This window comes from Paraburkholderia sp. FW306-2-2C-D06C, from assembly GCF_058781505.1.
Genome location: NZ_JBYSWU010000006.1, coordinates 115,344 through 172,659 on the forward strand (window position 1 = coordinate 115,344; position 57,316 = coordinate 172,659).

Below are 57,316 nucleotides of genomic sequence, written 5' to 3' on the forward strand. Positions count from 1 at the left end.
CTCGTAGCCGACCCAGCGCGGCACCGGCACACGCGTGAAATAGCCGAGCGCCGTGAAGAAGTAGCGCAGTTCCGCGAGCGGATTCATGGGCGGGCCGAGCCTGCGATCCGGCGAGGCGGCTTATTGCGAGGCCACCTATCGCAAGGCCACCCATCGCAAGGCCACGTATTGCAAGCTCGCTTAAGCATCGCGATTGGCGACGCCGGCCGATTCGAAGCTCGCCATCTCGTTGACGAACGCAACGGCAGCGCGCAGCAGCGGCACCGCGAGCGCCGCGCCCGTGCCTTCGCCGAGACGCATATCGAGCGACAACAACGGCAGCGCGCCGAAATGGTCGAGCATGCGCCGATGCCCCGCTTCGTTCGACGCATGCGCGAACACGCAATACTCGCGCACGTTGGGCGCGAACGCATCGGCGACCAGCAGCGCCGAAGTCGCGATGAAACCGTCGACGAGGATCGTCATACGCGCTTCGGCGGCAGCGAGATACGCGCCCGCCATCATCGCGATTTCGAAACCGCCGAACGTGGCGAGCACGTCGAGCGGAGCCGCGGAGACAGCGTGGCGCGCGAGCGCCGAGGCAAGCACGTTGCGCTTTTTCGCCAGGCCCGCGTTGTCGAGACCAGTGCCGCGGCCGACGCATTCGTCGATCGGCACGCCGCACAGGCGGCTCATCAAGCACGCAGCCGACGACGTATTCGCAATCCCCATCTCGCCGAAGCCGATCACGTTGCTGCCGAGCGCCGCGTGATGGCGCACGCGAGCGGCGCCCGCTTGCATCGCGGCGAGCGCCTGGTCATGCGTCATCGCCGGTTCGTGCGCGAAGTTGCGGGTGCCGGACGCGACCGGAATGTCGATCAGGCCTTCACTGGACGGCAACGGCGTCGCGATCCCCGCATTGACCACCTCGAGCTCGACGCCGGCGACGCGGCTCAATGCATTGATCGCCGCGCCTCCCGAGAGAAAGTTGGCGACCATCTGCGCGGTCACGGCTTGCGGATAAGGACTCACGCCTTCGTCGGCGATACCGTGGTCGCCGGCGAACACGATCATCGCCGGACGTTCGACCGTAGGACGCGTGGTGCGCTGGATCAGACCCATTTGACGCGCCAGCGTCTCGAGCCGGCCGAGGCTGCCGGGCGGCTTGGTTTTGGTATCGATGATGTGTTGCAGTTCGGCGCGCAACGTTTGATCGAGCGGCTCGACCTCGGGCAATTGCAGCAAACCTGGCAAAGAAGTCATAGACGTTTTTCGGAAGAGAGAATGTTTTTTTGAAACGATTATGAAACGCTTATGAAGCGCTTAGCTTGCCCGCGTGTCATCACCGCCAGGCGATTCGTGACGCGGGCGCGGCGCGGGAATCAACGCCTCATGCTCGCCGTCGCGAATCAGAACCAACGGGTACCCAAATGCACGGCTCGTCAGCGCCGGCGTCAGCACGTCATGCACCGGCCCGGCATAGGCGCCGCCGGCGCCGTCGAGCAGCAGCGCATGCGTCGCGAAGCGGCGCGCCAGATTCAGGTCGTGACACGAAAACATGACTGTACGCCCAGGCTCGCGTGTCCAGGCGGTCAACGCATCGAGGCAATCGATCTGATGATGCAGATCGAGATGCGACAGCGGTTCGTCGAGCAGCAACAACGGCGCCTGCTGGCACAACACCGCGGCCAGCGCGACGCGTTGCCGTTCGCCGCCCGACAGCGACAGCACGTCGCGCGCCGCGAATTCGGCGAGGCCCAGCGCATCCAGCGCGTCATGCGCGGCGGCGCGGTCAGCGGCGCGTTCCCAGCCCCAGCCGGTCAGATGCGGAAAGCGGTTGAGCATCACGATATCGAGCACGCTCGCGCTGAACGCATCGTGCGTGCTCTGCGGCATCAACGCGCGACGCTGTGCGAGCGGCAGCGGTTGCCAGTCGGCGAGACGCGCGCCGTCGAGCTCGACGTGCCCCGCCGCCGGATGCGAGAGGCCGGCGAGCGTCGCGATCAGCGTCGTCTTGCCCGCGCCGTTCGGGCCGGCGACGCACCAGATCTCGCCTGCGTAGAACGTATGCGTGAACGCATCGAGCAGCGTTCGCGAGCCGGCGCGCAACGTCAGGCGTTGCGCGCTGAGCGCGGCATGGGCGGAGTGGCGTGCCTGCATCATCGGCGCCTGCGCAGCAGCATCCACAAAAACACCGGCACGCCGACGATCGAGGTAATCACGCCGACCGGCAATTGCGCCGGCGCAATGACCGTGCGCGCGATCAGGTCCGCGCCCATCACCGCGACACCGCCACCGAGCGCGGCGGCCGGCAACAGCATGCGCTGATCGTTGCCGAACGCGAGCCGCAGCATATGCGGCACCACCAGGCCGACAAAGCCGATGGTGCCCGCTGTCGTCACCGCCGCGGCCGCCGCCAGCGACGCCACCAGATAGACACGCAGGCGCAGCGGCATCACCGCGACGCCGAGCGCCTGCGCGGCCGCATCGCCTCGCAGCAGCACATTGAGCCGCGGCGCAGCGGGCACGATCGCGATCAGCACGACGAAGAGCGCGGCGAGCGCGGCCCATGGCAGTGCGCCGCCGTTGAGGTCGCCGGTCAGCCAGAACAGCATGCCGCGCAGACGATTTTCAGGCGCAAGGTTGAGCAGCAGCGTGATGACTGCGCCCCAGCCGGCCGCGATCACCGCGCCGGTCAGCAGCAAGCGCGGCGACGTGTCCTGCGGCTCGCCCCGCCACAACTCGCGGCGCGCAAGACCGAGCACCAGCAGGATCGACACGAACGCGCCCGCGAACGCGCTGGCATCGACGATCCACCACGCGCAACCGGCGATCATCGCGACCAGCGCAAAAGTCGCCGCACCGCCCGAAACGCCCAACACGTATGGCTCGGCCAGCGGATTGCGCAGCAGCACCTGCAACAGCGCGCCGGCCAACGCGAGCAGCGCGCCGCACGCGAAGCCGGCCAGCGCGCGCGGCAGACGCAATGTCCGCACGATTTCGCCCGCGAGATCCGCCGATGCCGCGGGCGAAGGCACGAGCGCCGCCAGCACGCGCGCGGGCGCGAGCGGCACGCTGCCGAGCGCGAGCGACGCCATCAGCACGATCAGCGCGAGCACGGCGAGCGCGAGCCAGATCGCGGCCGCACGCTTCGCGCTCATGATGGGCATCGCCGTCGCGACCCTCGGACCCGAGCCGCGGTTCATCCGCGCGATCTCACGCAGGCGCGCCCGTCACTGCTGCTGCCAACCGACCGTGACATACGCACCGCGCCGCGGCGAGTTATACGAGTAGGCCGTTTCATAGTCCTTGTTCAACAGGTTCTGGATTTGCGCAGCCACGTACCACGCTTTCGTGATGTCGTAGCGCGCGGACAGATTCACCACACCGTAACCGCCGAGCTTGCCGCTGCTATCGTCGCGCGCGCCGCTGACGATCCACTCGCCGCCGACACGCCACCCCGCAATATTGCGATTCACCGCTAGCGACGCGAAACGCCGCGCACGCCGCACAAGGTCGACATCGCTGTCGAGGTCGACGGGATTTTGCAGCGTCACCGACGCACGCACATCCGTCCTGCCGACATGACCGCTCCACGATCCTTCGAGCCCCTGCACCTTCGCATGACCGACGTTCTCCGCCAGATAGATGCCGGGCGTCACCTGATGGTAGTCGATCAGATTCGAATTGCGCGTCTGGAACGCGCTCAGGCGCATCACGCCCAGCACATTCGACGCATACTGCAACGCTGCTTCGATCGAATGACTGCGCTCCGGCTGGATCGACGGATTGCCGCTGATCGGATAGTACAGATCGTCGAAGCTCGGCGCGCGAAACGCATCCGAATAGCTTGCGCTCACCTTCCAATGCTCGGCGATGTCGAAACCGTAGCCGAGATAGTAACTGTTCGCTGCGCCGAAATCGGAATACTGATCGCGCCGTACGTTGGCCTGAATCTGATTGCGCCCAAAGCGCCCGCTATAGCCGACGAAGCCCGAATTCACATGCCGGTCGGGCGCCGCAAACGTATCCGAATCGAGGCTCTGATCGAGATGCTCGTAGCCGACCTGCAGCTTCTGCTGCGCGGCGAGCGCGAAATCGTTCTGCCATGTGTACTGGCGATTGTCGGTATCGAAGCGGCCGTTGTAGATGCCGTTGGTGTTCGACACGCTGCGATCGTCGCCTTCGGAGACGATGAAGTGGGTGGTCCACCAGCCGGTCACCTTGCCACTGGCGAACGCCGACATCTGCCGCACTTTGGTGTAGAGGTTGTTCAGATCGGTCGGCACGCCGTACGCGTTGTCGTAGCTATTGTTGCCGTTCGACTGGAAATATGTGATGCCTGCGTCCCACTTGTCATTGAACTTGTGGCGCAGCGAGGCGGAGATGCTCTCGTTCAGATAGCCGTTCGGATTCGGATTTGCGTTGGGCGCCTGGGCTGGTTTGAGCGATGAGAAGCCGTCGTCTTTCGAGCGCGCGAGCGAGATGCTGAAGGTGGTCTTGCCGTCTTTGTCCAACGCGCCGTTCACGCCGGCCTGTTGCGTCTGCGTGTGATAACTGCCGTAGCCCACCGAGAAACTGAAACGCGGCGGATGATCGCCGCCGTCTTTCATGAACACCTGCACGACGCCGCCGATCGCGCCCGAGCCGTATGACGCGGACACATTGCCGTTCACCACTTCGACGTGGTCGACCTGATCGAGCGGAATCTGCGCAAGTTGCGGTGCGCCGAGGCTGACCGAATCGACTCGCACACCGTCGATCGACACCAACGATTGGGTGGACGATGCGTGACGAGACGCCCGCGCTTGCTACGAATTTGCGCTGGACGGATCTCTCCCTCTGGCCGGTATCCGGGCTGGCGACACATCGATCCCGCCTTCTCACGCGTGACGCGCAGTGGCACACTCGCATGTTCAGCTTCGAACACGCGATCGGGATCGACTTGCATGACGACATGCGGTCGCTTACCGTTGCGGGGGCAGCGCAGGCTGGCGCGTTCAGGCGAACGTCGCGCCCTGCTTCCCGTTTAACTGCGCGCCCTGTCGAAAAGCACGCGCGGGCACCAAAGTGCGGCCAGTTTAGGAGCGCCCTCGAGGCCCGTCAAGAATGGTTAATCCTTGCTCGATCCGTTCTGTTAAGTGCAGGTTATTGTCCGATGCAGGCGCAGTTTTTCGTCATGAGGCCGATAAAAGCCTGCACAAAGCGAGGTTGTTACGTCTCGAAACGAGACAATTGTCGGAACCTGCGACATTCCGCGCTAAAATGCGATGTCTTTAGAGGACGCAGCACATGCTCACCGAACTCGAATCACTCTCACAAAATATCGGCAAGCTGATTGCGATCAGCCAGCGCCACAATGAAGCGCGGCTCGCGCTCGAAGAGCAGCTCGCCCGAACGCGCGCTGAAGCGGAAGCCACGCGTACCGAACTCGCGTTGCTGCGCGAGGAACGCGATACGCTGCAAGCGGAACGCGACGCGCTGTCGGCAAAGATCGACGACGCACAGGTGCGCCTGAATGCGATTCTCGAAAAACTGCCGCGGGCACGCGCACAGGCCGAGCCTGACAATCAGCTCGATCTGCTCGAACCCGAACAACACGAGGTCGAAGCGGACAGCGCCGCCACCCGCCACGGAGAAAATGCATGACCACGAAGCAGATCGAAGTATCGATTCTCGGCGTGCCGTATCGTCTCGCCTGCTCGCCGGAAACCGAAGCGGCGCTGCTCGAAGCGGTGGCGCGCGTAGACGCTGAAATGTCGAAGATCCGCAATCACAGCAACGTGCGCGGCACGGACCGCATTGCCGTAATGGCTGCGCTGTCGCTGGCATCGGAACTGCTTAAGCTGCAAACGAGCGTGAGACACGGAGAAGCATTTCCCGCTGAGGAAATCCGGCGTACAATGCGTCAAATGAATGAACAGCTAGGTACTGTGATTCAGCAGTACAGCATGCAGTAAGTGTCTAGTGGCCGTGCCTGAGATCGGCCGCGGATTCAAGCGGAGTGCATGAGCAAAGACTCGCGCGAACGTTTGAGTTCCATCGTTTTAGCTTCATCGGTTTAGCTTCCCTGCCTGGTTCGCCAAGGTCATATATTCCTTGAACCAATGCCATGTGCACGGTTGTGGAAATTTGTAGCACGGGTGTGCGCGTCACTCTGTCTGATGTACCCGAAGTGCTGCTAACTGCGACCAATTCTGAACCCCCGGTTCAGGATGCCGGCCTAGCGGCTAAGGCGGGGACCTTATTTAGAACGGCATCGGACTTCGGTTCGGTGCCGTTTTTCTTTGGGCCTCCGGTTTCTTTCGCATCTTCACCTTCTTAAGGTTCAATTCGATTCATGCGCTACTGGCTAATGAAGTCCGAACCGGACGAAGCAAGCATCGACCATCTCGCCAATGCACCGCAACGCACGTTGCCGTGGACCGGCGTGCGCAACTATCAGGCGCGCAATTTCATGCGCGACATGATGCAGGTCGGCGACGCTGTGCTGTTCTATCACTCGAGCTGCCCCGAACCGGGCATCGCGGGGCTCGCCGAGGTGTCGTCCACGGCTTATCCGGATCCGACGCAGTTCGACAGGAAGAGCCCCTACTACGACCCGAAGTCGTCGCCGGAAACGCCGCGCTGGCTGCTCGTCGACGTAGTGTTCAAGAAGAGGATCCCTCTGATTCCGCTTGCCGCGCTGCGCGAGCATGAGGAACTCGCGGACATGCGCGTGCTGGCGAAGGGCAACCGTTTGTCGATCACGCCGGTGACCGAAGCCGAATGGCGTTTCATCACGAAGCGGCTTGTTTGAAGCTGCATTTGTATGTGCGGTACGTTGTCGCTGCCGCGCGTGCAAAGCAGGAGCAAACCGGGACCCAACCTTGAAGCAACGTCAAATTGGGGAACCAAGCCGAGGTTACAAGCGCCTAACGGACTCGCAAATGAACACGCAAACGCCGTGCCATTGCAGCGCGTTTGCTCCAATCGCGCATAACCTGTTCAAGCAAGGAGTCCGGGAATGACAAAAAACACTGCACGTGCCCTCGCACTCGCTCTCGTGTGCGTGGCCCCTGCCGCCCTCGCATTGACGCCGGCCATGGCGCGCGCGCAAGGCGTGACACAGTATCAGCCCTCGGGCGTGCTGTCGCTGAATGCGCAGGCCAGCGCGGAAGTGCCGCAAGACGTCGTCGATATCACACTGTTTTATGAGCAGGAAGCGAGCGATCCGTCGGCACTCACGTCAACGCTAAATCAGCGCGCCGATTCGGCGCTGCAAAAAGCCAAGGGCGTGAATGGCGTGACCGCGCGCACGGGTTCGTTCTCGATCTATCCGTCCACCGATCGCGACGGCCGTATTTCCGCGTGGCGCGGCCGCACGGAAATCGTGCTCGAATCGCACGACTTCGCCGCCGCGTCGAAGCTCGCGGGTCAGATGGCATCGATCATGCAGGTCGGCAACGTGCAATTCTCGCTGTCGCCTGAAGCGCAGCGCGCCGCCGAACAGAAGCTCACCGGCGAAGCGATCAGGTCGTTCCGCGAGCAGGCTTCTTCGTCGGCACAGGCGTTCGGCTACAGCGGCTATTCGATCCGCGAGGTCAACGTCGGGCGCAACGGCATCATGCCGCGTCCGATGATGATGATGAGCGCACGTGCCATGAGCGCCGACGCGAAGGCCTCGGCGCCGGTGCCGATCGAAGGCGGCACGTCCACGGTGACGGTCAATGTGTCAGGTTCGGTGCAGATGAAGTAACGCGTTTTACGCCGCACGTACTACTGCAACAAAAACGCCACGGCATGCCGTGGCGTTTTTTATTGGCTACGATAAAGCGTAGCGTTAGTTCGTGCTGACGCCCGCGCCGCTTCACGGCGCGCATGACCACAGAACCACACAAACGACAAACCGTGGCGATCAGTTCGCGCCGACCGTCTGAGCTGGTTCACGGCGCGCGCGGCGATACGCCCACACCAGTATCACGATGCCCGCGAGAATCATCGGCAGCGAGAGCCACTGGCCCATCGAGAGTCCCATTGCCAGAAGCCCAAGGAAATCGTCCGGTTCGCGCGCGAACTCCACGGTGAAGCGCGCGAGGCCGTAGCCGATCAGGAACACCGCGGAAATCGCGCCCGTCGGCTTCGGTTTGCGCGAGAAAAAGAACAACACGAAGAACAGCGCGACGCCTTCGAGCGCGATCTCATACAGCTCCGACGGATGGCGCGGCAGCATGTGATATTGAGCGAACACTTCGTTCAGATGCCATTGCGCGGCCAGCTGCGGATGCGCGGCGAGCCAAGCGGTGTCATCAGGCGCGGCGCCCGGAAACAGCATCGCCCACGGCGCCGACGGATCGGTCACACGGCCCCACAGCTCGCCGTTGATGAAGTTGCCGAGGCGTCCCGCCGCAAGCCCGGTCGGCACCATCGGCGCGACGAAATCGGTGACTTGCAGCCACGAGCGCTTGCGTTGATACGCGAACAGCACCATCGCCAGCGTCACGCCGAGGAAGCCGCCGTGAAACGACATGCCGCCTTCCCACACCTTGAAGATGTCGAGCGGATGCGCGAAATAAAAACTCGCCTTATAGAACAGCACGTAGCCGAGCCGTCCGCCGAGAATGGTGCCGATCACGCCATAGAACAGCATGTCGTCGATATCTTTGGCGGTCCAGCCTTGCGCGGCGACGTACGGCAAACGCAGCCGCAACCGGCCGACGACGATCGCCGCGATGAACGCGACGAGGTACATCAGTCCGTACCAGCGCACTGCGAGCGGCCCCAGATGAATGGCAACGGGGTCGAAATTCGGGTGAATGAGCATCGTGTTGTTATGGGCAGTTCAGGTTCAGAAGCGGATTTTCCAGTAGCGCGCGGCGTGCGCATCGTGCGGCGCAAGCATTGGACGGTTCGGCGTGAAATGCGTTCGCGGCAGACCTACGTACGCGGTGCGCCATATGGCTCGACGGTGGCCGCATGCGCGCGCACGATCTCGATGAAGCCCGCCAACACCGGGCTCACCTCCGCCGTGCGCCAGACGAGGCCGGTCTCGATCGCCGGCACCGATTCGCTGAGCGGCCGGTACACGACGCCGGTGCGGCGCAGATTACGCAACGATTGCGGCACCAGTGCGACACCCATGCCGGCCGACACGAGGCTCACGATCGTCTGCATCTGAATCGCTTCCTGGCCGACCCGGGGCGCGAGGCCCGCCACGCCGTAGCAATCCATAATGATGTCATAAAAGCCTGGCGCCAAACGTCTCGGGAAGATCACGAGCGGCGCATCGGCGACGTCGCGCAGGCTGATCGGCGTGTCCAGCCATTCTGCTTGCGGGTCTGCGTCAGACCCGGCGTCAGATCCGGCCACACTGCCCAAACGCGCCGCCATCTCCGACGACATCGCGATCACCAGCGGCTCGCGCGCGATCGGCAGCCATGAGAGCTCGGTGGCATGCCGCGACGGCAGCGGCGCGATCACGAGACCCGCATCGATGCGCCCGGCCACCAGTTCGTCGACCTGCACGTCACTGGTCGCCTCGGTCAGCTCGAGCCGCACGCGCGGATGACGCGCGCCGAAATCGCGCAGCAACAGCGGCAGCAGGCCGTAATCCGCAGTGGAGACGAACGCCAGCGACAATACGCCCGCCTCGCCGCGCGCGAGACTCTGCGCCAACGGCCGCAGTCCCTCCGCGCTCGCCAGCAGGCGCTGCACTTCGGGCAGCAGATCGGCGCCCACCGGCGTCAACTCGACCGAGCGCTTGGTCCGCGCGAACAGCTCGACGCCGAGCGTCTCCTCGAGCGCCCGGATGGCCTGCGAGAGCGGCGGCTGCGTCATGGAAAGGCGCGCGGCTGCCCGCCCGAAGTGTTTTTCTTCGGCAACGGTGACGAAATAGCGCAATTGGCGCAGGTCGGGGATAGCAGGCAGCATGATTAATACATTTTACGACCTAATCGAGCCTGAATAATATATTGGACACGCGCTTCGCAAAACTGCATCCTTGCGCAACGCGTCAGAACTACACTGGACTGATGCAGCCGACAGCCCACGTCGGCAAGGCAAAAACCGCAACAAACATTGCCGGAAAACAGCAACCGAACACGCAGTACGGATCAAAACAAAACAGATTGGAGTTCCCCATGGCATACAACCGTCGTTCGAAGAACATCACGCAAGGCGTGGCGCGTTCGCCGAACCGCTCGATGTACTACGCACTCGGCTATCAGAAAGAAGATTTCGACAAGCCGATGATCGGCATCGCCAACGGCCATTCGACCATCACGCCGTGTAACGCCGGCCTGCAGCGTCTGGCCGACGCGGCGGTCGCCGCGGTCAAGGGCGCCGACGCGAATCCGCAGATCTTCGGCACGCCGACCATTTCGGACGGCATGTCGATGGGCACCGAAGGCATGAAGTACTCGCTCGTGTCGCGCGAAGTGATCGCCGACTGCATCGAGACCTGCGTGCAAGGCCAGTGGCTGGACGGCGTGGTCGTGATCGGCGGCTGCGACAAGAACATGCCGGGCGGCATGATCGGCCTCGCGCGCATGAACGTGCCGGGGATCTACGTGTACGGCGGCACGATCCGTCCGGGCAACTGGAAAGGCACCGACCTGACCATCGTGTCGTCGTTCGAAGCCGTGGGCGAATTCACCGCCGGCCGGATGTCGCAGGAAGATTTTGAAGGGGTCGAAAAGAACGCGTGCCCGTCGACGGGTTCGTGCGGCGGCATGTACACCGCCAACACGATGAGCTCGTCGTTCGAAGCGCTCGGCATGTCGCTGCTGTATTCGTCGACCATGGCGAATCCCGATCAGGAAAAGGTCGATTCGGCAGCCGAATCCGCACGCGTGCTGGTCGAAGCGGTCAAGAAGGACCTGAAGCCGCGCGACATCATCACGAAGAAGTCGATCGAAAACGCCGTGGCCGTGATCATGGCGACCGGCGGCTCGACCAACGCGGTGCTGCACTTCCTGGCGATCGCACACGCGGCCGAAGTGGAATGGAGCATTGAAGACTTCGAGCGCATGCGCAAGAAAGTGCCGGTGATCTGTAACCTGAAGCCGTCGGGCCAATACGTGGCGACCGATCTGCACAAGGCCGGCGGCATTCCGCAAGTCATGAAGATCCTGCTCGACGCAGGTCTGCTGCACGGCGATTGCATCACCATCACCGGCAAGACGATCGCTGAAGAACTGAAGGACGTGCCGAGCAAGCCGCGCGCGGACCAGCAGGTGATTTTCCCGATCGAGCAGGCGCTGTACAAGGAAGGCCACCTCGCAATCCTGAAGGGCAACCTGGCCGAAGACGGCGCCGTCGCCAAGATCACCGGCCTGAAGAACCCGGTCATCACCGGCCCGGCTCGCGTGTTCGACGACGAGCAAAGCGCGCTGGAAGCCATTCTGGCCGACAACATCAAGGCTGGCGACGTCGTGGTGCTGCGTTACCTCGGCCCGAAGGGCGGCCCCGGCATGCCGGAAATGCTGGCGCCCACGTCGGCGATCATCGGCAAGGGTCTGGGCGAAACCGTCGGCCTCATCACCGACGGCCGTTTCTCGGGCGGCACGTGGGGCATGGTGGTCGGCCACGTCGCGCCGGAAGCGTTCGTGGGCGGCACGATCGCATTCGTGCAGGAAGGCGATTCGATCACCATCGACGCTCACAAGCTGCTCCTGCAACTGAACATCGACGACGCCGAACTGGCACGCCGCCGCGCCGCATGGCAACAGCCGAAGCCGCGTTACACGCGCGGTGTGCTGGCGAAGTACTCCGCGCTGGCGCTGCCTGCCAACAAGGGCGCGGTGACGGGCTGAACGTGCATTGAGGACGCGCAGACTCGCCTCGATTCGAGGCGGCTCGGCGCTACGAAAAGCGCTGCATAGCGTTTCGTAAGAGCGCAAAAGGGGCGCACGGAAAACCGTGCGCCCCTTTCCTTTTATAATGCCTGCACCACGAGTCGGGCACCTGCACCGACGGAGACCAGAATGAAATCAATGTCGTATGCGGCGTTTGCGGCGGCCGGCGTGTTGGCCGCCGCGTCGGGCGTGGGCAGTTCGGCTCACGCGGAGGCCGCTCAGGGCCTCGCGCTTGCCCAGCAGCAGAACTGCATGAGCTGTCACTCGGTGACGCGTCCATTCATGGGACCGGCACTTCACGATGTCGCCGCGAAATATGCCGGACGCGAAGATGCCGCTACGTATCTGAAGCACAAGATCATAGACGGCAGCACGGGCGTGTGGGGCGCGGTGCCGATGCCCGCGAATACGCAGCTCACGCCCGATCAGGCGGCCATGCTGGCGAGCTGGGTGATGACACTCAAATGAAGACACTCAAATGAAGGCGCTCGAATAGCGGCGCCCGGATAAAGATACGCCGCCTCCCCCGCTTACGCGCCGCCCGAGCGCCGCGCGATCTCTTCTTCAACCGCTTCGCGCACCCAGCCGGTCATCTCCGTTTCAAGCGCCAGCGCCACTTCACGCGTGATCTGGTTGACGAGCCATGCAGTGTGTTCCTGCAACGCTTCGCGGCAGCGCGCTTCGATGATGCCGCGCCCTTCTCCCGACAGAAATCCCGCGAACCGTCCGCGCAGACGTTCGGCGATCACGTCGGCATCCAGACTCTGCTGGGCAGGCGCCGGCGCCTCATGAGCGATATCCGGCGGCACGATCGCGCCCGCTTCGGCCGGCGCAAGCGGCTCAGTCCGATCGAACACGCCCGCTGACGGCGCAAGCTCCGGTTCCTGCCCGTGCCGCGAATCCCCATGCGGGTGGGCCTTCGAGCGTTTTTTTGGATGCGCATGAGCCGGTTCAGGCTCGTGGGCAGGCTCCGGCGCAAAGGCCGGTTCTTTTGCGGTGACAGGTTCAGACACCGGCTGCGCCGCCGGCGCAGCCTCCGCGCCCGGCTCGTGGCGCGCCTGAGCACGATCGCCCGGTACGAGAATCTCGTGCAGAACCGGGATCGAATTGTCGTTGGGATCGGACACGCTCACCCTCCGTGTTTGAGTCGAAGCTGAAGCAGGGCCGCGTGCGCGCCGAATCCGGCACGACAGGAAAGGACGCCGCGCGACGCGGAAGATAGAACCTAGCTGCCCTGCTTGTAGTTGTTCAAAGCATAGCCGCGATCGCGGTAGAAGCGATAGCGTTCGCGGCCCGCAGCGAGTTCGTCGTGTGCGTTACCGACCACTTCCAGCAGTCTTTCGAAGCGCGCGAATTGCGCCGGCACCGTGGCGCCGAGATTGAGCAGCACCTGATGGTGCGGCACGTCATCGAGATTCGACGCCAGCACGATCGGTGTCTGCACGGCAAGCGGCGTGCCCGCCATGCAATGCGGCACGAAGTCGAGCGGCGAGAACGTCCACAATTGCTCGTCGAAAGCCCGCAACCGCGGCGGCTCGGCCAGCACGACGGTCGGCTGGCCCGCCTGATACGCCTTGCGGATCAGGCGGCACGCATACAGCAGCGAATCGCCGACGTTCGAGTGAAAGTCGATTCTCGTCATCGGCGGCTCCGCTTTGCGTCCGCAACCGCGCTCGCAACTTTACTGCAACGCGTCATTGTGCGGCACGGTCGATCAGGAACTGCGCGAGCAGCGGCACCGGACGGCCGGAGGCGCCCTTCGCCGCGCCGCTCTTCCATGCCGTGCCGGCGATGTCCAGATGCGCCCACGGATACGCTTCGGTGAAGCGCGACAGGAAGCACGCCGCCGTCACGCTGCCCGCCGGACGGCCGCCGATGTTGGCGAGGTCCGCGAAATTCGACTTGAGCTGATCCTGATACTCTTCGTCGAGCGGCAGACGCCATGCCGGATCGGATGCTTCGCGCGAGGCGTCGAGCAATTCGCCCGCCAGCGCATCGTCTTTCGAGAACAGACCGCTGTTGTGATGACCCAGCGCGATGATGCAAGCGCCCGTAAGCGTGGCGATGTCGATCACCGCGGCCGGTTTGAAACGCTCGGCATAGGTGAGCGCGTCGCACAGGATCAGACGGCCTTCGGCGTCCGTGTTGAGCACTTCGATCGTCAGACCCTTCATGCTGGTGACGATGTCGCCCGGCTTGGTGGCGGTCGCCGACGGCACGTTCTCGACCGCCGGAATGATGCCCACCACGTTGATTTTCAAGCCCATTTCCGCGACGGCGCGCAACGTGCCCAGCACCGAACCGGCGCCGCACATGTCGTACTTCATCTCGTCCATGCCTTCGCCCGGCTTGAGCGAAATGCCGCCGGTATCGAACGTGACGCCCTTGCCGACCAGCACCACCGGCGCGGCTTTCACGGCGCCGCCCTGGTACTGCAGCACGATGAACTGCGCCGGTTCGACCGAGCCGGCCGTGACCGACAGGAACGAGCCCATCTTGAGCGCTTCGCACTGCTTTTCGCCGAGCACTTCGACCTTCAGCTTCCAGTCTTTGGCGAGCTTCTTCGCGGTGTTGGCGAGGTGGGTCGGCGTGCAGACGTTGCTCGGCAGGTTGCCGAGGTCGCGCGTCAGATCCATGCCGTTGGCGAGCGCGGCGCCCTGCTTCGCGGCAAGCTTGGCGGCTTTCTCGTCGCCGGTATTGACGCTGAAGACGATGCGCTTCAACGCGCGCGCCGCGTTATCCGGCTTGCTCTTCATCTGCGTGAATTTGTAGGTCAGCTCGCGCAGTGCGAGGATCGCCGCGCGCACGCCCCAATCGGCCGAGCGTTCGAGGATCGGCAGTTGGGCGAGCGTGAAGGTGACCTGGACCACCTTGGTGGCCAGCAATGCGCGCCAGGCGGCCCGCACGGCTTCGCCATAGGCTTTCTGACCGAATGTGTCCTGTTTGCCGAGGCCGACCAGCAGCACGCGCGAGGCGCCGATACCTGACACTTCGTGCAGGAACAGCGTGGTGCCGGCCTTGCCGTCCATGTCGCCGGCCTTGATGATGCGGGTCAACAGGCCCTTGGTGGCCGCGTCGATTTCCAGTGCAGCGCCCGAGAGCGTTTGCGACTCGAACACGCCGATTACGATGCAATCGGATTTCCCGGTCAGGAAACCGTTTGTCGAGCCTTTGGTCCAATCACAGGCTTTTATGCTAAAGTCCATCGCGCTTATCCTCGGATAAAATCTGGGCTTAGGATGAAAGCCGCAATTATCCGCTATTTTTCCCGCGGCGGCTGCACCGGAGGCGTAACGGGAACCAACCCGCGCGCCACCGAGAGCGCCCCCTCTCGTCATCAATAATGATCTTCGAACGCTCCCTCCAGCGCGAACTCGCGTATACGGCTGGTGCCGTGTTCATGGTTCTCCTCACGCTCGTGCTGACGACGATGATGATCCGCATCGTCGGCTTCGCAGCCTCGGGCGAGATCGATCCGCGCGACGTGCTGGTGCTGATCGGCCTGACCGTGATCGGCTATCTGGCGATCATGCTCGTCGCGACCCTGTTCGTGTCGATCCTGTTCGTCCTGACACGTTGGTACAAAGACTCCGAGATGGTCGTGTGGCTGTCCTCGGGCGTCAGTTTGACCCGCTTCATCAAGCCGATCGGCATGTTCGCCACGCCGATCGTCATCCTCATCATGTTCTTCGTGTTCGTCGGCTGGCCGTGGTCGAACCAGCAGAGCAAGCTGATCCGCGCGCGTTTCCAGCAGCGCGACGAGGTCTCGCTGCTCGCGCCGGGGCAATTCCGCGAATCGGCCACGAGCCACCGGGTGTTCTTCATCGAGAAGATGTCGCCCGACCAGGGGCACGTGGAGAACGTCTTCCTGACCAGCACCGAGAACGGCAAGCTCAACGTGGTGGTGTCGAAGAACGGCCATACCGAGACGCACAAGAACGGCGACCGCTTCGTGGTGCTGGAAAACGGCCGCCGGTACGACGGCGAACCGGGGCACCCCGATTTCCGCATCATGGAATTCGAACGTTATGGTGTGAAGATCCAGAGCCAGCCGGTCGTCAATACGCCGACCACCACCGGCACGCCGACGCTCGATCTGTTCCGCAACCCGACTCGCGAAAACCTCGCCGAATTTGCGTGGCGCGCGGGGCTGCCGCTGATCGCGATCAACCTGATGCTGCTGGCGATTCCGCTCGCGCACCAGAACCCGCGGCGCAGCCGCACGATCAATCTGGTGATGGCCGTCCTGATCTATCTGACGTATTCGAATCTGCTGAACGTGGTGCAGTCGTGGATCGAGCAAGGCAAGATGTCGTTCGGGGTTGGGCTCGTGGGCTTGCATATCGTGGTGACGGTGGTCGTCGCGGTCATTTTCTGGCTGCGCGTGCGCAATCGGCCGCTGTTCACGCGAGCGATGTTCAACCGTTCGCAGGGGGCCTGACCGATGCGCATCTATGAAAAGTACTTCGCGCGTCAGGTCTACCTCACGTTCATCTTCATTCTGTTCGCGTTTTCGGGCCTGTTCTTCTTTTTCGACCTGATCAACGAACTGAACTCCGTCGGCCACGGCAACTACAAGTTCCAGTACGCGGTGCTGCGCGTCGCCTTGCAAACGCCGTCGCGTTTCTACGAAATCATTCCGGTGGCCGCGCTGATCAGCGCGATCTACGTGTTCGCGCAGATGGCGGCGAACTCCGAGTACACGATTTTCCGCGTATCGGGCCTCGCGACCAACCAGGCGCTGCGCTCGCTGCTGAAGATCGGCATTCCGCTGGTGTTCCTCACCTACCTGATCGGCGAAGTGGTCGGTCCGTACACGGATCAGCTATCCGAGCGCGTACGGCTGGAGGCGCTGGGGTCGTCGGTATCGAGCAATTTCGAGTCGGGCGTCTGGGTGAAGGACACGCTCACTGCGCGCGCGGACGGCGAGCAGGTGACGCGCTTTGTGAACGTCGGCGAGTTGAAACCCGACGCGACCATCAGCAAAGTGCGGATTTACGAGTTCGATTCGCAATTTCGTCTGTCGAACGTGCGGATCGCCCAAAGCGGCAAATACCAGCCGCCGGGACATTGGCAACTGACCGGCGTGACCGACACGCAACTGCTCGACGTGCCGCCGCCGCCGGGCACCCCGGCCGACGCGTTGAATCCGGTGTATCGCGCAAAGCAGGTGGCCTTGCCCGAGTACTCGTTGCGCTCGGAACTGACGCCGCAGATTTTGTCGGTGCTGCTGGTGTCGCCGGACCGGATGTCGATGTTCAACCTGTTCCGCTACATCCAGCATTTGACGGAGAATCACCAGGACACCCAACGCTATGAGATTGCGCTGTGGCGCAAGCTGCTGTATCCGTTTGCGGTGTTCGTGATGCTGGTGCTGTCGTTACCGTTTGCGTATTTGCATACGCGAGCCGGCGTGGTGGGTGTGAAGGTTTTCGGCGGGATTATGCTGGGGATGAGTTTTCAGCTGTTCAACACGCTGTTCTCGCATATCGGTACGTTGAATACGTGGCCCGCGCCTTTGACTGCGGCTACGCCGGGTTTGGTATATCTGGTGCTGGGGCTGGTCGGGTTGAAGTGGGTTGATCGCCATTAGGAGCCTTTTTCATGGCTACGCATGGGATTGTGCTGTTTGCGCATGGCGCGAGGGATGTTCGCTGGCGCGAGCCGTTTGAGAGGCTGGCCGACAAGCTACGGGCTGCTCGCGCCTCTGGCGGCGAGCCTACCCTGATAAAGCTGGCTTTTCTTGAGTTGATGGATCCGGATTTGCCCGCCGCCGTCGAAGAACTTGTCTCCGGCGGGTGCGATGTGGTCACCGTTGTGCCCGTTTTTTTCGGGCAGGGCGGACATGTCAGGAAGGATCTCCCCGCGATAATCGAGCACTGCCGCGAGTTGCATCCGTCTGTTGAAATCAGGTGCGCCGTCGCCGTCGGCGAGGACGAATCGGTACTGGACGCTGTGGCGGCGTATTGCCTCCGCCAGGTTTAACTGTCCTGCTGCGCGGCGCTTATAGCCCGCATAGGGTCCATGCAGGGTTCATGTAAGGTCCGTGCTCCACGCAAGAAAAACTTTAAGCCGCCACCAACATCCCATCCGCGGAGCGGACAACTTGCTGCTGTCGAGCAGCAAATGCCTCCCCGATCATCAGCAAGCCAGGCTGCGAAGCATCGACCCACTTCTGCGCCTCGCCGCAAGCGAGCTCCTCCAGCGTGAGCGTGAGCGTCCGCTCACGCTCCGTACTGCAAGCCTCGACAATCGCCACCGGCGTAGAAACCGCCCGTCCAGCGTCGATCAACTGCTGGGCAATCTCGGCACCGCTATCGCGGCCCATGTAGAACACGAGCGAATCCGCATTCACCTGCTCGCGAATCTCGTCGGACCCCGGCGCACGGCTAAAAGTCGCCAGTGCGACACTGCGCGACACGCCCCGCAGGGTCAAAGACCGCTTCAAGGATGCAGCACTAGCCAGCGCAGCTGTAATGCCGGGCACGACCTCATACTCGATGCCAGCGGCTTCAAGCGCCCGCATCTCCTCATCGGCCCGGCCGAACAACATCGGATCGCCGCCCTTCAGGCGAACCACCACATCGTGCTCGAGAGCGGCATCCACCATCTGCTTGTTGATGAACTGCTGCGCCGTGGAAAGCTGTCCGCAACGCTTGCCAACAGCAATCCGCCGCGCGTGAGCAGGCGCATAGTCGAGCATCGCGGGCTCGACCAGCGCGTCGTGCAGGACGACATCAGCGGCGCCCAACAGCCGCGCACCGCGCACCGTAATGAGGTCCGCGGCACCCGGGCCCGCGCCGATCAAATAAACCTTACCCATTTGCGTCAACCTGTTCGTTAGGGCGCTGACGGTGCGCTGCTGCGCGTCGCCCGCTTACGCCGAAAACGCCCGGATCATCCCGGCCGCGACGGTGTGATGCGTCGCTTCGTCGATCAGCACGAATGCGCCCGTGCCCGGATGCGAGTCGTACACGTCGCACACCAGCGGCTTTTGCAACGTCAGCGCAACGCGGCCGATGTCGTTCATCGCCAGTTCCTTGCGATCGATGGCTTGCGACAACGTATGCACGTCGAGCACTTCCTTGATCGCACCGATCCGCGCGAACACGGTGTTCGTGGTCTGCTTCAGCAGATACTTGCGTTGCGTCGACAACGGCGTGTCGTCGAACCAGCACAGATCGGCTTCCAGCTTCTTCGCCGGCTCGGGCGCCGCTTCGCTCAGCACGAAAGTGTCGCCGCGCGACACGTCGACGTCTTCCGCCAGACGGATCGTCACCGTTTGACCGGCAAACGCGCGGTCCACTTGCGCGGTGCCGCCCGGCACCGGCGCGATGATCTCGGCAACCGTCGCTTCGCGGTTCGCCGGCAGCACGACGATCGTATCACCGACCTTCACTTCGCCCGCTTCGATGCGGCCCATGTAGCCGCGGAAATCGTCGGCCTGGCTGCCGTCCTGACGCGCCACCCACTGCACCGGAAAACGCAGCGCCTGGCCTGTCGGCACTTCGACCGGCAGCGCCTCGAGCAAGTCGAGCAGCGGTTCGCCCGCGTACCACGGCATGCTTTCGCTCAAAGTCACGATGTTGTCGCCCTTCAGCGCCGACACCGGCACGAAACGCACGTCGCTCAAACCGAGGTGACGCGCGAGATCGGCATACGCGTCACGAATCTCGTTGAAGCGCGTTTCGCTGTACTCGACCAGATCCATCTTGTTGATCGCGACGATCACGTGCTGCAAGCCAAGCAGCTTCACGATCGCGCTATGGCGCTTGGTTTGCGGCAGCAGTTGCGCGACACCGTCGACGAAGGTCACGCGCGTCGCGTCGACCAGAATGATCGCCGCATGCGCGGTCGATGCGCCCGTCACCATGTTGCGCGTGTACTGCTCGTGGCCCGGCGTGTCGGCGATGATGAACTTGCGCTTCGCCGTCGCGAAGTAACGATACGCGACGTCGATCGTGATCCCCTGCTCGCGCTCGGCTTCGAGGCCGTCGGTCAGCAGCGACAGATCGATTTCGTCGCCGACGGTGCGCTTGTTCTTCGCGCGCGACAGTGCCGAGAGCTGGTCGGAGAGCACAGCCTTGCTGTCGTACAGCAGGCGGCCGATCAGCGTGCTCTTGCCGTCGTCCACGCTGCCCGCCGTGATGAATCGCAGCACGCCGAGGTCTTCTGGTTGATGAATATTCATGATGTTCCTTGTTCCTCTGTCGACCTGAGTTAGCGCTTCAGCACTTACTCAGGTCCCATGCAAAGCTGTCGACCTGAGTTAGTGTGTCGACCAGAGTTGGCGCTTTAGCGCCTACTCTGGTCCCATAGCACTTACTCCAGTCCCATGCTTAGAAATAACCTTGCTTCTTACGCTGTTCCATCGCGGCTTCGGAGACCTGATCGTCCATCCGCGTCGCGCCGCGTTCCGTGATTTCGGTCACGGCCGTTTCGGCGATGATCTTCTCGAGATCGTCCGCATCGCTTTCCACCGGGCACGTGCAGCTGATATCGCCCACAGTGCGGAAACGCACCAGCGCGGTTTCGCTGCTCTCGCCTTCACGCATCGGCGTGAGCGGCGTGACCGGTACGAGCAGGCCGTTGCGGCGCACGATCTCGCGTTGATGCGCGTAATAGATCGACGGCAGTTCGAGCTGCTCGCGGGCGATGTATTGCCACACGTCGAGTTCGGTCCAGTTCGAAATCGGGAACACGCGCAGGTGCTCGCCGTTGTGCAGACGTGCGTTGTACAGGCTCCACAGCTCCGGGCGCTGCGCCTTCGGATCCCATTGGCCGAATTCGTCGCGGAACGAGAAGATGCGCTCTTTCGCGCGGGCCTTTTCTTCGTCGCGGCGCGCGCCGCCGATCAGCGCGGTATAGCCATATTGTTCGATCGTTTCGAGCAGCGTGACCGCTTGCGCGGCATTGCGCGAATCCGTTTCGCGGCGCAGACGCACCGTGCCGCGCCTGATCGAATCTTCGACGTGACCCACCACCAGCTCAGCGCCGATTTCTTGCGCACGACGATCGCGGAAGTCGATCACTTCGTCGTAGTTGTGGCCGGTGTCGATGTGCACGAGCGGGAACGGCAGCACGGTCTTGCGGTTCGCGCCGAGGCCGAACGCCTTCAGTGCGAGGTGCAGCACCACGACCGAATCCTTGCCGCCCGAAAACAGCAGCGCCGGCTTGCTGCATTCGGCGACCAGTTCGCGCAGGATGTGAATCGACTCGGCTTCGAGCCAATCGAGGTGATCCATCCGGTTCGCCGTGTTGGCAAGCGGAGCGTTGACAGTGGAATCGAGCGTGGTGCTCATATTTGGGTCCTTCGTTGGTTCGCGTCGCGAGCGGTTGCTCGCGTCGCGGAAGTATTCAAATCGGTATGTGCGGCGTTCAGGTTGAAAGCCAAGACCTGAATTCACCGGGACTTCATCGCTGCGTCAAGCAGAAGCGTTTTCGCCGCTGCCGACGGCGATCGGCGTAATCGTGGTGATGTGCAGCCCGCATTCCTTCGTATCGCGCGACTCCCACCACCAGCGCCCTGCCCGGCTGTCTTCACCGGGACGGATCGCACGCGTACAGGGTTCGCAGCCGATGCTCGGATAACCGCGCGCATGCAGCGGATTGACCGGCACGTCGAAGGCTTTCAGATAAGCCCACACCTCGGCTTCGGTCCAGTCCGTCAGCGGATTGAACTTGGCAATATTGCGCGCGGCGTCGTGCTCTTCCTCGTGCAGTTCGGCACGCGTCACCGATTGCTCGCGGCGCTGGCCTGTCACCCAGGCGCTGACATCCGACAGCGCGCGGTTCAGCGGCTCGACCTTGCGGATTTCGCAGCAACGCTTGCGCAGATCGACGCTTTCGTAAAACGCGTTCAGACCGTGCGAATTGACGTATTCATCGACAGCAGCCGCCTGCGGATGAAACTGTTCGATCGCGTAGCCATAGCGCTCTTTCACGCGATCGAGCATGCCGAGCGTTTCCGCGTGCAGACGGCCGGTGTTCAGCGAGAAGATGCCGATCTTCACGGCGCGCGAAAGGATCGCGTGCGTGAGCAGCATGTCTTCCGCGGCGAGGCTGCTGGCGAGCTTCACGTTCGCGTGACGCGCGGCGATCGAATCGAGCAGCGCATCGAGGCGCTCGACCTTCGCAGCGAGTTCCGGCGTGAGCGATTGTGCGCCGCTCATGCCGAAACCTTTTCCGATGCCGAAGCAGCCGCCGCACGACGGCGGAACAGCGGCGAGGGATTGTCCACCGCGCCCTGATACTGCACGCTGAATTCGTCGAACGCCTTCAGCGCATCATGGAAGTCTTTGTCGGCGCGCAATGCATAGGCGTCGAAGCCGCAGCGGAACATGAACGCCAGCTGATCGCGCAGCACGTCGCCGATCGCGCGCAGTTCGCCCTTGTAGCCGTAACGTTCGCGCAGCAAACGGCCGATGCTATAGCCGCGGCCGTCGCGGAACACCGGGAAGTCCACGCCGATCAGCGCGATCTTGTCGAAGTCGCCGACGATATCCGCCGGTTCGCTATCCGGCGCGAGCCACACGCCGATTTCCGCGGCGCTGCGCGCAGCGATCAATGCATCACGGGAAGCCTGCCACAACGCGAGCGGCACCAGCACCTTGCCGGCCGGCAGTTCGTTCACTGCCGGCAGCGAGCCGTCTTCGGCCGGGCGCACGACTGTCCAGTCGTCGTTGACGATCGCGCGGTTCTTGATGATAGAAGCCATCTGTTCAGTATCCTTTGCGCGGTTACGCGTGAGCCGGTTGACGCGAGGCGTACACACGTTCCTTGAACGGGTTGATGCCGATGCGGTTGTACGTTTCGATGAAGCGTTCGCCTTCGTGGCGGTTTTCCACGAACGTATCGATCACTTTGGTCATCACGTCCGGCATCTCTTCCGCCGAGAACGACGGGCCGATCACGCGGCCCAGATGCGCGCCGGTCGCGCCCGTGCCCTGCTCGCCGCCGAGCGTCACCTGATACCACTCCGAGCCGTCCTTATCGACGCCCAGAATGCCGATGTTGCCGACGTGGTGGTGACCGCAAGCGTTGATACAGCCCGAGATGTTCAGCGACACGTCGCCGAGGTCGTACACATAGTCGAGGTCGTTGAAGCGCGCCTGGATTGCCAGCGCGATCGGAATCGACTTCGCGTTCGCGAGCGAGCAGAAATCGCCGCCCGGGCACGCGATGATGTCGGTCAGCAAGCCGATGTTCGGCGTCGCGAAACCTTGCGCCTTGGCCTTTTCCCACAGCGCGAACAGATCGCGCTTCTTCACGTTCGCGAGAATCAGGTTCTGTTCGTGCGACACGCGGATTTCGCCGTACGAGTACTCGTCGGCCCAATCGGCGACCGCTTCCATCTGCGTATCGGTGGCGTCGCCCGGGGCGATCGTGGCCGGCTTCAGCGACAGAGTCACCGACGCGTAGCCCGACACCTTGTGCGGGCGCACGTTACGCTCGATCCAGCGGGCGAACGCGCGGTTTTCCAGCAGATGCTTTTCGAACGATGCGTCCGTATCCGGCAGCTTGTCATACACCGGCGGCTGGAAGTATTGCGACACGCGATCCACTTCAGCTTGCGTGAGCGTCGAAGGACCGTCCTTCAGGTGCTGCCATTCTTCTTCGACCTGCGCCGAGAACTTCTCCGGGCTCAACGCCTTCACGAGAATCTTGATGCGCGCCTTGTAGATGTTGTCGCGGCGGCCATAGCGGTTGTACACGCGCAGCACGGCTTCGCAGTAAGTCAGCAGATGCTGCCACGGCAAATCCTCGCGGATGATCGCGCCGATGATCGGCGTACGGCCCATACCGCCGCCGGCCAGAATGTCGGCCACCAGTTCGCCTTGCGCGTTCTTCTTCAGATAGACGCCCAGGTCGTGGATCTGCACCGCGGCGCGGTCTTCCTTCGAGCCCGAGACGGCGACCTTGAACTTGCGCGGCAGCCATGCGAATTCCGGGTGGAACGTCGACCATTGACGCAGGATTTCGGCCCACGGACGCGGGTCGACCACTTCATCCGGCGCCACGCCGGCGAACTGGTCCGCCGTGATGTTGCGGATGCAGTTGCCCGAGGTCTGGATGCCGTGCATTTGCACCGCGGCGAGCTTGCGCAGGATTTCCGGCGTTTCCTCGAGCTTGATCCAGTTGTACTGGATGTTCGAGCGCGTCGAAAAGTGACCGTAGCCGCGGTCGTGTTCGCGCGCGATCTGGGCCAGCACGCGCATCTGGCCGCTGCGCAGGTTGCCGTACGGAATCGCGATGCGATGCATGTACGCGTGGCGCTGCATGTACAGGCCGTTCTGCAGGCGCAGCGGACGGAACTCCTCTTCGCTCAATTCGCCCGACAGCCGGCGGCGAACCTGATCGGCGTATTGCGCGACCCGTTCATCGACGATGGTCTGGTCGTACTGATCGTATTGGTACATTCGGGGACCCCAATTTTTTTGCGTGACACACGGCGGTCCGGCGGCCGGCGCACCGGTTCTGCCGCGCCCTGGACATCTCCATTTGTCAGTTCAGCCGAGCCAGGGTTTAGACCCATCTCTCATTTGCTTATGACAAAAACAGATATCCATATTGAAAAAGATGGACAGATCGTAATAAACTCGCCTTATATTTCAAACGACTAAAAAATTCTTTTTATATGCGGAGAGGTTATATATGAACCTGCATCAATTCCGCTTCGTCCGCGAGGCTGTGCGGCAGAATTTCAACCTGACCGAAGCGGCCAAAGCCCTGTATACAAGCCAGCCGGGCGTCTCCAAGGCGATCATCGAGCTGGAAGACGAGTTGGGCGTCGAAATCTTCACCCGCCACGGCAAGCGCGTGCGCTCGCTGACCGAGCCGGGACGTATTATCCTGCAGTCGGTCGAGAAAATCTTGCAGGAAGTCGAGAGCCTCAAGCGGGTCGGTAAAGATTACGCAGCGCAGGATCAGGGTAATCTGGTGATCGCGGCCACCCACACTCAGGCGCGCTATTCGCTGCCGGCCGCCATCGCCGAATTCAAGAAGCGCTTCCCGAAAGTTCACCTTTCAATTCTGCAAGGCAGCCCGACCCAGGTCGCCGAGATGGTGATTCACGACCAGGCCGATCTCGCAATCGCCACCGAGGCGATCTCCAACTATAAGGAACTGGTGTCGCTGCCGTGCTTCCAGTGGCACCACGTCGCCGTGATGCAGCCGGATCATCCGCTGCTCGACCGCAAGCTTCTGTCGCTGGACGATCTTACGCAGTACCCGTTGATTACGTATGACAACGCGTTCGCCGGCCGCACCAAGATCAACGAGGCGTTCCGCCTGCGCGGCCTGCACCCGGACATTGTGCTCGAGGCGATCGACGCCGACGTGATCAAGACCTACGTCGAGCTGGGTCTGGGCGTCGGCATCATGGCGGATATCGCGTTCAATGGGGAGCGCGACCGTCACTTGCGGGCGATGCCGGTCGGCCATCTGTTCGGCAGCAACGTGACGCGGGTCGCGCTGAAACAGGGCGCGTATCTGCGCAGCTATGTGTACACGCTCGTCGAACTGCTGTCGCCGAGCATGAACCGCAAGCTGATCGAACAGGCGCTCAAAGGCGAACACGAAACTTACGAACTTTGACCTCACCCCGCTTGTCACCACGCCTCTCACCACGCTTCCCGCTACGGAGCCCCCTCGATGACGTCGCATAAGAACAAATCACGGACCCGACTACGCGGCCTGGCCGCCCTCGGCGCACTGCTGCTCGCCACTGCCGCACACGCCGACCTCAAGGTCGGCATCGACCTGTCGAGCACCGGCCCGGCCGCCGTGATCGGCATCACCAGCAAGAACGCGATGCTGATGTGGCCGGCCACGATCGCCGGCCAGAAAGCCGACTACATCTTCCTCGACGACGCCTCCGACCCGGGCGCCGCAGTCCGCAACATCCGCAAGCTGATCAACGAAGACCGCGTCGACGTGATCGTCGGCCCGAATATCACGCCGGCGGCGATGGCCGCGCTCGATCCGGTGGCCGAAAGCCAGACGCCGATGATCACGCTGATCGGCTCGGCGAGCGTGGTCGAACCGCAGGAAGGCAAGAAGGTGTGGGCCTACAAGATGGCGCAGACCGACAGCGCGATGGCCGACGTGATGACGCGCTACATGTCGAATCACAACGTGAAGACGGTGGGCTTCATCGGTTTCGCGGACGGTTACGGCGAAAGCTGGCTCAACGAGTTCACCAGGTTCGCCGCGTTGCGTCACATCCAGATCGTCGCGACCGAGCGCTTCAACCGCACCGACGCCAGCGTGACGGGCCAGGCGCTGAAGCTGATGGCCGCCAAGCCCGACGCGATTCTGATCGCGGGTGCCGGCACGCCGACCGTGCTGCCGCAACGCACGCTGGTCGAGCGCGGCTTCAAGGGTCCGATCTACCAGACGCACGGCATCGCGACGCCCGAGTTCATCAAGCTGGGCGGCAAGGACGTGGAAGGCACGTTGTTCCCGACCCAGCCGGTCGTGGTGGCGCGCACGCTGCCGGCCGATCATCCGGCGAAGAAGGCGGCGCTCGCGTTTGTCGACCGATATGAAGCGAAGTACGGCCCGGGCAGCGTCACGCAGTTCGCCGGCGACGCGGCGGGCGTGTATCCGCGCCTTCAGGATGCGGTGACGCGCGCGCTGAAGACGGCCCAGCCGGGCACGCCGGCCTTCCGCGCCGCGTTGCGCGACGAACTCGAGCACGCGCATGAACTGGTCGTGCCGAACGGCGTGGTCAACACCAGCGCGAAGGATCACGTCGGTCTCGATCAGCGCGCGAGCGTGATGGGCGTCATCAAGAACGGCAAGTTCACGTATCTCAGTCAATAAATTCGCGAAGTTGATACAGTAGAAGTCTCTTCCTGACACAGCAGTCCCACATCATGCGCACTACCCGAGCCATCCACGCCGTCGAGCGGCTGAAAACCCGCAGCGGCAATCCGCAGTTCGCGGCGATCAGCCTGTCCGGCGGCCTGTTCTATCTGGTCGACAAATCGAGCGGCACGGACAAGAAAGTGTCCGCCCCGCTGACGCTCGACGACTTCGTCAAGTTCGTCGACGCTTTTGGCCCGCAGAAACCGCGCAAGGCGAGCAAGCTCGATATCGCTTTCGAAGAACAGATCAAGAAGAGCAAGGGCGGTTGAAGGGCTCATCAGCGCCACGCTCCTGGCGGGTTCATCGCTTGGCCGATGTCTCGCCACCGTCCGTCCGCCGCACTGCCCGCGACGGCGCGGGATCGCACCGCGGTTTGGTACAATTCCGCAGTTACCCTGCCCGCCCCGTCCACCCCGGCTTCCAACGGATCCCGACAAGCGCTGGGCAGAGGCAAAAATCGCCAAACCAAACCGCCGAACCCACCATGAATATCGAGCAAGCGCGTTTCAACATGATCGAACAGCAGATCCGCCCCTGGGAAGTGCTCGACCAGGACGTGCTGAATCTGCTCTCGATCGTCAAGCGTGAAAACTTCGTCCCCGCCGCGTACCGCGATCTGGCCTTCGTCGACTTCGAAGTGCCGCTGCCGGCCGGCCAGCGCATGCTGGCGCCGCGCATCGAGGCGCGCGTGCTGCAGGAACTGGCGGTGAAGAAGCACGAAAGCGTGCTCGAAATCGGCGCCGGCTCGGGTTACATGGCAGCCCTGCTCGCGCATCGCGCGCAGCACGTGCTGACGGTCGATATCGAACCGGCACTGGCGGAACTGGCAAAGAACAACCTGACCGCCAACGGCGTGCTGAACGCCGAAGTCGCCACCGGCGACGCCGCGCGCGGCTGGGCCGACGCCGCGCCGTACGACGTGATCTGCGTGTCGGGCGGCCTGCCGGTGCTGCCGCAGGACATGCTCGAACAACTGAAGGTGGGCGGCCGTCTGGCGGCTTTCGTCGGCGCCGCGCCGGTCATGAAAGCGCAGATCATCACGCGCATCGACGAGAAGCAATACCGCATCGCCGACGTATTCGAAACTTACGTCGAGCCGCTGCAAAACGCTGTGCAGCTGCCGCGCTTCAAGTTCTAAACAATGGGCAGCCGGAAGTTTCGCCGGTCCGTCGCAATCTGAACTGGATGTCTTGCTGATGCAAAATCTGTCCGCTCCCGCGCTCGCCGAATGGCTCGCCGATAAATCGCGTCCCGCGCCCGTGCTGCTCGACGTGCGCGAGCCGTGGGAAATCCAGACGGCGTCGATCGCCGGCGCCGTGTCGATTCCGATGCGCGAGATTCCCGCACGCAGCGAAGAACTCGACGACGACGCGCAAATCGTCTGCGTGTGCCATCACGGCGCGCGCAGCGCCCAGGTCGCGATGTTCCTCGAGTCGCGCGGCCATACCAACGTCTTCAATCTGCAAGGCGGAATCGACGCATGGTCGCGTCAGGTCGATCCGTCCGTTCCGACCTACTGATCGCACGGTCCCGATGATGCGCCAGCGGGCGCCGGTTCCCGCGGCCGCTCTGGCGCTTGCCTGCGTGCTTGCGAATGCACTCCCCGCGCAGGCCATCGGTCTTTCCCAGCTCCACGACGAAGCACTTTCGAACGACGCGCAGCTGTAAAGCGCGCACGCGGCGCTCGCCGCCAACAGCGGAGAGCTGCGGCTCTCCCGCGCCAAACGGCTGCCGCAGGCGCCGACGGTGCCGCATCCGGGTGTCACGGCGAAAGGCGCCGCCGGCAAGCTCGGGCGGGCGGACCATGCCGAACGCTGCCGCACCTCAGTAGCGCCGCGCTCTTCCCTTTTGCGATACTCCTGACATCCCGCTTTCATTGAGACACCTCCCGCAATCGCCTCGGAAATTTCGCACGGTTTCCTGAGCATCACGCAGGCACCATGCTCCAACAATTTTTTGGGGGAGCTATGTGATGAGATTGTTGAAGATCGCGATGCTGGCGGCAACGTTGTTGCCGCCAGCATCGCATGCGACTTTGGGCGGCGCGCCGAGCACCGGCGCATCCTCGTCGACGAAGCTGCTGCGTGCTACGCCGCAGTCCACCGCCGCTGCCAGCGCAGCCACGGCTAAGTCCCCGGCGCCTTACACCGTTAATGAGACGCGCGACGCCACCGGCGTCACCGTCCGCGAGTACGTACTGCCCTCCAATGTCGTGTTCGCGGTCACGTGGCAGGGTCCGGTGCGCCCCGACATGCGCGCGCTGCTCGGCAGCTATTTCCCGAACTACATCTCCGCGGGCGAAGCACGTCCGCTCGGCACCGGCGCGCTGACCGAGCGGCGCGGCGACCTTCGGATCGAGTCGTCCGGCAGGCCGGGCCGCTTATTCGGCATCGCGTACTTGCCTCGCCTGATGCCCGCGAATGTCCGCGCGGCCGACCTGCCATGAACGAGACGCCGATTTCACGGGAAAACGACAGTATGAAGACCTCCAGCAAGACACTCTGGGTCGCGATGGCCGCCGTTGGCGTAGCGCTTTGCGCATGCGGCGGTGGCGGCGACAGCAGCACCAGCGTGCAAAACTCATCCATCGACTGGCCCGCCACGCCTAGCTGGCCAGTCACGCCCAATCCTCCGTCACCGCCGGTCGACACTAGCAACACGGTGCCGATCGTCATCGATGCCTCGATGGGCAGCGTCAACATGCCCGCCGTATCCATCGTGCTGTGCGGGCCCAGCCAGCAGGACGGCAGCCAATGCGAGACCGTCGGCCACATGCTGGTCGATACCGGCTCGGTGGGCGTGCGCGTGATGGCGAGCGCGGTCAGTCCCAGGCTCAGATCCCAGCTGCTGCTGCAAACCACTTCCGACAGCAAGCAAGCGAGCGGATCACCGCTCGCTCAATGCGCGCAGTTCGCCTCCGGTTTCACATGGGGTTCGATCAGGCGCGCTGACGTGACGATCGGCAACAAGAAGGCGAGCAATATTCCGATCGAACTGATCGGCGACGGCTCGTATGCGACACCGTCCGATTGCATATCGAACGGCGGCCCTGATCTCAGCACCGCCCGGGCCCTCGGCGCCAACGGCATCATCGGCATCGGCCATCACGTGCGCGACTATCCGGACGCCGCGAAAACCGTGCTGCCTGCGAACTACTATGCGTGCGCCTCGGCAAACTCATGCGTCGGCACGACGGTGCCGGTCAACCGGCAGGTCATGAATCCTGTCGCCGCTTTCGCTACCCATAACAATGGCACGGTGATCCGCCTGCCTGCACTGCCCGCAGGCGGCCAGGCCAGCGTTACAGGTGAACTGGTGTTCGGTGTCGGCACCCAGCCGAACAATATGCTGCCCGCCAACGCAAACGTCGTGGCAGTAGACCAGTACGGCTACTTCACGACCCAGTATCAGGGACGCGTGATCGCCACCAGCGCAATCGACAGTGGCACCAATGGCTTCGGCTTCGACGATGCCACGATTCCTACCACAGGCGAAGGCGTGTATGGATGGTACACACCGTCGAGTCCGCTCAGTCTTTCGGCAACGATGGAAGCCACTAGCGGCACCGGTAAGCCGATCATGGTGCCATTCTCGATCGGCAACGCACACACATTGATGGCAAACAACTATGCGGCCTACGACAACATCGGCAGCCCCTTTTCGAGGTGGTTCCTCTGGGGCTTGCCGTTCTTCTACGGCCGCAACGTGTACACCGTGCTCGAAGGCGCCACGGTAGGTACGCAAGCCGGGCCGTTCGTCGCATTCTGATTGCTGTGGTTGTATCGCGCGGGAAACGGCGCCGCGAGACGCCGTTTCGTTCTTCGTTGTGCCATGCAATCGCGCCAATCGCTTTATCGCGCGCTAGTTCCCAGCGGCATTTTCCGATCTCCCGTTGAGACTTTTCTGAAACTCTCATTGATAGCCCGCGGGCAACATGCTCCGACCTGTTTTTTGGAGCAATGTGATGAGATTCGTAAAGATCGCGCTGGCGGCTGCGGCATTGTTGCCGCTCGCGTCCGCGTCGTATGCGGCGTTGGGCGGCGCACCGGGTGCGGGCTCGGCCCCGCAGTCCTTGCTTCGATCGACAACCCCCAACTCCTCTCCCACTGCTGCGGCTTATACCGTGCGCGAGACGCACGGCGCCGACGGCGTCACGATCCGCGAATACGTGCTGCCCACGAATGTCGTGTTCGCCGTCACGTGGCAAGGGCCGGTGCGCCCCGACATGAGTACGCTGCTTGGCAGCTACTTTCCCAACTTCGTTTCTGCAGGCGAAGGACGCGCGCGCGGCACCGGTCCGTTGATCGACCACAACGGCGACTTTCATGTCGAGTCGGCAGGCAGGCCGGGCCATTCTTTCGGTAAGGCATACGTGCCACGCCTCGTCCCCGCCAATGTCCGCGTCGAAGAACTGCAGTGAAGCGGCGTATCGATTCACGGAATTCAAGAAACATGAAGACTTTCAATAAAACGCTTTGCTTCGCGATCCTCACTGCCAGCGCGGCGGTGTCGGCCTGTGGCGGCGGAGGCGGCGACAACGGCGACTCGAACGCGACGCAGAACAACGACAAGCCTGCGCCGGTTACGCCGACGCCGACGCCGGCTCCGACTCCGGGCCCCACCCCGGCGCCAACTCCGAGCCCTGCTCCGACGCCAACTCCGAGTCCCACGCCGACGCCAACCCCGAGTCCTGCTCCGACGCCAACTCCGAGTCCCGCGCCGGCGCCAACCCCAAGCCCCACGCCGACGCCAACCCCGAGTCCTGCTCCGACGCCAACTCCGAGCCCTGCTCCGACGCCAACTCCGAGCCCCACGCCGACGCCAACCCCGAGTCCCGCTCCGACTCCCACACCAACGCCCCCGGCCGACGTCAACACCGTCCCCATCACCGTCGAGCGGTGGACGGGAGACTACGCTAACCAGCCGTACGTGACTGTCACTATCTGCGTCCCCGGCGTGCAGGGCAGCAATCAATGCGCGACGGTCGATCACATGCAACTCGACACCGGCTCGGTCGGCGTGCGGGTGCTGGCGAGCGCGCTGGGTTCCGCGCTCGCGGGCCGCTTGCCGACGCAGTCCGGCGCCACCAACGATCCAACCGGCGGCGCTCCGATCGCCGAATGCGCGATATTTGGTTCGGGGTACACGTGGGGGCCGATCAAACGCGCCGACGTGACGATCGGCGGCAAGACAGCCGGCAATCTACCGGTGCAGGTGATCGCCGACGGCACGTACGCTACACCGCCGGATTGCGCTTCACGCGGGGGCCGCAACCTCAATACGGCAGCGACGCTCGGCGCCAACGGCGTACTCGGCATCGGTCCAGCGCAACGCGATTTCGCAGCGGCTGCTCAAACCGTCTTGCCGGCAGCCTATTACTACTGCACGTCTGCGACTTCCTGCACGAACACCCGCGTTCCGCTCGACACGCAAGTCATGAATCCGGTAGCCGATTTCACCTCGGACAACAACGGCACGATCATCCGCCTGCCCGCGCTGCCCGCAGGTGGACAGGCGAGCGCAACGGGCGAGCTGGTGTTCGGCATCGGCACCCAGCAGAACAATGCGTTGCCGTCGAACGCCAACATTCTGGCGCTCGACCAATACGGCTTTTTTCCGACCACGTACAAAGGCCGCTCGTTTACCAGCGCCATCGATAGCGGCTCCAACACGAACATCTTCGTGGATTCGACGATTCCTTACTCGGGTCTCCTATATGCGCCGCCGACCACGCTCAGCCTGTCCGCCATCCTGACGGGCGTTGACAAAGCCGCCACGCCAGTCACGGTGCCGTTCCCGGTGGCGGATGGATGGGGCTTGCTCGCGACTCGGTACGCGGCCTTTGACAGCCTCGGCTCGCGATCAGCGGGGATGTTCATCTGGGGCCTGCCGTTCTTCTTCGGCCGCAACGTCTACACCGTGCTCAACAATGCGACGATCGGCAAGCAGACTGGGCCGTTCATCGCCTTCTGACAGTCGGCCATCGCAACCACACGAGAATCAAACAAATGACAAATGGCCGGCGCCGCGAGGCGCCGGCCTCATTCATTTCAACAACGCCTCAAGGCAAACACACCCCCTAATTCGTCTCCTTCAACACCTCCGCCACCGTCGCAAAGATCTCCTCGATCTGCGCCTCCTCGACGATCAACGGCGGCGAGAACGCCAGAATGTCGCCCGTATAGCGCGTCAGCACGCCCTTCTCGAAGCAGCGCACGAACACATCATAGGCACGCGCGCCGGGCGCACCCGCACGCGGCGCCAGTTCCACCCCGCCCACGAGCCCGAGATTGCGCACGTCGATCACGTGCCGCTCACCGTGCAGCTTGTGAATCGCCCGCTCGAAGACCGGCGCCATCCGCGCAGCCCGTTCGAATAGCTGCTCGCGCTCATACAGATCGATCGTCGCGCAAGCCGCGGCCGCTGCAATCGGGTGTCCCGAGTACGTATAGCCGTGAAACAGTTCGATGCCGGCCGGGGCGCCGTTCACGATCGAATCGTGAATCTTCGCGCTGGCGGCCACGGCGCCCATCGGCGCGGCGGCATTGTTGGTGCCCTTGGCCATCGTCAGCAAATCGGGCGTCACGCCGAAATATTGCGCGGCGAACGGCGAGCCGAGGCGCCCCCAGCCGGTGATTACTTCGTCGAAGATCAGCAGGATGCCGTGCTTGTCGCAGATTTCGCGCAACCGCTGCAAATAGCCTTGCGGCGGAATCAGCACGCCGGTGGAGCCCGCCACCGGCTCGACGATCACCGCGGCAATCGTCGACGCATCGTGCAGCGTGACGAGCCGCTCCAGTTCGTCGGCGAGATGGGCGCCCCACGCCGGCTGTCCTTTGGAGAACGCCGCTTCCTCGATGTTCAGCGTATGCGGCAGATGGTCGACCGAGGGCAGCAGCGCACCTGAAAACGCCTTGCGGTTCGGCGCAATGCCGCCCACCGAAATGCCGCCGAAGCCGACGCCGTGATAGCCGCGCTCGCGGCCGATAAAGCGTGTGCGCTGCCCTTCGCCACGCGAGCGATAGTAGGCCAGGGCGATTTTCAGCGCGGTATCGACAGCCTCCGATCCCGAGTTCGTGAAGAAGATGTGCTTCAGATCGCCCGGCGTATGGCGCGCGATTTTGGTGGCGGCTTCGAAAGCCTTCGGGTGACCCATCTGAAAAGTCGGCGCGAAATCCATTTCGGCGGCCTGTGCCTGCACGGCGGCCACGATCTCGTCGCGGCAGTGCCCGGCGTTGACACACCACAGGCCCGCAGTGCCGTCGAGAATGCGCCGGCCATCGTGCGACGTGTAGTACATCCCCTTCGCGCTTGAAAGCAGCCGTGGCGCGCTCTTGAACTGGCGGTTCGCGGTAAAGGGCATCCAGAACGCGGACATCTCGGGTGGATTGGCGGTGGCGCGCTCTTTCATGTCGGGTCTCCTCGCGTGGGTGGTCTTCCAGTGTAGGCAGAGCCCAGCGCATGCACAAAGGGGCGGCGCCCATGCACCGCGCTCGCCCGCTGGCGGATCGGCACGCTTCGTTGCAGCGCGACACGCACCGCAACGAGGCGAACAGACCATGTTTGCACCACTTTCGAGCCGCATTACGCATAACGCCCATGCCCGGCCACCGCGCCGCAGCACGCAAGGCGCGGAGTTCACGCCGGATTTACAGCTTGGCATGTGCCTTGCAGTACACAAGCGGCAAGCCATGCGGGACAAGCCCTGCTGGCTGAAATCGACGCCCATAAACGCTCACCATCAATGGCAAGGGGTTATCAATGAAACGTCGCAGTCTGTTGAAGTTCGGTTCCATGTCGGGCGCACTGGCGCTCGCAGGTCAGGTTCCGTTTGCCAAGGCGCAATCCGGCAGCGGTCCGATCAAAGTAGGCGTTCTGCATTCCTTGTCGGGCACGATGGCGATCTCGGAGACATCGCTCAAGGACACCGCGCTGATGACCATCGCGGACATCAACAAGAACGGCGGCGTCATGGGCCGTCAGCTGCAGCCGGTGGTGGTCGACCCGGCGTCGAACTGGCCGCTGTTCGCGGAGAAGGCGCGCCAGCTGATCACCCAGGAGAAGTGCGCCGTGGTGTTCGGCTGCTGGACCTCGGTGTCGCGCAAGTCGGTGCTGCCGGTATTCGAAGAACTGAACGGGCTGCTCTTCTATCCGGTGCAGTATGAAGGCGAAGAAATGTCGCGCAACGTGTTCTACACGGGCGCCGCGCCGAACCAGCAAGCGATTCCGGCGACCGAATACCTGATGAGCAAGGAAGGCGGCGGTGCGAAGCGCTTCTTCCTGCTCGGCACCGACTATGTGTACCCCCGCACCACCAACAAGATCCTGCGCGCGTTCCTGAAGTCGAAGGGCGTCCAGGAAGCGGACATTCAGGAGGTCTACACGCCGTTCGGCCACAGCGACTATCAGACCATCGTCGCGAACATCAAGACCTTCTCGCAGGGCGGCAAGACCGCGGTGATCTCGACCGTCAACGGCGACTCGAACGTGCCGTTCTACAAGGAACTGGGCAACCAGGGGCTGAAGGCGTCGGACGTGCCGGTGGTCGCGTTCTCGGTCGGCGAAGAAGAGCTGCGCGGCATCGATACGAAGCCGCTGGTCGGCAATCTCGCGGCATGGAACTACTTCATGTCGCTGCGCAATCCGGCCAACGACAAGTTCAAGAAGCAATGGGCCGCGTGGGTGAAGGAGAACAACCTGCCGGGCGGCACCAAGCGCGTGACCAACGATCCGATGGAAGCGACCTTCGTCGGCATCCATATGTGGAAGCAGGCCGTCGAAAAAGCGAAGAGCACCGATGTCGACAAGGTGCGCGTCGCGATGGTCGGCCAGCAGTTTGTGGCGCCGTCGGGCTTCACGCTGGAGATGGACGGCAATCACCATCTGCACAAGCCGGTGATGATCGGCGAAGTGCGCGCCGACGGCCAGTTCAACGTGGTGTGGCGCACCAAGACCGCGATCCGCGCGCAGCCGTGGAGTCCTTACATTGCCGGCAATTCGAGCAAGCCGGACGTCGTCAGTTCGATTCCGGCGTTCCTCAAGCGCTCGCGGGTTGCCTGACGGGACGACGCAGCGACACGACGGCGCGGCATCGGTGCTTATCCGCGATGCCGCGCCGCCCTGCCGGTTCTTCTTCAAAGGCCACCATGGCGTTTTCATTCCTGAAGTTCGCACGGCGCAGCATCGGCAGCCTCGGGCTTGCGCTCCTCGCTAGCGCGCCGCTTGCCGCCTTCGCGCTGAGCCCGGCCGATGTCGCGCCGCTCGCCGGCGACGACTTCGACGCGAAATCCGCGGCCATCGACAAGCTGATCGCCAACCACGACAAGGCATCACTCGCAGTGCTCAAGGCGCTGTCCGAAGACAGCGCGCTCGCCACCGATGCCGGCGCCGTGCTGCTGCAAGACGGCGACACCGCGCGCGACGCGGTCACCGGCAAGACCGTCGCCGCAGGCGACGCGCAACCGGTCACGCTGAACAATCTGCTGCGCTCGAAAGTGGCGGGCGCGCTGTCGGGCCTGCAACTCGACTCGCCCGATACGGCAACGCGCGCCGCCGCGATTACCGCGCTGCTGCAAAACCCCGATCCGTCGATCAAACCACTCGTCGACGCCGCTCGCGCGAAAGAAACCGACCCGGCGCTGAAGAAGCGTCTGGACACGCTGTGGGCGATGACCGCCTTGCACGACGCCGATCCGGCCAGGCGGCTCGAAGCGGTGCAACTGGTCGCCGCGCGGCACGATCTCGACATGAACGAGCTGCTGCGCCCGCTCGTCGCGAAGAAGCCGGACGGCACCTTCAACGAAACCGACGACCGCGTCCGCGCCGCCGCGCAAAGCGGCATCGACGAACTCGATGCGATCCAGCGCCGCGGCCAGATCGCCGGCACGCTGTTCGCCGGCCTGTCGCTCGGCAGCGTACTGCTGCTCGCCGCATTGGGCCTCGCGATCACGTACGGGCTGATCGGCGTCATCAACATGGCGCACGGCGAATTCCTGATGATCGGCGCATACGCCACCTACGTCGTGCAGAACCTGTTCCAGCGTTATGCACCCGGCGCGTTCGACTGGTATCCGCTGCTCGCGGTGCCCGCGTCGTTCGTTGCGGCCGGATTGGTCGGCATCGTGCTCGAACGGCTGGTTCTGAAGCACCTGTACGGCCGTCCGCTCGAAACGCTGCTGACCACCTTCGGCATCAGCCTGATTCTGATCCAGGCGACACGCATGCTGTTCGGCGCGCAAAACGTGCAGGTGGTCAATCCGGCGTGGATGAGCGGCGGCGTGACGGTGTTGCCGAATCTGATCTTGCCGTACAACCGCCTCGCGATTCTGGCGTTTTCGATGATCGTCGTCGGCATTGCGTGGGCCGTGCTGACGAAGACGCGCCTCGGTCTTTTCGTGCGCGCCGTCACGCAGAATCGGCGCATGGCAGCGTGCGTCGGCGTGAAGACGGCGCGGGTCGATTCATATGCATTCGCGTTCGGCGCGGGCATTGCAGGCCTGGGCGGCTGTGCGCTGTCGCAGATCGGCAATGTCGGCCCGGACCTCGGCCAGAGCTACATCATCGATTCGTTCATGGCGGTGGTGCTCGGCGGCGTCGGCCAACTGGCCGGCACCGTGATCGGCGGCTTCGGACTCGGCCTCGTCAGCAAAGCGATCGAACCGTTCTGGGGCGCGGTGCTCGCGAAGATCGCGGTGCTCGTGCTGATCGTGCTGTTCATCCAGAAGCGTCCGCAGGGCATGTTCGCCCTCAAGGGCCGTAGCGCGGAGGCATGAGATGACGTCTGCGACTACCCCGGCTCACGTTTCGCCGTCCAGTAAGGGCACGGGCCCCGGACGCGAGGCGCAGTCCGGCTTCGCGCTCGGCTTGCCGCCGCGTCCCGCGCTGCTGCCGCGGCGTGCGTGGCTCGCGCTGATCGCGCTGATCGTCGTGTTCGGCCTCGGTGTGCCGTTCGCCGCGCTGGCGGTGCCGGAGACGAGCGCGTTCCATCTGTCCGCCTACGCGATGACGCTGACCGGCAAGTTCATGTGCTACGCGATCGCCGCGCTCGCACTCGATCTCGTGTGGGGTTACTGCGGCATTCTGAGTCTTGGGCATGCACTGTTCTTTGCACTGGGCGGCTACGCGATCGGCATGTACCTGATGCGCGCGATCGGCCACGAAGGCAAATACGGCAGCGACCTGCCCGACTTCATGGTGTTTCTCGACTGGCATGAACTGCCCTGGTACTGGCAAGGCACCCAGCATCTCGGCTATGCGCTGCTGCTGGTGGTGCTGGTGCCGGCGGTGATCGCGTGGGTGTTCGGCTTCTTCACGTTCCGTTCGCGCGTGAAGGGCGTGTACCTGTCGATCATCACGCAGGCGATGACCTTCGCCGCGATGCTGCTGTTCTATCGCAACGAAACCGGCTTCGGCGGCAACAACGGCTTCACCGACTTCAAGCGCATCGGCGGCTTTCCGATCACGCATCCGGGCACACGCGCCGCCCTGCTGCTGATCACGTTCGCCGTCTTGATTCTCGCGTTTATCGGCGCACGGGCGATCGTCACGTCGAAGCTCGGCCGCGTGGTCACCGCGGTACGCGACGGCGAAACGCGCCTGATGTTCCTCGGCTACAGCCCGTTGGCGTACAAGCTGTTCGTGTGGACCGTATCCGCCGTGTTGTGCGGGATTGCCGGTGCTTTGTATGTGCCGCAGGTCGGCATCATCAATCCGGGCGAGATGTCGCCGGGCAACTCGATTGAGATGGCGATCTGGGTCGCCGTGGGCGGACGCGGCACGTTGATCGGACCGATCATCGGCGCGTTCGCTGTGAATGGTGCGAAGAGCTTTTTTACGGCGAACTTCCCTGAATACTGGCTGTTCTTTCTTGGCTTGATTTTCGTGCTGGTGCCCCTGTTGCTGCCGAACGGCATCATGGGACTGATCGAACTCTTGACGCGCAAGAGGAACCGTTCATGAACGAAAATCCGATGGTTCCTGATCTTGCACTGCCTGAAGAGCCGGCTGAACGCTCGTTGAGCGGCGTTGCCAGCATGGGGCACGCGGTGGTGCCGGGCGAGATCGACATTTCGCACGGGACGATTCTGTACCTCGAAGACGTGACCGTCAGTTTCGATGGTTTTCGCGCGTTGAACGCGCTGACCTTGTCGATCGATGCGGGTGAATTGCGTTGCATCATTGGGCCTAACGGCGCGGGCAAGACGACGATGATGGATGTCATCACCGGGAAGACCGAGCCGGATTCCGGCAAGGTTTTTCTGGGGCAGTCGATCAATCTGACGCGGATGAACGAGCCTTCTATTGCGCGTGCCGGCATTGGGCGGAAGTTTCAGAAGCCGACTGTTTTTGAGCAGCATCCTGTGTGGGAGAACCTCGAGTTGGCGATGAAGGCCGACAAGGGGTGGTGGGCTTCGTTACGCGCCCGGCTCGATCGCGAGGCGCAGGCCCGGATTGAGGAGACGTTGGTTTTGATCGGGCTTGAGAGCGAGGCTCGACGGCTTGCCGGTGAGTTATCGCATGGGCAGAAACAGCGGCTCGAGATTGGGATGTTGCTGATGCAGCAACCGGCGCTGCTTCTGCTCGATGAGCCTGCGGCTGGGATGACTGACGATGAAACCATGCAGTTGGCTGAGTTGCTCAATCACCTGCGGGGGACTTGTTCGATGATGGTTGTGGAGCATGATATGGAGTTTGTGGCGGCTTTGTCTGGCGACACCGGGAAGGTGACGGTGATGGCCGAAGGGCGGGTTCTGGCTCATGGCACTTTGGATGAAGTCAAGAAGGATGAGATGGTGGTTGAGTCTTATCTAGGGCGGTGATTTGGTTTTTTTGCCTTTGGCGGCGGCATGTTGTGGTTGTGCCTATGCCTGCGGCGTTGGCCATTTTTTTAGTTGTATGCCTACGGCGTTGGCCTTTCCTTGGTTTTTTGCCCGCGCGGCGCTTATGTTCGTGCTGCCTACGGCGTTGGCCCCTTTTTTGGTTGTATGCCTACGGCGTTGGCCTTTCCTTGATTTGTTATTGGTTTATTAGCTTTCCCCCTGTGCGGGGGAGCACCTACTTTTCTTTGCCGCCGCAAAGAAAAGTAGGCAAAAGAAAGCGGCTCACTACGAAAGTACTAAGCGGGCACCACTGTTATCAACGCGGAGTGGAGGCCACCTGATCTGTGGCATCGCGCATTCAACCTTGGTGACAAGGCAGTCATACTTCCCGCCTCGCACTGCGTGCTCGCCGGAACGGTACTTCAAAAAACCGCCGGCCGTGCTTGAACGAAGTGGTCGGTTTGGGGTGGACCTTGCCGGCGAGCGCGTAGCGCGAGAAGGGGTGGATGACTGCCTTGTCACAGGCGCTCATGGACCACGGTGTGGTCCGGCAGGTTTCCACTACCGGTGGTTGACCGGGGTGCCCGCTTCAGAATTAGCGGTTTGAGCCGCTTTCTTTTGCCTACTTTTCTTTGCGGCGGCAAAGAAAAGTAGGTGCTCCCCCGCACAGGGGGAAAGCTAATAGACCACAAAGAAAACAAGGAAAGGCCAACGCCGCAGGCAACACAAACATAAGCGCCGCGAGGGCAAAAAAAATCAAGGCAGCACGAACATAAGCGCCGCGCAGGCAAAAAATCAAGGAAGACCAACGCCGTAGGCACACAGACAAATACCGCCGCCAAAGGCAAAAAGCAAACCCACAGGAATGATCAAAATGCTAGAAGTAGAAAACCTGAACCAATACTACGGCGGCAGCCACATCCTCCGGGATGTGAAGCTAACAGTCCCGGACGGGAAGCTGACCGTCCTCCTCGGCCGCAACGGCGTAGGCAAAACAACCTTGCTCAGGTGCCTGATGGGCGTAGTCCAAACCAAAAGCGGCTCAATCGCCTGGCGTGGCACGCCAATCACAAAACTCCCCACTTACTCGAGAGTAGAGCAAGGCCTGGCCTATGTCCCGCAAGGCCGCGACATCTTCCCCCGACTGACAGTCGAAGAAAACCTGCTGGTCGGCGCCGCCAGCAAAAAAGCACCCAAAAAGATCCCGGACCGCATTTACGACCTCTTCCCAGTACTAAAAGACATGCGCACCCGCCGCGGCGGCGACCTCTCGGGCGGTCAACAGCAGCAGCTCGCAATAGGCCGGGCCCTCATGAGCGAGCCTCAATTGCTGATCCTCGATGAACCCACCGAAGGGATCCAGCCGTCGATCATCCAGGACATCGGCCGCACGCTGCGTCAACTGGTCGAAGAAATGGGCATGACCGTCCTGCTCGTCGAACAGTATTACGATTTCGCCAAGGAAATCGCCGATCGCTATTGGGTCATGAGCCGCGGTGAAATCATCGCGGGCGGCGAAGGCGCCAATATGGACACGGACGGCGTACGCGCCCTCATCGCCGTCTGACAAAGACGCCCGCCGCAGCGTGATATTCTCGCCGCATCACTACGGCAACGCGTCGGCCGCCGCTTGACGCGCGACGGCTCGCCCGGTCTCCATACGTCCATTCGCATGTCGCTTCACGAAAATCACGTCACGCTCGCCGCCGCGCAAAACACAGCGCACTCGCAATGGCGCGCACGTCTCGAACTCGGCTTCGTCAAACACGGCGAGCGGACCACGCTCGCTCACCGGCGGCACGACGGGCCGTTGCGCGTGCAGCGGCCGCTCTACCCGGAAGGCAATGCGATCTGTCATGCGGTGATCGTGCATCCGCCAGGCGGGATCGCGGGCGGCGATCAGCTCGATATCGATGTCGCGCTTGGCGCCGACACGCATGCCGTCATTACGACGCCCGGCGCGACCAAGTGGTACAAGTCCAATGGACGCGCGGCGCAGCAGACTATCGATGTGCGAGCCGGCGCCCACGCCCGGCTCGACTGGCTGCCGCAGAACAATATCGTGTTCGATAGTGCGAACGCTCAGCTTGAATTCACGCTGACACTTGCTGAAGGCGCTACCGCGATTGGGTGGGATGCTACGCAGCTTGGACGGCAAGCAGCCGGTGAACGGTGGTCGGATGGCCAGCTACGCGCTGTGTCGCGGATCGTCGACGCTGACGGTCAGTTGCTCTGGTTCGAACGCGCGAGTCTTGCAGCGGATGATCCGCTGCGGGATGCCGCGCAAGGGCTCGATGGGTTTCCCGCGTACGGGATGTTGTGGGCCGTCGGGCCCGCTTGCGACGATGCGCTTGCTGAGGCGCTCACTGCTCAACTCCCGTTTGACGATGCGCTGCGCGCCGGGGCTTCTTATGTCGGTTCTGGGGTTTTGATTGTGCGCGCCGTTTCTCGTTCTATGGAAACGCTGCAGCGGGCTCTGACTCAATGCTGGCTTCAATTGCGGCCTGTCGTGCATGGGGTTGAGGCGGTGCCGCTGCGGATCTGGTCGACGTAGTTGGCTTGCTTGCCTGCGACGCTGGGTTTTCTCTATTTGCCTGCGGCGGTGGCCTTTCTTTTGTTATCGGACTATTAGCGTTGCCCCTGTGCGGGGCAACAACTATTTTGTAAAAAACCGGTGCAAAAGCACTCAAACTGTTATCTGGCAAGGCTTTTAGCGATGTTTCGAGCATTGCAAATCAACGCTACCTCACACAACTAACCTGTCGCCCAGACGCACCATCAAAACTGTGCAGTCAGCTGAAACCCGACCGTCACGCGAGCGGCGTCGAAGCCCGACGGCTTGTAGATGGGCGTGCCGACGAACAGGTCGTACGCGAACGCGCCGTATTTCGCCGGCACGCTACCCCGCACACCGATCACCGCGCCGGCGAGTTGCGTCCCTGCCAGGAACGCGGTGTTCGGCCCGAACACATGGCCATAGTCGATCCCGGCATAGAGCGACTGGCCGGTCTGGCCGATCGGCATCTGAAGTTCGTTGCGCCAGTAAAAACCTTTCTCGGCCGCAAGCAGTGATTCACCGTCGAAGCCGCGCACCGTGTAGCGGCTGCCGATCGTCAGGTCATCGACGTAGAACAGGGTGTCGTTGGTGAACTGGCCGTGAACGGTCGTGACGTAACGCAACGGCTGGCTCGCGATGGCGAACGGCACCGACAGGTTCGCGTCGAGCACCGCCATGTGAAAACGGTACGTCGGGCCGGTCGTATACGGGTCCGGCGTCGCGCCGAATTCGTTGATGCCCTGCCGGTACGCGAGCGTGCCGTCGAACTGCGCACTGCCAAAATAGTGACGGTTGGTCAGTCCGGCCTCGACAAACGTGTTGTTGCGCTTCTGCTGCGTGATTTCCGTGTCATCGATGAAGCTGTCACCGAAGCGCTTTGTCAGCTGGAATTCCACGCCCGACACGTCATTCTGGCTGCGGTGGATCACGCGTTGCAGCTTCAGGCCCGCAGTCTGTGAATTGCCGCTGGAGACGAACGTCTGGTTCACGCCCGCGATCTGCTGGTAGTAGGTGTTCGTGTTGCCGAAGAGGGTCGCGGTCCAGTAGCCCCACGGCACCGAGTACGAGCCATTGAAGCCGTGCGAGCCGAGTCCCTTGTCATTGAACTCCAGGTCCTGGTTCGCGCCGATCGTGAAGATGTCGTTCAGCCCGAGCGGGTTGTCGATACCAAGACTCACATTACCCTGCAGCTTGCCGGTCGCGCGTGAGCCTGAATTGTCGATCGACGCGACGACACTCCAGGGCTTGGCGCGCTTGACCGTAATCACGACATCGCTTTCGCCGGGCGTATCGGTCGGCTCGATCTTCATGTCCACGTCCTGGCTCGCGACGCGCTTCATCTGCTCCAGCCCCTGTTCAAGGTCGCGCAGGTCCAGCAGGTCGCCGCCACGGGCCGGAAACGCGGTCTTCCACGTGCCGCGCGTCGCCGGATCGGCGAAGGCCAGTTGCCGGATCACGCCGGGCACGAGTGCGAGCTTCAGCGTGCCGGACGACAGGTCCTGCTCGGGCAGCAGCACGCGCGTGGTGATATAGCCACGGCTCAGAATGGTCTGCTGCAGGCCCTTCACCAGCACGTCAAGGCCCTGCTTGCCGACGCATGCCCCGGCATAGTGGTTGAGCCATTCGCGGGCGAACGCAAAGCGGTCCTGCGGCAACGCTGATGCACCCTGCGCGCGTATCGCGTCAGGCAACGTGGCGGGTACGTCCAACAGGAACGATCCGATGCGAAAGCATGGTGTTTCGGTCGGCAGTTCAGGCCAGCCCGAGGCGCGCTCCACGGTCGAGCGCACGGACGGCGTTTTCACGGTCGCTTCGCGTTGCTGCGCTTCGCGCTGCTCCTTCACCTGCTGGTTCTGTTCGGCATTGGCGCGTGCCGCTGCTGCCGTATCGGCCGGAGTCGGTGCCTGCTGTGCCTGGGCCGCGAGAGAGACAAGGGCCGTGAGCGGAAGAAGCGCCAGCCTCTTTCTGATTCTCATTGTTATTCAAATCCTGATTCTGTTCGTCACGCGAGCGAGGCGAATTGCGGGAGCCTGCCGCCGCGGTGGAATTCTGTAGATTTCTGAATGGTCGAATTTTTCGTGAATGGTCGTTTTCTCATGTTGCTCATTTTCGATGTGACCTATCGCTACCCACCGGATACTCTGCCCGGCACTTAACTGCAAGGCACGCTGCTTTCGCCAGCTTGTCCTGTTCAACCTTATCGCTACTGGCCTTGTCCGCAATTGCCTTCTTCTCATCAGCGCGTAGTTGCCAGTTGAAGTGATCCGCGTTCGCGCCTGCGAATGCGCCCGTTGCGCGCTGCTCAATCGGCTCAGGGGCGCGGGTGACGCTCCGCAGGGCCAAAGACATAGATGCAGAGCGCGATAACCATGAGAATCGTCAGCACAACGAGAAATAAATTTCGCCAGCCTCTACCCGTTGTCGGAAGATCGCTTAGGGCTCCAACTGTACCCATGCCTCCGCTGAGAAGATCAAGAGCGACAAGAAGCAAAACGGCAATGACCATGGTCGCCTTCGCAATCGTACCGAAGAACAATTCGGCGAAGCGGTAGGGCCACGCTGAACTTCTCAGCCGCACCGGGAGACGGCGAAACTCTGGATGTTTTTTCGAGAACATTGCTATGTGGTCGGTCGCCCAACGGCAAAGAAAAGCACAGTAGTTACAACGGTATTTGCAGTTGCCGAAATATGCATCACTGACGATAGCAAGGGGCGGGCTTTCTTTGGTTGCAAATCTCGGTACACGAATTGCCCACTCCGCAACGTCTGCTCACCAAGTTGAACCGCATCACATTGAGCGGATCGTCACCTTAGCCGATCGCATTGCTGTCATCGCAACGAGCGGCCTTGCATCATGTGCTCCGATTGTAAAAATCGGCATCTTCTCTGGTGAAGGTTCCTGAACTTTCTCAACTACTTGGATCGAGGTTCCTCGTTTCCAGTACTGTTGAATTCAGATTTCTCAACTCGATCAGGTCGCTCTAAACCCGAAATTCTTGCAATCCATACCCAAAGGACGGTACCAGCGCCAAAACCGATCCCGATCAAAATCCCGTCAATAGTGAGAATGCGCGGCAGCACTACATGGATGGCGTCGCTCCATCCGTGTTGGATACCCATTGACACAAAGGCAAATACTGGTATGGAAAGTGCGCCGACAATAAAGAAGGCCCAATAATTCACTTTTCGAGTCCAGTATGCAATGAGAGGCATTGCAAACGGCACTATTAAACCGTACATAGTTCCTACAAGAACGTCATGCTCCATGGGCACCTCGCGTCATCGATTCTGTTCGTACTGGTTCACGGCAGCCTGCGCGGCTTTACCTGCCGCCTGCCCTTGGAAAAAGCCATTGAGGCGAATCACTACTCCAGGTACTGTAGACACGTTCGTGATCTTGTTGGGGATGTCTGCCCATTTGAACATTGACGCACCAAAGACGCCATTTGCGGCCCCAACCGTAGTTGCAGCGCCAAGACCCAACAGGGAGAAATGTTGGTCGAATGCAGCCGCGGCATCTGCGCCTTGAAACTTCGCTATAGCAGCAGAAGCTGCGGCGACAAAAGTATATGAACCTGCAGAAACACTAGCGCCCGTGAGCGCGGCCGTGTAAAGCGAATACCCGGCCTGTGCAGCCTTGTATGCCGCTATCGTCTCCGGGCCGGCAATTGCTGCCGCAGCAAGCACTGCCGCTCCGCCGCCGACTTCGACTGCTCCCATTGCACCCCGGTTCACCGCCTGCGACAGTTCACCCTGCGCCTTGAGGACTTCCTTGAGTTGTGCGTCGGTACAGACATTGCCCGCTCCGCAATACCTGCTCACCAGATCGACCCGGATGGGATTGAGCGGATCGCTGCTCTTGCCGATTGCATTGCTGCCGTCGCAATGGGCGCCGTTGCATGATGTGCTTCTATTGTATAGATCGGCATTCGTCCCCGTGACTGCCCCTGAATTTCCACCCACAGCTGCGCCTGCGACGCCCGCCAGTGCGTTCGCCAGGATGTTCCCGAGCGCGCGATTCGCATCCGCGTCTCCGGTCGGATTCGAGTCATAAACGGCGTTACTGACCTGGTTCAGGTTGCCCGCCAGCGCGGAAGCTGCGCCAGCACCAGCAGCCCCGGCAAATGCATTGCCGCCGCCCATGCCCGCCAGCAATACGCCACCGGCTGTATGCATCGCCACGCGGTTAGCACCCCCTTCGGCCCACTTGCCAACTCCCGATGCAACCGCCGTTGCCGAATCGCGTTTTTTCCCGATGCAACAACCACTTGCAATCGGATTTCGCCTGACATGGATCTGAGCCTGCAATTTTTTGCCCCGACGCGGGTTTTGGCCTAAAGACGCGAGTCTGCCAGAAGGTAGGTTCTGGCCATCTCAATTACATTGCATCACGAACTAACTTCGTCCCGCCGGGTTTGACGGCGCACGCAGTGCGACGGCAAACCCGGCGGAACAGGGCCGTTGTGTTCCACTGCTCCAGAATCGCGCAGGCCTTCGCGTACCAACCTGACGCCGAACCCGTCAAGGCCGCGCGCAAGCGCGCCGAAGGCGCAGCCTTGACAGCCACCAGGGTTCTACGCTCGGCCATGCGGTGCAAGACGACACGGCGGCTTGCACCGCATGCGAAGCACGCTTTAGATTTTTTGTTTAGGGTTTGTTTTCCGTTACGCAGTAACGGCACATTGGGGAGCCCCCTGGGGGCGGACGGGGAGGCAGGCTGCGAGCACGGAGCGAAGGCCGCACCGCGGCCGCAGCCCGAGCGCAGCAGACAGCCGGGTGGGCGGGGTTCACACTATTGACTGGCCGCGCCGCGGCCCCTGACTTTTTCTTGCGCGTAGCGCCATGCCTGGGCTTTGCTTGTACGCCAGGTTTCTGGCCGGTTTATGGCCCTGACTTATCGGCGGGACCACCGGCGCGTTCACGGCGGGTAATGCGGATCTCTACAATCGAAGCACGGGCAACGGCGACGGTCAGGGAAGCACGACCAATTCGGCTGTGGATACCGCCCGCAATTCTGCTGCTGGTGTTTGGAATGGTCTCGTTTCGATAGGCGAGATGATCGCGAATGCGCCGAACGGCGGGCCGATTGCTTCGCCCGGGGATCCGGGGTATATCTCGGCAGATGGGTTGCGTTTGCCCTATACGGCGGGCGATCAGGTTGGGCCGGGCGTGGAATTCTTTGCTGCGGCACTCGCAACAAAGGGCGTTGGCAAGGGAACTGCTGCCGAGGCTGAAGCGGAGGTGCAAGCAGCGTTGAAAGCGGCGCAGTCCGCGTCTGGTGATTCGATCAAGCAAGCAGATTTAGTGAATCTCGCAGCTAACGGCGTGAAGTTCACTCCTAAAAACGTGGTGGCAACAGGAACCACATCAGCAGGACAGACCGTGTTTCTCGAGACCGGAAGTTCTAGCGCTGGGCTCCAGCATATTCTCCAAGAACACGGTGCGGAGTTTGCTAGCATTGGGGTATCGCCAGCACAAATTCCCGATGTGATCATCAAGACCATAACCAAAGGAACTATAGTTGGCTATCAAGGAGCAGGCACAGGCAGGCCAATCTATGAGTTGACCATTAATGGTCAACAACAACGTATTGCAGTCACGGTCGGAAGCAACGGATATATTGTTGGAGCAAATCCAAGAGGAAGTGCGAAATGAGGAAGATTAAGGTGATGGCGGATTACCAATGTTATCCGCTTTGGGATATGGCGCCTGGAATGTATGGGGACGTCGACCCTGACAGCTTGCCTATCTCGGCGGAGTTGAAACATCAATTTGTTGAATGGGCTCGGGAGTTCGATGCAACGTTGAATATGGACGATCCCGCGAACTCAGGTTTCGAAAGCGAGGAAGCAGCAGCAGCATTTAAAGCGCGTGGTCTCCAATTGGCAGAACGCTTGCAATCAGAGCTCGGCGCTGATGCCGAGATTTCGGTGAAAGCGTAATTACAACGACAGCAACCTTGGTGGCGGTCGACGTTGCCATCTGTAGCGCCGTTTAGTCTGGGGTGGTATCGAGCCCGCCGCCGCACAAGTCGTATTGACGAGTCCTGGTGAAAGATGCATGAATCGGAAAATATGAGGAATCGATGATGCAAGTTAAAAGAATATCGGCGTCTGGAGCGGCGATGCACGGAGCCTTAGTTGTGTTTATATTGGCATATCCGGCCTTGGTAATTATGAGACTTCTTCAGCATTTCGATCCCCAAGGCTCAGTCGGATCAGCTGGAGCACCTACGTGGGTCGTTTGGCTTGTCATGCCCGCAATCGCGTCACTGTTTTCGTCGGTGTGGATCATGTTGACATGTATCTCATACAATCTGGTGGCGAGGATGCTTGGCGGCGTCAAATACGAAGTATTCGAAGCAACCTCTTCCAAATAGTTTGGGCCGAAGGCGACTTGTGTGCGCAACGTGCACCCGGCGGGCCGGGGGCGCCAGACATAACGCAAATTAGCACCGTTCGGCGGGCCGGCAGACGCAACGGCTGGCGCGATGACGGCCCGCCAAACGGTGCTAATTGCCATACGTTATGTTTAATTGGCCGAAGGCCAATTTATCCCCGGCCCTCCTGGTTTCCGGCCGCAAGGCCGCACATGCCTTTACGTTCTTCACTTCCTGCCAGCGCATCCTGGCCGCTTTCGTGTCGATGGGCGTTCCTGCTTAACGCCCACCATCGCCTGACCGCTATCCGCCTGTCACGCCCAGCCGCGGCGTTGTGCGTATCGCCCAGGTCATGCAATCCAGCGTGGATGCGCTGGTCGGCCTCGAGCCGCTCATCGCGCCGCGCATTCACAATCCGCGGCTGCACGCGCTATATGAACAGATGGATTCGTTATCCGATGAGGATCAGCAGGCACTGATCGTCCTGATGGACAGCCTGGTCAAGCGTTCGCAGATGACCCGGCTCATGACAAGCTGAAGGAGAGAACCGATAAAGAAGCGCGGGCCGTGAGTGCTGGTAACACTCACGGCCCGCTGACCACAACCAGTTCAGTGGAGAACTGACTATGGCTGACGCCAATCTTAATGCATTGAACGCTCATCCCGAGCGACACGCCACCGTCCAGCAAATCATGCGCTGGCGACCCTCACCGAAACCCGGCAGGCCTTGGCGAACGCCAAGGTTTTTTCCGTGGCTGCGCATCGCCGGCATGTGGATTGAACAGGCCGGCTTCGAACCCGGCCAGCGCGTGAGGATCGAGGTCCAGCACGGCAGGCTCATCATCACGCCAGAGTGAGCAGCACAACAAACAGCAAACCCGGCCACGGCCGGGTTTGTCATCAGGAATTTCTTGTTTTTATCCAGGTTACCAGCGTAAAGGCTGACGCTATAACTAAGGTAAGGCGAGCTATCTCAACTACATCGCCCCATCCCGCCGAGTAGTACAGTCCGTTGAAAGTAGCGTATGCATAACTTCCTCCGAACCAGGCAACTGAACATGCAACCAGCCAAATACAGGCAGTGCATAAAAACACGATGACTAATCGGCCAATCATTTCTTGCTTCCTGTTTGCTGCGCCCTGTTAATCGCACCCTGTACCATTTCCTGCAACGTTCCTCCAGTGAACCCGCCACCAATGACTGCAGTGTTGTTCGGATTGAACAGGTTGTAACCGCTTCCTGTCCACACCCCGCTACCCGCCCACGAGCCAGCATTATTGATTGTCGGTCGCATTATTGAGTTAATCGTATTCGCACTAACCATACCTGCGCTATAACCGATCGCACTAAATGCGCCACTCGTGATGCCAGCACCAATGATGCTGTCGCTCTTGCCGTACACCACATTATTAATCGCCGTGCCTGTCGCACCACCCACGCCATTCACGAACACGTTCCATCCCAGCCCGCCGGACGCGCCAACGCCGCCCGATATCGCTGCAATGGCCACGTCTATAGGATTGATCGTTCCGTACTGATAATACTGCGAACCTGCATTGATCCCCGCGCTAATCGCGCCAGTGCCCGCCGGCGATGCCCACGCTCCTGAACCCAATGCCCCGCCCGAACTGAGGATCGGTACGCCCGGTAACGCCGCAACCGGTCCCGCCACAGCAATACCGCCCGCGAGTACCGCGGCTCCAATCGTCCCCTTCGTATAGGCATCACGATACGCAGCGTCGCGATTGACCGAGTTCGCAACATCACCCGCTGCCGGCTGGTTCAGCCCTGCGCCGTTCGGGTAATAGCCCCCATACATGTTCGGATTCGCCTTCTGATCGGGCGTCGCATAGAACATATAGCCAGGCCCACTGTTGCCGTCCGCTGGCAACATGCCGTGCGCCTGACCCAGAAACGCGCTGGCAGACTGGTTCCATGCACCTGCCGATCCATTCTGTACCTGCCGATCCGCTTGCGCTGCCAGATCGCTAACCGCCTGGTCAACAGTAATGCCTTGCTGCTTCGCGTAAGCGGCCGCATTGTCCTTGATCCACTTCTGTTCATCAGGGTGCAGTTGCCGGTTGTACAGATCGGCATTCGAGCCGGTGAACGCCCCCGAATTGCCGCCGACCAGCGCGCCAGCGCCACCCGCCAGCGCATTCGCCAGGATGTTCCCGAGCATGCGGTTCGTGTCGGCGTCACCGGTCGGATTCGCGTCATAAATGGCGTTGCTGACCTGGTTCAGGTTACCCGCAAGGGCTGACGACAGACCAGCGCCTGCTGCGCCTGCCAGCGCATTGCCACCACCCAGGCCTGCGATCAGACCGCCGCCTGCCGTATGCAGCGCCACGCGATACGCCCCGCCTTCATCCCAGTCAGCCGCTTCCTGCGCGTACTGCGCGGCGAGTGCTGTGTCACCTGCGTCAAGGGCCTGCTGCTTGGCGGCCAGGGCATCTTTCTGCTTGCTGTCGGCATATTGCCCGATTCGCGTTGACACCGCTTCGCCGGCCGCGCTCGCCGCGCCCATCATGTCTGCCTGCTGGTTCAGCAGGTTGTTCACGTCCGGCGTTTTCGCCACCGTCCCGTTCGTGTTCGACGTATCGCGGTTCACGCTCGCGAGGTCCTGCTGCTGGTTCGCCGTGTCCGTGACGTTGATCGTGCCCGCGCTGATGCCGCTTTTCGTCGTCGCGCTGTCGCTGCCGCTGTCGTGCTGGCTGAGCATCGGCGTCACGCCGCCCGAATTGTGCACGGAACCCGTGCCCGTCGTCGCGTAGTTGTTGCCGCCATTGCCCAGTGATCCGCCCGCGCTGAAACCGCTGCTCGACGCGTTGTAGTTCGACGAGTTCTGGATATCGCTGAAGCTGAGCGTGCCGGTCGTCAGCGTGTTCTGCGACGTATCGGCTGCGCTTGCGATCACCGCACCCTTCAGGTCGGTGTTGCCCTTGACGGTGATATCAAAGCCGCCCGTGCCCGCCTGGATGCCGGCCTGTTCGTTCACGCCCGCATAACTGCCGCTGGCGTCGCCGTGCTGGCTGCTGAAGCTCGCGCTGCCGCCGCCCATGCTCACGCTGAAACCGCCTCCCGAGCTTTCCTGGTGCGCGGCGCTGGTGAGCGTATCCTGGACGCTGGCAATGTTCAGGTTCCCGCCAATGGCGGCCGTGACCAGGTTGCCGCTCACGTCCGAGCCGATGATGTTGGTATCCCCGCCCGAAATGATCGTCACGCCGTTCGTCGCCGTGACGTGCGTGTTGTTCTGCATCGCGGCGTCGCTGTTCGCATTACCGCCCGCTTTCGACGTGGCCGCATCGACGCCCCAGCCGCCCGTGCCGTACGAGATGCCCACGCTCGCGCTGCTCGACTGGTTCGTGCTGCGCGTTGAATCCGTGTCGGTCGTATTGAGCAGGTTCACCTGGTTCGTCGCCGCCAGCAGTACGTCGTTTGCGCTGACGTTCGAACCGGCAATGGTCACGTTGCCGCTGCCCGGCGTGCCGTTGCCGGTTGCCACGAATGCCGCCGTGCCGCCCCCCGACACACTCGAACCCTTCTGCGTCGTCGAGTTTTCCGTAAAGGTGTTCGTCGAACTGCTCGATCCGTAGCTCAGTTCGATCTTCGCTTCAGGTTTTTTGCCGCTCGCCAGATCGCCCGCGAGACCCGCCGCCGCACCGGCCGCATCAATCGCGCCGCTAGCAGCCGCGATGCCGTGCAGCGCCGCCGCGCGGCTGTCCTGGCTGTTGCCCGCCGCCTTCGACTGCTGCACGGTGTTCGACAGCACATCGAGCACCGGCGCCTTCACCGCCAGCGTGAAGCCGCTCTGTTTCACCACCTGTGTCTCATCGTGGTGCATCGTATCGGTCGCCGCATCGATCGTTACGTTCGCGCCGGTGCCGGTGATGTTCTGCGCGGCGACAAGCGCGCTGCCGGTCACATGCAGGTCGTTACCCGCCGCGATGGCCAGGCTGCCGTTCAGCGAGCCGATCACGCTGCCGTTATTCGCCACCTGCGACGTGTTCGACGTGTCGGTCTGCTTCTTGCTGCCGTACGAAATGCCGATGCCGCCACTCGTACCAAAGCCGGACTCCTGTTTCTCGTAGTAGCTCGACGTGTTCTGCGTGTCCTGCGAGGTCGTGATCGTCACGTCACGCGCGGCACTCAGTGCCACATCGTTCGTGCCGACGATCGTGCTGCCCGCCACGTTGATATCGCGGCCACCCGCGATCATCACGCCATCCGCCGAAATCAGGCTGCCCTGGCTCAGCGTCGCCGTCTGGGCGATCCCGCTCGAAATCTCCGTACTGCTCGCCACGCCGCTGTGGCTGTGCGTTTCCTGCGAATTCAGCGTATGCGTTTCGGTTGCCGCGCCCACGTTCACATCGCCGACGGCCAGCAGGTTCGCGTTGCCCTTGTCAAGACTGATCGTGCTGCCGCTGAGCGTGATGTCCTTGCCCGACGCGATGGTCAGCGTATCGCCGCCATGCAGCGTCGTGCCCGTCAACGTCTGGTCGGACTGGTGCAGCGACTCCGCATAACTGCCGTGAGCATCGCTGCCGGCACTGTTGCTGTTCACCGTCGAGGTCGCGCTGGCGGTCCCCAGCAGCACGTTGCCGTTCACCGCGACCGTGCTGCCACCGCCCAGGTCGATCTGTGCGCCGCGCGCCGTCAGGTCGCCACCGACGCCAATCGCCGACACGCCGCCGACCTTCACGGAACTGCCGGTCGCGCTGTTGATGTTCGTGTCCGACACGCCGTTCGCACGCTCGACCACCTTGTGCTCGCCAGTCTGCACCGAGCCGAGGTCCCAGTTGCCGCCAACGGCCATGCCGAGGTTGCCGCCAACGCTGAGGTTGCCCGCGTTCTGCTCGAAGTTGCCGCCCGTCACGATCACGGCATCACCCGTCACGTTCAGGCTGGCGACCGGACCCAGCGTCGTCGAGACACGTGTGGCGCCCGTGGCGCTCACCTGGTCCAGCGTGTTCGTTGCCGTATTCAGGAGCAGGTTGCCGCCCGCGTTCAACGCGAGGCTCCCGGCGCTCACCTTCGCCGAGGTCAGATTGACATCGCCCGTCGTCGTCAGCGCCATCAGGCCGCCGCTTTTCAGCGCGCCGAACGCGTTGTCGATGGACTTGCCGTCAATCGTGAGCGAATTGCTGGCCTGCACCGTGCCGCTGTTCGTGAAGGTCTGCGTGTTCTGAAGATTGACGTCGGTCGCCGCGATGAGTGGCCCGTTCATGTTCTGCTGGCTGGCCTGCGCGAGATAGACGACCGGCACCAGAACGGATTGCCCATCCACCACTTCCGTCTGCATGATGATCACGTTGCTGGTGAGCGCGGCCACCTGCGCGGGCGACAGGCTCATGCCGAGCGGCAGGTCAAGTGACTGTGCCAGCCCCGCGCCCGCACCGAGCAGCGCCTCGTACATCGACTGGAGGTCCGTGTACGGGCCGAGTACGGCCTTGCCGGTCAGCGAGGTGATCTGGTTGCGGACCAGCTGCTGCTCATAGAAGCCGTCACCCAGGCGCTTTTCGGTCGTCTGCGGATTCAGCCCCAGCTGCTGGAGGTAGTAGTCGCTCGACAGGAAACTGCGCGCATTCGTAAAGGCCGGATTGGTCTCGATCAGGTACGTGGCGCCCGGCACCGAGGTCGGCTTGAACAACCCACCCTGGGGCACTGTCAGGTTGCTCACGACGTTGACCGCCGTGGCGCGCGCAATGACCGGATCAACCTGGGCCGCGCCGCCCTGGACCGATGTTGCCCCGGTCTTCGTGACGCCCGCGCTGCCCTGGACCGGCGTTGCCCCGGTCTTCGTGACGCCCGCGCTGCCGCTGACAGCGCCGACATTCACGCCACCCAGCGACTGGCCGGGCAGCAGGCCGAGCGACGGCAGCGAGGCGTTGCCGGCGATATTGTCGATGCTCACGCCCGAGCCGGACAGGGTGCCGCCCGCGTCGAAACTCGATTCGTGGGCGGGCAGCGCGTAAGGACGGATGTCCGCCGGGGCCGCCTGGGTGTAGCCGCCCGGATGGGCCGTGACGAACCCGGCATCGCCGAATGGCAGTTGCCAGTTGTGTTCGGTATTGTCGTAGTTGTTGTAGTGATACTGGCCCGAGTAGGTCACCTGCACGCCGGGCGCGAGCTGCCCGCGCCAGCTGTTCTGGTCAAGCGTGGCGGGCAGTGCAATGTTGCCCACCGCCGCGACCTGGCTCCAGTAGTTCTGGAACAGGCCCACCGACGACGCATCGAGGTTGCCGCCCGCGATAATCTGCCCGGACGGACTGATGCCCGTAATCAGGTTCGCGAGCGCCACGCCCGTATAGGTCGTGTACTGGTAGCTGCTGTTCCACTGGCCGCCATGCGGCGGATCGGTCGGCACGCCACCGATCATCGTCGGGTCGCCCGTGGAACCCAGGACCTGCGGATTGCCCGGCCCGCACGCGGCCATGTAGGTGGCCGTGCACCCCGACAGGCTGATGCCGAGCTGCTCGATGAGCGCCGGATCGACCGGCGCACTGTAGGACCCCGTGGTCGTCATCACGCGCCGCGTGTTCGTGACCTGATCGGCGTGCAGTTCCATATCGCTGCCCGATTCGATCAGCGCGGACTGGTTGCGGATCAGCGCCGCGTTGGTGTAATTGCCGTTCGCATCCTTGCCACCCGCCAGCACGACCTTACCCAGGCCGTAAATCGCCGTCTGCGCCTGCGTGTCCGTTGCGGTCGTATCGTCGCGGTTCTCGATGTCGTTCGCGAGCAGCTCGAGCGTGCCGTTACTGTCCGATGCCCCGATCAGGGCAGTCGGCCCGAGGTTCGACAACGTGCCAGTCGCCGCCAGCGACACGCTGGCGCCCACCATCACGCCCGTGTTCGTCAGGGTATTCGAGTGCGTGGCGAGCAGGCCACCCGCTGCAATCGTGCCCGAATTCTCGATGGTGCCCGCATCGATGCCGAGGTCGTTGATCGATAGCAGGGTCGCGGCATTGCTGAAGGTGCCGGGCAAGGTAAACGCCAGACGGTTGCCCGCGTTGAACTGGTAAGCGGGGGTCGCGCTGAAATCGCCCTGCAGCATCAGCGACACATTGTTGACCGCACTGTATGCACCGCCACCGTACAGCGTGCCTGCATTCACCGACAGGTCGTGCGTTGCGCCGATCTGGCCGTTCGTGTTCGTGAGCGCACCCGTCGTCGTGATATCGACGTCACCGTTCGCGATATTGCCGATCTGGCCGCCGCTGTTGTCCAGCGTATCGCCCTGAAGCCTGATATTCGCGCCGCCCAGCTGGCCGCCCTGGGTGTTGACAAGCGATGACGCACCCAGCGTCACATCCCCATTACCGGTGATGGTGCCCGCGCTGTTGATGATCGCGGTTGCACCTTGCACGCTCGTGGTACCGGTGCCGAGGTTACCGACCAAGCCTCCCGAGTTGTCCACCGACGCCGACTGGATATCGAGCGTACTGGCGTCATTCGTTACACCGGTGCCGGACTGAATCCGGCCATTCGCATTCGTCAGCACGCCGCCGTTGTGCAACCACAGGGACGACAGCGAGCGCATCAGCCCCTGCGAATTGTTCACGTTGCCCGCGACACTGGCCGTGATACCGCCCAGTGCCGCGAAGACTCCACCCGAATTGTTCAGGCCGCCCGCGCTGGCGACGATCTGGCCGGCACTGATGATATTGCCCGCGACGTTGCTGATCGTCCCCGCCCCGTTACCCGGGGCAAGCGTCAGGGTGCCCGTTCCGGCGTGCGTGATCGAGCCGCCGTCGTTAATGAGCGTCGCCGGCGCGAGCGTGAGATCGGTACTGTTGGTTTGCAGCGTGCCGCCCGCTGAATTGTCGAGCGTATTGCTGACATTGACCGTCATCGGCGACACGCCATACTGCGTGATCGTGCCGCCGTGGTTCAGAAGGTCTGTCGCGGACAGCGCAAGCTGGTTCGCCTCGATGTCGCCGCCGCTGTTGTCGAGCGTAGTGCCGGTCGTCACACTCAGGTTCGGCGCAACGATGGCCCCGCCGTTGTTTGTCAGCGAGCCGGTGCTGATCGTTTCATTCGAGCCCGCGCCGATCTCACCGCCATCGTTCGTCAGCGTGCCGCTGGCAAGCGCCAGGTCGGCATTCGACAGCAGCTTGCCGTTCGTATTGTCCAGCGCACCGCCGACCGTTGCCGTGAGCCCGGTCTGGCCGATGACGACGCCCGCCGTGTTGTTGAACGTACCGGTCCGGGCGACGACCGTCCCGTTGCTGGCGATGTTGCCGCCGGCATTCGACAGGGTGCCCGACCCGTTACCCGGCGCAAGCGTCAGGGTACCCGTGCCGGCGTGCGTGATCGTGCCGCCGTCGTTGATGAGCGTCGCCGGTGCGAGGGTGAGGTCCGTGGTGTTCGTCTGCAGCGTGCCGCCGCTGGAGTTGTCCAGGGTGTTGCTGACATTGACGGCCATCGGGGAGGCGCCATACTGCGTGATCGTCCCGCCGTGATTCAGAAGGTCTGTCGCGGACAGCGCGAGCTGGTTCGCTTCCACATCGCCGCCGCTGTTGTCCAGCGTATGGTCGATCGTCACTGCCAGATTCGGGGCGACGATCGAGCCGCCGCGATTCGTCAGCGAGCCGCCATGAATCGTCGTGGCCGAACCCGCGCCGAGCGTGCCGCCATCGTTCGTCAGCGTGCCGCCCGTCACGCTCAGGTCCGTATTCGACAGCAGCCTGCCGTTCGTATTGTCCAGCGCGCCGCCGACCGTCGCCGTGAGCCCGGTCTGGCCGATGACGGCGCCCGCCGTGTTGCTGAACGTACCGGTCCGGGCGACGACCCGCCCATTGCTGGCGATGTTGCCGCCGGCATTCGACAGGGTGCCCGACCCGTTACCCGGCGCAAGCGTCAGGGTGCCGGTGC

At 62.5% G+C, this 57,316-nt stretch carries 49 protein-coding genes, 1 other RNA gene, 1 pseudogene and 1 riboswitch (2 of these 52 only partly in view); of the genes and pseudogenes, 29 read left to right on the forward strand and 22 right to left on the reverse strand.

Annotated features, from left to right (window positions below; all coding sequences use genetic code 11):
- The 5 genes and pseudogenes from AC3WLT_RS06575 to AC3WLT_RS06595 all read right to left on the reverse strand — a co-directional run.
- Positions 1-87: the start of an adenosylcobinamide-GDP ribazoletransferase gene (locus tag AC3WLT_RS06575; protein WP_492591096.1), read on the reverse strand. The gene continues 690 nt to the left of window position 1, outside the view; 87 of the gene's 777 nt are visible here — the first part of the coding sequence; the start codon lies at positions 85-87; its stop codon lies off the left edge, out of view.
- Positions 88-180: 93 nt separating this feature from the next.
- Positions 181-1,242 (reverse strand): nicotinate-nucleotide--dimethylbenzimidazole phosphoribosyltransferase, encoded by a 1,062-nt coding sequence (gene cobT / locus AC3WLT_RS06580; RefSeq protein ID WP_492591097.1) that lies wholly within the window; start codon positions 1,240-1,242, stop codon positions 181-183.
- Positions 1,243-1,302: 60 nt separating this feature from the next.
- Positions 1,303-2,142 (reverse strand): ABC transporter ATP-binding protein, encoded by an 840-nt coding sequence (locus tag AC3WLT_RS06585; protein ID WP_492591098.1) that lies wholly within the window; start codon positions 2,140-2,142, stop codon positions 1,303-1,305.
- The gene (locus tag AC3WLT_RS06590; protein WP_492591099.1) at positions 2,139-3,185 is read right to left on the reverse strand and encodes a FecCD family ABC transporter permease; all 1,047 of its coding nucleotides are present in this window, start codon (positions 3,183-3,185) and stop codon (positions 2,139-2,141) included. Before AC3WLT_RS06590 ends, AC3WLT_RS06585 begins: the two co-directional genes overlap by 4 nt.
- A gap of 27 nt (positions 3,186-3,212) precedes the next feature.
- Positions 3,213-4,775: pseudogene (locus AC3WLT_RS06595) on the reverse strand (TonB-dependent receptor domain-containing protein); the annotation flags it as partial.
- Between the two features lie 31 nt (positions 4,776-4,806).
- Positions 4,807-5,064: riboswitch (cobalamin riboswitch) on the reverse strand.
- 207 nt (positions 5,065-5,271) lie between these two features.
- Here AC3WLT_RS06595 and AC3WLT_RS06600 point away from each other — a divergent pair.
- From AC3WLT_RS06600 to AC3WLT_RS06620, 5 genes are all read left to right on the forward strand, one after another.
- A complete protein-coding gene (locus tag AC3WLT_RS06600) occupies positions 5,272-5,628 on the forward strand; it encodes an ATPase (protein WP_492591100.1) in 357 nt (118 codons plus the stop codon).
- Positions 5,625-5,939, forward strand: coding sequence for a cell division protein ZapA (locus tag AC3WLT_RS06605; protein WP_492591101.1), 315 nt, complete (start codon positions 5,625-5,627; stop codon positions 5,937-5,939). Before AC3WLT_RS06600 ends, AC3WLT_RS06605 begins: the two co-directional genes overlap by 4 nt.
- Positions 5,940-6,043: 104 nt before the next feature.
- A non-coding RNA gene (ssrS, locus tag AC3WLT_RS06610) (6S RNA) lies at positions 6,044-6,225 on the forward strand.
- A gap of 94 nt (positions 6,226-6,319) precedes the next feature.
- On the forward strand, positions 6,320-6,778 hold the full coding sequence (locus AC3WLT_RS06615) for an EVE domain-containing protein (protein ID WP_492591102.1): 459 nt from the start codon (positions 6,320-6,322) through the stop codon (positions 6,776-6,778).
- A 207-nt stretch (positions 6,779-6,985) separates the two neighbouring features.
- Positions 6,986-7,717, forward strand: a complete 732-nt coding sequence (locus AC3WLT_RS06620; protein ID WP_492591103.1) for an SIMPL domain-containing protein — start codon at positions 6,986-6,988, stop codon at positions 7,715-7,717.
- Positions 7,718-7,876: 159 nt separating this feature from the next.
- On the opposite strand, the gene lgt is transcribed toward AC3WLT_RS06620, so the two are convergent.
- The gene (gene lgt / locus AC3WLT_RS06625; RefSeq protein WP_492591104.1) at positions 7,877-8,782 is read right to left on the reverse strand and encodes a prolipoprotein diacylglyceryl transferase; all 906 of its coding nucleotides are present in this window, start codon (positions 8,780-8,782) and stop codon (positions 7,877-7,879) included.
- A 113-nt stretch (positions 8,783-8,895) separates the two neighbouring features.
- Complete coding sequence (locus tag AC3WLT_RS06630) at positions 8,896-9,888, reverse strand: LysR family transcriptional regulator (protein WP_492591105.1); 993 nt, start codon at positions 9,886-9,888, stop codon at positions 8,896-8,898.
- A gap of 209 nt (positions 9,889-10,097) precedes the next feature.
- Between AC3WLT_RS06630 and ilvD the strand changes: the two genes are divergently transcribed.
- Both ilvD and AC3WLT_RS06640 read left to right on the forward strand, forming a co-directional pair.
- Positions 10,098-11,771 carry a dihydroxy-acid dehydratase gene (gene ilvD, locus AC3WLT_RS06635; RefSeq protein ID WP_492591106.1) on the forward strand — a complete coding sequence of 558 codons (1,674 nt, stop codon included), beginning with the start codon at positions 10,098-10,100 and terminating at the stop codon, positions 11,769-11,771.
- Between the two features lie 171 nt (positions 11,772-11,942).
- A complete protein-coding gene (locus AC3WLT_RS06640; protein WP_492591107.1) occupies positions 11,943-12,281 on the forward strand; it encodes a c-type cytochrome in 339 nt (112 codons plus the stop codon).
- 62 nt (positions 12,282-12,343) lie between these two features.
- Here the strand turns inward: AC3WLT_RS06640 and AC3WLT_RS06645 are convergent, their stop codons facing one another.
- From AC3WLT_RS06645 to AC3WLT_RS06655, 3 genes are all read right to left on the reverse strand, one after another.
- Positions 12,344-12,940 carry a DUF2486 family protein gene (locus AC3WLT_RS06645; protein ID WP_492591108.1) on the reverse strand — a complete coding sequence of 199 codons (597 nt, stop codon included), beginning with the start codon at positions 12,938-12,940 and terminating at the stop codon, positions 12,344-12,346.
- A 98-nt stretch (positions 12,941-13,038) separates the two neighbouring features.
- Positions 13,039-13,455, reverse strand: coding sequence for a DNA polymerase III subunit chi (locus AC3WLT_RS06650; protein ID WP_492591109.1), 417 nt, complete (start codon positions 13,453-13,455; stop codon positions 13,039-13,041).
- Positions 13,456-13,507: 52 nt separating this feature from the next.
- The gene (locus tag AC3WLT_RS06655; RefSeq protein WP_492591110.1) at positions 13,508-15,019 is read right to left on the reverse strand and encodes a leucyl aminopeptidase; all 1,512 of its coding nucleotides are present in this window, start codon (positions 15,017-15,019) and stop codon (positions 13,508-13,510) included.
- A 137-nt stretch (positions 15,020-15,156) separates the two neighbouring features.
- Here AC3WLT_RS06655 and lptF point away from each other — a divergent pair, with 137 nt between their 5' ends.
- Genes lptF through AC3WLT_RS06670 form a run of 3 tightly spaced genes read left to right on the forward strand, consistent with a single transcriptional unit; the run spans position 15,157 to position 17,798 of the window.
- Positions 15,157-16,254, forward strand: coding sequence for an LPS export ABC transporter permease LptF (gene lptF, locus AC3WLT_RS06660; protein WP_492591111.1), 1,098 nt, complete (start codon positions 15,157-15,159; stop codon positions 16,252-16,254).
- 3 nt (positions 16,255-16,257) lie between these two features.
- A complete protein-coding gene (lptG, locus tag AC3WLT_RS06665; RefSeq protein WP_492591112.1) occupies positions 16,258-17,406 on the forward strand; it encodes an LPS export ABC transporter permease LptG in 1,149 nt (382 codons plus the stop codon).
- Positions 17,407-17,417: 11 nt separating this feature from the next.
- Positions 17,418-17,798, forward strand: coding sequence for a sirohydrochlorin chelatase (locus tag AC3WLT_RS06670; protein ID WP_492591113.1), 381 nt, complete (start codon positions 17,418-17,420; stop codon positions 17,796-17,798).
- A gap of 82 nt (positions 17,799-17,880) precedes the next feature.
- On the opposite strand, the gene cobA is transcribed toward AC3WLT_RS06670, so the two are convergent.
- The 6 genes from cobA to AC3WLT_RS06700 all read right to left on the reverse strand — a co-directional run bounded on the left by cobA (position 17,881) and on the right by AC3WLT_RS06700 (position 24,232).
- Complete coding sequence (gene cobA, locus AC3WLT_RS06675; RefSeq protein ID WP_492591114.1) at positions 17,881-18,636, reverse strand: uroporphyrinogen-III C-methyltransferase; 756 nt, start codon at positions 18,634-18,636, stop codon at positions 17,881-17,883.
- Positions 18,637-18,690: 54 nt separating this feature from the next.
- Positions 18,691-20,007: a sulfate adenylyltransferase subunit 1 gene (locus tag AC3WLT_RS06680; protein ID WP_492591183.1), complete on the reverse strand. Its 1,317-nt coding sequence runs from the start codon at positions 20,005-20,007 to the stop codon at positions 18,691-18,693.
- 145 nt (positions 20,008-20,152) lie between these two features.
- Positions 20,153-21,115: a sulfate adenylyltransferase subunit CysD gene (cysD, locus tag AC3WLT_RS06685; protein ID WP_492591115.1), complete on the reverse strand. Its 963-nt coding sequence runs from the start codon at positions 21,113-21,115 to the stop codon at positions 20,153-20,155.
- Positions 21,116-21,238: 123 nt separating this feature from the next.
- Positions 21,239-21,985 carry a phosphoadenylyl-sulfate reductase gene (locus AC3WLT_RS06690; protein ID WP_492591116.1) on the reverse strand — a complete coding sequence of 249 codons (747 nt, stop codon included), beginning with the start codon at positions 21,983-21,985 and terminating at the stop codon, positions 21,239-21,241.
- Complete coding sequence (locus AC3WLT_RS06695) at positions 21,982-22,530, reverse strand: DUF934 domain-containing protein (RefSeq protein WP_492591117.1); 549 nt, start codon at positions 22,528-22,530, stop codon at positions 21,982-21,984. The genes AC3WLT_RS06690 and AC3WLT_RS06695 overlap by 4 nt, the downstream gene beginning before the upstream one ends.
- A gap of 22 nt (positions 22,531-22,552) precedes the next feature.
- Positions 22,553-24,232 (reverse strand): nitrite/sulfite reductase, encoded by a 1,680-nt coding sequence (locus AC3WLT_RS06700; protein ID WP_492591118.1) that lies wholly within the window; start codon positions 24,230-24,232, stop codon positions 22,553-22,555.
- A 235-nt stretch (positions 24,233-24,467) separates the two neighbouring features.
- On the opposite strand from AC3WLT_RS06700, the gene AC3WLT_RS06705 reads away from it, so the two are divergent.
- The 9 genes from AC3WLT_RS06705 to AC3WLT_RS06745 all read left to right on the forward strand — a co-directional run bounded on the left by AC3WLT_RS06705 (position 24,468) and on the right by AC3WLT_RS06745 (position 32,657).
- Complete coding sequence (locus AC3WLT_RS06705; RefSeq protein WP_492591119.1) at positions 24,468-25,409, forward strand: CysB family HTH-type transcriptional regulator; 942 nt, start codon at positions 24,468-24,470, stop codon at positions 25,407-25,409.
- A gap of 57 nt (positions 25,410-25,466) precedes the next feature.
- Complete coding sequence (locus AC3WLT_RS06710; protein WP_492591120.1) at positions 25,467-26,639, forward strand: ABC transporter substrate-binding protein; 1,173 nt, start codon at positions 25,467-25,469, stop codon at positions 26,637-26,639.
- Between the two features lie 53 nt (positions 26,640-26,692).
- Positions 26,693-26,953, forward strand: coding sequence for a hypothetical protein (locus AC3WLT_RS06715; protein ID WP_492591121.1), 261 nt, complete (start codon positions 26,693-26,695; stop codon positions 26,951-26,953).
- A gap of 215 nt (positions 26,954-27,168) precedes the next feature.
- Positions 27,169-27,822, forward strand: a complete 654-nt coding sequence (locus AC3WLT_RS06720; RefSeq protein WP_492591122.1) for a protein-L-isoaspartate O-methyltransferase family protein — start codon at positions 27,169-27,171, stop codon at positions 27,820-27,822.
- A gap of 58 nt (positions 27,823-27,880) precedes the next feature.
- Positions 27,881-28,204 carry a rhodanese-like domain-containing protein gene (locus AC3WLT_RS06725; protein WP_492591123.1) on the forward strand — a complete coding sequence of 108 codons (324 nt, stop codon included), beginning with the start codon at positions 27,881-27,883 and terminating at the stop codon, positions 28,202-28,204.
- A gap of 452 nt (positions 28,205-28,656) precedes the next feature.
- Positions 28,657-29,130 (forward strand): DUF2844 domain-containing protein, encoded by a 474-nt coding sequence (locus AC3WLT_RS06730; RefSeq protein WP_492591124.1) that lies wholly within the window; start codon positions 28,657-28,659, stop codon positions 29,128-29,130.
- A 32-nt stretch (positions 29,131-29,162) separates the two neighbouring features.
- Positions 29,163-30,452: a DUF3443 domain-containing protein gene (locus tag AC3WLT_RS06735; RefSeq protein ID WP_492591125.1), complete on the forward strand. Its 1,290-nt coding sequence runs from the start codon at positions 29,163-29,165 to the stop codon at positions 30,450-30,452.
- Between the two features lie 196 nt (positions 30,453-30,648).
- A complete protein-coding gene (locus AC3WLT_RS06740) occupies positions 30,649-31,104 on the forward strand; it encodes a DUF2844 domain-containing protein (RefSeq protein WP_492591126.1) in 456 nt (151 codons plus the stop codon).
- Between the two features lie 32 nt (positions 31,105-31,136).
- The gene (locus AC3WLT_RS06745; RefSeq protein ID WP_492591127.1) at positions 31,137-32,657 is read left to right on the forward strand and encodes a DUF3443 domain-containing protein; all 1,521 of its coding nucleotides are present in this window, start codon (positions 31,137-31,139) and stop codon (positions 32,655-32,657) included.
- 106 nt (positions 32,658-32,763) lie between these two features.
- Here the strand turns inward: AC3WLT_RS06745 and aptA are convergent, their stop codons facing one another.
- Positions 32,764-34,095 carry an omega-aminotransferase AptA gene (aptA, locus tag AC3WLT_RS06750; protein WP_492591128.1) on the reverse strand — a complete coding sequence of 444 codons (1,332 nt, stop codon included), beginning with the start codon at positions 34,093-34,095 and terminating at the stop codon, positions 32,764-32,766.
- Positions 34,096-34,445: 350 nt separating this feature from the next.
- On the opposite strand from aptA, the gene urtA reads away from it, so the two are divergent.
- The 6 genes from urtA (at position 34,446) to AC3WLT_RS06780 (ending at position 42,056) form a co-directional block, all read left to right on the forward strand.
- On the forward strand, positions 34,446-35,744 hold the full coding sequence (gene urtA, locus AC3WLT_RS06755; protein WP_492591129.1) for an urea ABC transporter substrate-binding protein: 1,299 nt from the start codon (positions 34,446-34,448) through the stop codon (positions 35,742-35,744).
- An 86-nt stretch (positions 35,745-35,830) separates the two neighbouring features.
- Entirely contained in the window at positions 35,831-37,456 is a 1,626-nt protein-coding gene (gene urtB, locus AC3WLT_RS06760) for an urea ABC transporter permease subunit UrtB (protein ID WP_492591130.1), read from the forward strand.
- Position 37,457: 1 nt separating this feature from the next.
- The gene (gene urtC, locus AC3WLT_RS06765) at positions 37,458-38,642 is read left to right on the forward strand and encodes an urea ABC transporter permease subunit UrtC (protein ID WP_492591131.1); all 1,185 of its coding nucleotides are present in this window, start codon (positions 37,458-37,460) and stop codon (positions 38,640-38,642) included.
- The gene (gene urtD, locus AC3WLT_RS06770) at positions 38,639-39,502 is read left to right on the forward strand and encodes an urea ABC transporter ATP-binding protein UrtD (protein WP_492591132.1); all 864 of its coding nucleotides are present in this window, start codon (positions 38,639-38,641) and stop codon (positions 39,500-39,502) included. The genes urtC and urtD overlap by 4 nt, the downstream gene beginning before the upstream one ends.
- An 874-nt stretch (positions 39,503-40,376) precedes the next feature.
- The gene (urtE, locus tag AC3WLT_RS06775) at positions 40,377-41,069 is read left to right on the forward strand and encodes an urea ABC transporter ATP-binding subunit UrtE (protein WP_492591133.1); all 693 of its coding nucleotides are present in this window, start codon (positions 40,377-40,379) and stop codon (positions 41,067-41,069) included.
- A gap of 105 nt (positions 41,070-41,174) precedes the next feature.
- Positions 41,175-42,056 (forward strand): urease accessory protein UreD, encoded by an 882-nt coding sequence (locus AC3WLT_RS06780; RefSeq protein WP_492591134.1) that lies wholly within the window; start codon positions 41,175-41,177, stop codon positions 42,054-42,056.
- A 224-nt stretch (positions 42,057-42,280) separates the two neighbouring features.
- Here AC3WLT_RS06780 and AC3WLT_RS06785 read toward each other — a convergent pair whose 3' ends face one another.
- The 4 genes from AC3WLT_RS06785 to AC3WLT_RS06800 all read right to left on the reverse strand — a co-directional run bounded on the left by AC3WLT_RS06785 (position 42,281) and on the right by AC3WLT_RS06800 (position 46,367).
- On the reverse strand, positions 42,281-44,035 hold the full coding sequence (locus tag AC3WLT_RS06785) for a ShlB/FhaC/HecB family hemolysin secretion/activation protein (RefSeq protein WP_492591135.1): 1,755 nt from the start codon (positions 44,033-44,035) through the stop codon (positions 42,281-42,283).
- Positions 44,036-44,370: 335 nt separating this feature from the next.
- Positions 44,371-44,676: a hypothetical protein gene (locus AC3WLT_RS06790; RefSeq protein WP_492591136.1), complete on the reverse strand. Its 306-nt coding sequence runs from the start codon at positions 44,674-44,676 to the stop codon at positions 44,371-44,373.
- A 296-nt stretch (positions 44,677-44,972) separates the two neighbouring features.
- A complete protein-coding gene (locus AC3WLT_RS06795; protein WP_492591137.1) occupies positions 44,973-45,326 on the reverse strand; it encodes a hypothetical protein in 354 nt (117 codons plus the stop codon).
- Positions 45,327-45,338: 12 nt separating this feature from the next.
- Positions 45,339-46,367 (reverse strand): hypothetical protein, encoded by a 1,029-nt coding sequence (locus AC3WLT_RS06800; RefSeq protein WP_492591138.1) that lies wholly within the window; start codon positions 46,365-46,367, stop codon positions 45,339-45,341.
- 687 nt (positions 46,368-47,054) lie between these two features.
- Here AC3WLT_RS06800 and AC3WLT_RS06805 point away from each other — a divergent pair.
- From AC3WLT_RS06805 to AC3WLT_RS06820, 4 genes are all read left to right on the forward strand, one after another.
- Positions 47,055-47,714: a hypothetical protein gene (locus tag AC3WLT_RS06805; RefSeq protein WP_492591139.1), complete on the forward strand. Its 660-nt coding sequence runs from the start codon at positions 47,055-47,057 to the stop codon at positions 47,712-47,714.
- Complete coding sequence (locus AC3WLT_RS06810; RefSeq protein ID WP_492591140.1) at positions 47,711-48,001, forward strand: immunity protein CdiI family protein; 291 nt, start codon at positions 47,711-47,713, stop codon at positions 47,999-48,001. The genes AC3WLT_RS06805 and AC3WLT_RS06810 overlap by 4 nt, the downstream gene beginning before the upstream one ends.
- 801 nt (positions 48,002-48,802) lie before the next feature.
- Positions 48,803-48,976: a hypothetical protein gene (locus AC3WLT_RS06815; protein ID WP_492591141.1), complete on the forward strand. Its 174-nt coding sequence runs from the start codon at positions 48,803-48,805 to the stop codon at positions 48,974-48,976.
- An 88-nt stretch (positions 48,977-49,064) separates the two neighbouring features.
- A complete protein-coding gene (locus AC3WLT_RS06820) occupies positions 49,065-49,295 on the forward strand; it encodes a SymE family type I addiction module toxin (protein WP_492591142.1) in 231 nt (76 codons plus the stop codon).
- 255 nt (positions 49,296-49,550) lie between these two features.
- Here AC3WLT_RS06820 and AC3WLT_RS06825 read toward each other — a convergent pair whose 3' ends face one another.
- Positions 49,551-57,316, reverse strand: partial view of a two-partner secretion domain-containing protein gene (locus tag AC3WLT_RS06825; protein WP_492591143.1) — the 3' portion only. Its footprint extends 2,173 nt past the window's final position; 7,766 of the gene's 9,939 nt are visible here — the last part of the coding sequence; its start codon lies off the right edge, out of view; its stop codon occupies positions 49,551-49,553.

What these genes read in the sequence shown, in the direction of transcription:
- AC3WLT_RS06640 (WP_492591107.1), top strand. Translation starts at nt 11,943, where the DNA reads ATGAAATCAATGTCGTATGCGGCGTTTGCGGCGGCCGGCGTGTTGGCC.
- AC3WLT_RS06670 (WP_492591113.1), top strand. Translation starts at nt 17,418, where the DNA reads ATGGCTACGCATGGGATTGTGCTGTTTGCGCATGGCGCGAGGGATGTT.
- AC3WLT_RS06705 (WP_492591119.1), top strand. Translation starts at nt 24,468, where the DNA reads ATGAACCTGCATCAATTCCGCTTCGTCCGCGAGGCTGTGCGGCAGAAT.
- urtD (WP_492591132.1), top strand. Translation starts at nt 38,639, where the DNA reads ATGAACGAAAATCCGATGGTTCCTGATCTTGCACTGCCTGAAGAGCCG.
- aptA (WP_492591128.1), bottom strand. Translation starts at nt 34,095, where the DNA reads ATGAAAGAGCGCGCCACCGCCAATCCACCCGAGATGTCCGCGTTCTGG.
- AC3WLT_RS06820 (WP_492591142.1), top strand. Translation starts at nt 49,065, where the DNA reads ATGGCTGACGCCAATCTTAATGCATTGAACGCTCATCCCGAGCGACAC.
- AC3WLT_RS06740 (WP_492591126.1), top strand. Translation starts at nt 30,649, where the DNA reads ATGAGATTCGTAAAGATCGCGCTGGCGGCTGCGGCATTGTTGCCGCTC.
- lgt (WP_492591104.1), bottom strand. Translation starts at nt 8,782, where the DNA reads ATGCTCATTCACCCGAATTTCGACCCCGTTGCCATTCATCTGGGGCCG.
- AC3WLT_RS06720 (WP_492591122.1), top strand. Translation starts at nt 27,169, where the DNA reads ATGAATATCGAGCAAGCGCGTTTCAACATGATCGAACAGCAGATCCGC.
- urtB (WP_492591130.1), top strand. Translation starts at nt 35,831, where the DNA reads ATGGCGTTTTCATTCCTGAAGTTCGCACGGCGCAGCATCGGCAGCCTC.
- cobA (WP_492591114.1), bottom strand. Translation starts at nt 18,636, where the DNA reads ATGGGTAAGGTTTATTTGATCGGCGCGGGCCCGGGTGCCGCGGACCTC.
- AC3WLT_RS06795 (WP_492591137.1), bottom strand. Translation starts at nt 45,326, where the DNA reads ATGGAGCATGACGTTCTTGTAGGAACTATGTACGGTTTAATAGTGCCG.
- AC3WLT_RS06745 (WP_492591127.1), top strand. Translation starts at nt 31,137, where the DNA reads ATGAAGACTTTCAATAAAACGCTTTGCTTCGCGATCCTCACTGCCAGC.
- AC3WLT_RS06785 (WP_492591135.1), bottom strand. Translation starts at nt 44,035, where the DNA reads ATGAGAATCAGAAAGAGGCTGGCGCTTCTTCCGCTCACGGCCCTTGTC.
- AC3WLT_RS06715 (WP_492591121.1), top strand. Translation starts at nt 26,693, where the DNA reads ATGCGCACTACCCGAGCCATCCACGCCGTCGAGCGGCTGAAAACCCGC.
- AC3WLT_RS06780 (WP_492591134.1), top strand. Translation starts at nt 41,175, where the DNA reads ATGTCGCTTCACGAAAATCACGTCACGCTCGCCGCCGCGCAAAACACA.
- AC3WLT_RS06690 (WP_492591116.1), bottom strand. Translation starts at nt 21,985, where the DNA reads ATGAGCGGCGCACAATCGCTCACGCCGGAACTCGCTGCGAAGGTCGAG.
- urtA (WP_492591129.1), top strand. Translation starts at nt 34,446, where the DNA reads ATGAAACGTCGCAGTCTGTTGAAGTTCGGTTCCATGTCGGGCGCACTG.
- AC3WLT_RS06730 (WP_492591124.1), top strand. Translation starts at nt 28,657, where the DNA reads ATGAGATTGTTGAAGATCGCGATGCTGGCGGCAACGTTGTTGCCGCCA.
- AC3WLT_RS06620 (WP_492591103.1), top strand. Translation starts at nt 6,986, where the DNA reads ATGACAAAAAACACTGCACGTGCCCTCGCACTCGCTCTCGTGTGCGTG.
- AC3WLT_RS06695 (WP_492591117.1), bottom strand. Translation starts at nt 22,530, where the DNA reads ATGGCTTCTATCATCAAGAACCGCGCGATCGTCAACGACGACTGGACA.
- urtC (WP_492591131.1), top strand. Translation starts at nt 37,458, where the DNA reads ATGACGTCTGCGACTACCCCGGCTCACGTTTCGCCGTCCAGTAAGGGC.
- AC3WLT_RS06735 (WP_492591125.1), top strand. Translation starts at nt 29,163, where the DNA reads ATGAAGACCTCCAGCAAGACACTCTGGGTCGCGATGGCCGCCGTTGGC.
- AC3WLT_RS06590 (WP_492591099.1), bottom strand. Translation starts at nt 3,185, where the DNA reads ATGAACCGCGGCTCGGGTCCGAGGGTCGCGACGGCGATGCCCATCATG.
- cobT (WP_492591097.1), bottom strand. Translation starts at nt 1,242, where the DNA reads ATGACTTCTTTGCCAGGTTTGCTGCAATTGCCCGAGGTCGAGCCGCTC.
- AC3WLT_RS06630 (WP_492591105.1), bottom strand. Translation starts at nt 9,888, where the DNA reads ATGCTGCCTGCTATCCCCGACCTGCGCCAATTGCGCTATTTCGTCACC.
- AC3WLT_RS06790 (WP_492591136.1), bottom strand. Translation starts at nt 44,676, where the DNA reads ATGTTCTCGAAAAAACATCCAGAGTTTCGCCGTCTCCCGGTGCGGCTG.
- AC3WLT_RS06600 (WP_492591100.1), top strand. Translation starts at nt 5,272, where the DNA reads ATGCTCACCGAACTCGAATCACTCTCACAAAATATCGGCAAGCTGATT.
- AC3WLT_RS06725 (WP_492591123.1), top strand. Translation starts at nt 27,881, where the DNA reads ATGCAAAATCTGTCCGCTCCCGCGCTCGCCGAATGGCTCGCCGATAAA.
- ilvD (WP_492591106.1), top strand. Translation starts at nt 10,098, where the DNA reads ATGGCATACAACCGTCGTTCGAAGAACATCACGCAAGGCGTGGCGCGT.
- AC3WLT_RS06585 (WP_492591098.1), bottom strand. Translation starts at nt 2,142, where the DNA reads ATGATGCAGGCACGCCACTCCGCCCATGCCGCGCTCAGCGCGCAACGC.
- lptG (WP_492591112.1), top strand. Translation starts at nt 16,258, where the DNA reads ATGCGCATCTATGAAAAGTACTTCGCGCGTCAGGTCTACCTCACGTTC.
- cysD (WP_492591115.1), bottom strand. Translation starts at nt 21,115, where the DNA reads ATGAGCACCACGCTCGATTCCACTGTCAACGCTCCGCTTGCCAACACG.
- AC3WLT_RS06615 (WP_492591102.1), top strand. Translation starts at nt 6,320, where the DNA reads ATGCGCTACTGGCTAATGAAGTCCGAACCGGACGAAGCAAGCATCGAC.
- AC3WLT_RS06605 (WP_492591101.1), top strand. Translation starts at nt 5,625, where the DNA reads ATGACCACGAAGCAGATCGAAGTATCGATTCTCGGCGTGCCGTATCGT.
- AC3WLT_RS06810 (WP_492591140.1), top strand. Translation starts at nt 47,711, where the DNA reads ATGAGGAAGATTAAGGTGATGGCGGATTACCAATGTTATCCGCTTTGG.
- AC3WLT_RS06650 (WP_492591109.1), bottom strand. Translation starts at nt 13,455, where the DNA reads ATGACGAGAATCGACTTTCACTCGAACGTCGGCGATTCGCTGCTGTAT.
- AC3WLT_RS06710 (WP_492591120.1), top strand. Translation starts at nt 25,467, where the DNA reads ATGACGTCGCATAAGAACAAATCACGGACCCGACTACGCGGCCTGGCC.
- AC3WLT_RS06655 (WP_492591110.1), bottom strand. Translation starts at nt 15,019, where the DNA reads ATGGACTTTAGCATAAAAGCCTGTGATTGGACCAAAGGCTCGACAAAC.
- lptF (WP_492591111.1), top strand. Translation starts at nt 15,157, where the DNA reads ATGATCTTCGAACGCTCCCTCCAGCGCGAACTCGCGTATACGGCTGGT.
- AC3WLT_RS06700 (WP_492591118.1), bottom strand. Translation starts at nt 24,232, where the DNA reads ATGTACCAATACGATCAGTACGACCAGACCATCGTCGATGAACGGGTC.
- urtE (WP_492591133.1), top strand. Translation starts at nt 40,377, where the DNA reads ATGCTAGAAGTAGAAAACCTGAACCAATACTACGGCGGCAGCCACATC.